We start from the raw sequence: 46,754 nt of genomic DNA on the forward strand, positions 1-46,754 counted from the left end.
CTCGACGCCCTCGCCGCCGCACGCCGCGTCGGCGAACCCAACACCGAGGAGGTGATCGAACCCGACCTCCGGGCCCTCACAGCCTGACCACGACACGAAGGATCACACGATCACCGATACACCACGTCCCAGGACTTGACCCGCGGGAGCCCTTGCGGTCTGGTGGGCGGGGTGTTCGCGGGAGCCCTTGCGGTCTGGTGGGCGGGGTGTTCGCGGGAGCTCCTGCGGTCTGGTGGGCGGGGTGTTCGCGGGAGCCCCTGCGGTCTGGCAGAATAGAGGGCTGGACGCGACGCTCGACCCTCTATCCAGTGTCCGTCTCCCTCTGAGCTTCCGCCGGGTGTGCACCCCACGCTCCAGGCGACCGGTTCGCTTCGCTTCCGTTATCTTTCAGGAGAATCGTGGCTGTCAAGATTCGTCTCAAGCGCCTGGGCAAGATCCGCGCGCCCTACTACCGCATCGTCGTCGCCGACTCGCGCACCAAGCGCGATGGTCGTGTGATCGAGGAGATCGGCAAGTACCACCCCACCGAGGAGCCCTCGCTCATCGAGGTCGACTCCGACCGCGCCCAGTACTGGCTGTCCGTCGGCGCGCAGCCGACCGACCAGGTGCGCGCGCTCCTCAAGCTCACGGGCGACTGGGGCAAGTTCAAGGGCGACAAGGACGCCGTCTCGACGGTGAAGACCGCCGAGCCCAAGGCCGAGTACCAGCCCGACGCGTCGAAGAAGTCGGTCATCAAGCCCAAGGCCGAGAAGAAGGCCGAGGCGCCCGCCGCCGACGCGGCCGAGGCCGAGGCGCCTGCCGCCGACGCGACCGACGCCGAGTAATCCGTTGCTCGCCGCCGCGCTCGAACACGTCGTCAAGGGGATCGTCGATCACCCGGACGACGTGCGCATCACCTCGTCGACGTCGCCCCGTGGCGACGTGCTCGAGGTGCACGTGCACCCCGACGATCGTGGACGCGTGATCGGGCGCGGCGGCCGCACAGCCAAGGCCCTGCGCACCCTCATCTCGGCTCTCGCCGACGGCCGCCGGGTGCGCGTCGACGTTGCTGACGACTGACGTGGCCGGCGCAGACGCCAAAGGCTCGAAGGGCTCGCGCCCGCCCCGGGCCGGCAAGAAGAAGGGCCGCACGCAACTGCGCGTGGGGCGCCTCGTGAAGGCGCACGGTCTCAAGGGCGCGCTCAAGCTCGAGCTCTACACCGACGACCCCGAGGGTCGCTTCGTCCCGGGCGCGACGTTCACGCTGCAGGTTCCCGAGTCGTCGCCGTGGCACGGAAAGACGCTCACAGTGCGCGAGTTCCGGTGGATGAACAACCACCCCGTCGCGTTCTTCGAGGGCATCGACGACCGCACCGCGGCCGAGAGCGTCGTGCGAGCGATCCTGTGGATCGACCAGGACGAGAGCGCCGCGCCCGCGGAAGACGACGCGTGGTACGACCACCAGCTCGTCGGTCTCGATGTCGTGCGCGACGGTGAGACGGTCGGACGCGTCATCCGCGTCGACCATCTGCCCGCGCAGGACCTGCTGATCGTCAAACCCGCCTCGGGTGGCTCCGAGGTGCTCGTGCCGTTCGTGAAGGCGATCGTGCCCGAGGTCGACATCGCGGGTGGTCGTGTCGTCGTGACGCCGCCTGCGGGCCTCTTCGAGGATCTGCCCGCCGAGCAGGGCGAGACCAACGATGGCGTGGCGGGTGCCGCATCCGACGCCGCGCCCGAGGGCGACGCCGCCGACGACTGAGCGCGCCTCACAACCCGCGTGTCCGCATGATGCGCGAGATGTGATCCCCGCGAAACACGCCGGGAAACGCCGCGGAACGTCGGCATCGGATCATCGATCCGTATGACCACGCCCGCCGACACCATCGCTCGCGAGCACGACGGCGCCACGGGGACGACGACCCGCACCGTCTGCTCGTACTGCGGCGTGGGCTGCGGCATCGTCGTGACGACCGAGACGGGCGGGGCCGGGCATCCGACGATCTCCCGCGTCGCGGGCGACCGTGAGCACCCCGCCAACCACGGCCGTCTGTGCACGAAGGGCGCCACGCACGCCGAGCTCATGCGCGCGCCCGGGCGAATGACGACGGCATACGTGCGGCCCGAACGCGGTACACCGGCGGTTCCGGTCTCGATCGACGAGGCCGTTCGCGAGGCGGCGCGGCGTCTGCGCGCGATCATCGACGAGCACGGGCCGGATGCCGTCGCGGTGTACGTCTCGGGTCAGATGTCGACCGAGGCGCAGTACCTCTCGAACAAGCTCGTGAAAGGGTTCCTGCGGGGGATCCACCTCGAGTCGAATTCGCGCTTGTGCATGGCGTCGGCGGGGACGGGTTACAAGCAGTCTCTCGGCGCCGACGGGCCCCCGGGCTCGTACGAGGACATCGATCGCGCCGACCTCTTCTTCGTGATCGGATCGAACACGGCCGACTGCCACCCGGTCCTGTTCCTGCGGATGGCCGATCGCCTGCGCGAAGGTGCGCGGCTCATCGTGGTCGACCCGCGTCGCACGGCGACCGCCGACCGCGCCGACCTCTTCCTGCAGATCCGGCCTGGAACCGATCTCGCGCTTCTCAACGGCCTGCTGCACCTGCTCGTCGCCGACGGCGGCATCGACGAGGAGTTCATCCGCGAGCACACCGATGGCTGGCAGGCGATGCCCGCCTTCCTCCAGGACTACGACCCCACGACGGTCTCGCGCATCACGGGGCTGCGCGAGGACGACATCCGCACCGCTGCGCGCTGGATCGGCGAAGCCGGCGAGTGGATGACGCTGTGGACGATGGGCCTCAATCAGTCCACGCACGGCACGTGGAACACGAACGCCATCTGCAACCTGCACCTCGCCACGGGTGCGATCGGCCGCCCCGGAAGCGGGCCGCTGTCGCTCACGGGGCAGCCCAACGCGATGGGCGGTCGCGAGATGGGCTATATGGGTCCGGGCCTTCCGGGTCAGCGGTCGGTGTTCGACGCGGACGACCGCGCGTTCGCCGAGCGTGTATGGGGACTCGCGCCGGGCACGATCCGGGCCGAGGCGGGCACCGGCACGATCGACATGTACCGTGCGATGGCCGACGGCGAGATCAAGGCCGCGTGGATCATCTGCACGAACCCCGTCGCCTCGGTCGCGAACCGTCGCACCGTGATCGAGGGTCTCGAGGCGGCCGAGCTCGTCATCGCCCAGGACGTGTTCACCGAGACGGCGACGACGGCGTACGCCGACATCCTGCTGCCGGCGGCGCTGTGGGTGGAGTCTGACGGCGTGACCGTGAACTCCGATCGCACGCTCACGCTCGTGCCGCGCACGGTCGAGGCTCCGGGCGAGGCGCTGCCGGACTGGCGCCTCATCTGCCTCATGGCCGAGGCGCTCGGGTTCGGCGAGGCCTTCGCGTACGAATCGTCCGAGGAGGTGTTCGACGAGCTCCGCCGCTTCTGGAACCCGGCGACCGGGTGGGATCTGCGCGGTGTCACGTACGAGCGGCTCCGCGAGGGGCCGGTGCAGTGGCCCGCGCCGCCGGGCGACGCGGAGGCGCGGCATCCGATTCGGTACGTCAACGACGGTGTGAGCCAGACCCTGCATACGGACGAGACGGGCCGGATGCCGCGCCTCGCGTTCCCCACGCCGTCGCGGCGCGCCCGATTCCTGGCACGACCGCACCTCGATCCTGCCGAGCTGCCGGACGACGACTATCCGTTCGTGCTCAACACCGGCCGGCTCCAGCACCAATGGCACACGATGACCAAGACGGGGCGCGTGCCGGCGCTCGTGCGACTCGATCCGGGTCCGTTCGTCGAGGTGAACCCGCGCGACGCGAACGCGCTGGGCCTCGAGGACGGCGACCAGGTAGAGGTCGCCTCGCGCCGCGGGCGCGTCGTGCTGCCCGCCGTCGTGACGGATCGGGTTCAGCCCGGTTCGTGCTTCGCACCGTTCCACTGGAACGACGAGCACGGCGAGTACCTCACGGTCAACGCGCTCACGAACGACGCCGTCGACGAGGCGTCGCGGCAGCCCGAGTTCAAGTACGCGGCTGTCACGATGCGACGGGTGGCAGGGCCGGCGACGACCGAGGACCCGGATGCCGCGACCCTCGCGGGCGGCGACGAGCAGCACCCCGCACTGGCTCCCCACGAGGAGGCCTACCTCGCCGGGTTCCTCGCGGGCGTCGCCGATTCGGGCGCGCGAAGCGGGGTCGCGCCGACTCTGCCCGCGACGGCACCGGTGTCGGCGGCCGTGCGATCGTGGTTCGACGGGCTCCTCGCGCGAGCGGTCGCCGGCGGGCTGGAGCCTGCGGAGCTGACCACCACTTTCGGCGATGTACCGCACCGCGACGCCGTGCTGCTCGTGTGGGGCTCGCAGACCGGCACGACCGAGGAGTTCGCACGGCGGACCGCGACCGCCCTCGCCGAGCGGGGCGTGCCCGTGCGGCCCGTGGGCATGGATGCGATCGGCGTGCGCGAGCTCACGCGCGTCGACAGGCTCCTCGTCGTCACCTCCACATTCGGCGACGGCGGGCCGCCCGACAACGCCTCGGGCTTGTGGGACGAACTCCGCGCCGAGGGTGCCCCGTCGCTCGACGGCCTCCGGTACTCCGTGCTCGCGTTCGGCGACACCGGATACGCCGACTTCTGCGGCCACGGGCGCAGCGTCGACGCGCGCCTCGGAGAGCTGGGGGCGACGCCGATCGTGCCCCGTGTGGACTGCGAGGCGCATGATCCGGCCCCGGCGAAGCGGTGGCTCGACGCCGTGATCGCGGCCCTCTCGGGCGAGGAGCGACAACAGCCGGCTTCGGCGACACCCGCAGCGACGACGCCTGCGGTGGTCTCGGCATCCGACCCGCCCGCGTCGACCAGCCCGTCGACACGCGAGCCGTTCACGCGAGCCCGTCCGCTCGTGGCACCCGTCATCCACAACGAGCTGCTGAGCGGCGCGGGGTCGGCGAAGGAGGTGCGGCGCATCGCGTTCGACCTCTCCGCGGCGGACGTCGCGTACTCGGCGGGCGACTCGATCGGGGTGGTGTGCGACAACGACCCGCGCACGGTGGACGCGTGGCTCGCGACGACGGGGCTCGGCGCGGCGACGACCGTGTCGGTCGACGGCGAGCGGCGGCGGTTCGGCGATGTGCTGCGCACGCGCCTCGACATCACGCGCATCACGCCCGCACTGCTGCGGTTCGTCGTCGAGCGCAACGGGGATGCGACACTCGCGCGGCTCGTGCGGAACAGCAGCGCCGACCTCGAGCGGTTCCTGTGGTCGAAGCAGGCAGTCGACCTGCTGCGCGAGTTCCCGGTACGCGCCGAGCCGGAGGAATGGATCGACGTGCTGTCGCGCTTGCAGCCGCGGCAGTACTCGATCTCGTCGAGCCCGCTCGTCTCACCCGACCGCGTCGAGCTCACGGTCTCGGTCGTGCGCTTCCGCACCGAGGCGGGCGAACCGCGCGGGGGAGTGTGCTCGACGCTGCTCGCGGATCGTGCGGCACATGCGCCCGTGCCGGTCTACCTGCAGCGGTCACCTCACTTCAGGCCGCCCTCCGACCCGACGGCGCGCGTGATCATGGTCGGGCCGGGCACGGGCATCGCACCGTTCCGCGCGTTCCTGCACGACCGTCGCGCGAGCGGGCACACGGGCCCGAACTGGCTCTTCTTCGGCGATCAGCACGCCGCGACCGACTACCTCTACCGCGACGAGCTCGAGGCGATGCACGCCGACGGCTTCCTCACGCGCCTCGACCTCGCGTTCTCGCGCGACCAGCGACAGAAGATCTATGTGCAGGACCGGATGCTGGAGCACGGCGCCCGCCTATGGCACTGGCTGCAGGAAGGCGCGTTCCTCTACGTGTGCGGCGATGCCTCCCGCATGGCGCGCGACGTCGATGCGACCCTCGTCCGTCTCGCTCGCGTGCACGGTGGGTTGAGCGAGGACGACGCCGAGGAGTTCAAGAAGCGTCTCGTCGTGGAGAAACGCTACCTGCGGGACGTGTACTGAGCTGGTCGGCCGCCTGAACGGGACGGCCGCGCACACGAGAAGGGCGGGACCGGCGCACCGACCCCGCCCCTCCATGTGCGCTCAGATCCGCTCGCGCGCGAGCGCCTTCCGCGGGATCGCGTACACGAAGAGCGTGATGGCGAGCAGCACCGCGTACGCGGCCGCGAACGCCCAGAACGCCGCGGTGTATCCGCCGGTCGCGGACTGCGACGCGTTGAGCAGCTGAGGCACGAGGAATCCGCCGTAGGCGCCGATCGCCGAGATGAGGCCGAGCGCCGCCGCGGCCTGCCGCTGCGAGGCGACGGCGGGCGCCGCATCCGCCTTAACTCTGCCGCGCGCCGCGAAGACCATCGGGATCATGCGGTACGTCGACCCGTTTCCGATGCCCGTCGCCGCGAAGATCACGACGAAGCACGCGAGGAACAGCCAGAAGCTCCCCAGCGGAAGCAGTCCGATGAGCGCGAGCGCGCCGAGTGCCATGACCGCGAACGCGGCGACGGTCACGCGGGCGCCGCCGAAGCGGTCGGAGAGCCGGCCGCCGTAGGGGCGCGCGAGCGATCCGACGAGGGCGCCGATGAACGCGAGCGACAGCGACGCCTGACCCACCTGGAACGTCGAGAACTCGGGGAACTGGTCGGCGATGAGCTTCGGGAACACGCTCGCGAATCCGATGAACGAGCCGAACGTGCCGATGTAGAGCACAGAGAGCAGCCACAGGTGCGGTTCGCGAAGCGCTGCCGCGGATGCCGCGAAGTCCGCCTTCGCCGACGAGAGGTTGTCCATGTAGCGCCACGCGCCCCATGCGGCGAGGAGGATGAGCGGGATCCACATCCAGCCGGCGAGGGCGAGGTTCAGCGTCGCCGCGGCGCCGAAGGTCACGGCGATCGGCACGAGGAGCTGAGCGATCGAGGTCCCGATGTTGCCGCCGGCGGCGTTGAGCCCGAGGGCCCAGCCCTTCTCGCGCTGCGGGAAGAAGTACGTGATGTTCGCCATCGAGCTCGCGAAGTTGCCGCCGCCGACACCCGCGAGCGCCGCGACGAGGAGCATCACGCCGAAGGGCGTCGAGGGGTTCGTCACGACGATGCCGAGGAGCGTCGTCGGCACGAGCAGGAGGGCGGCCGAGATGATCGTCCAGTTTCGGCCGCCGAACTTCGCGACCATGAACGTGTACGGGAACCGCAGCGTCGCACCGACGAGGCTCGGCAGCGAGATCAGCCAGAAGGCCTCGGAGCTCGAGAACGAGAAGCCGGCCGCGGGCAGCATCACGACGACGATGCTCCACAGCTGCCACACGATGAAGCCGAGGAACTCGGCGAAGATCGACCACCCGAGGTTGCGCCGCGCGATCGAGCGTCCCTCGGCGGCCCAGAAGGTCGGGTTCTCGGCGTCCCAGCCGTCGATCCAGCGGCCGGGGCGCCGTGTGAGATGTACGGCGGATGCCGTGCGGGCGGGCGCGCCGGAATCGGCGAGCTCGAGGTCGGGCTGCGGGGGCGAGGACGTTGCGGGGGTGATGGTCATGGGGCCTCCTCCGGTCGTGTGCTCCGACGTTAGGGATCGGGTGTTTCATCGCCCCGCGCGGGGCGTTTCCTCCGGGTCACTTCTCCGTCACGGTCGCGTGAGCGCCGTCGTGAGAGGCGCGTGATCTGCGCGTTACACGAGCACGGACGCACGGATGCCGCGCCGGGCGTCGGCCCGCAGGTGTCAGGCCGCGCCGGCCAGGGTGGCGGCGGCCGCGCGATACCGTTCGGCGACGATCGCCGCGATGCGCGGATCCGGACCGAGGGGGCTGGTCGCCGCATCCGCCCCCGATCTGCGGATGACGTCGGCGAAGTACCCCGGCGCGAGGACGTAGCTCGCTGCCACGACCCGAGTCGCGCCCGCCGAGCGGGCGGCGCCGACGGCGGCGTCGATGCGCGGCTCGCACCCTGCCGCGAAGCCCACGGTCACGAGACGCGAGAGGCAGCGGGAGAGCCGCTCCGCGACCGCGCTCACGTCGTCGGCGGCGCGCGGGTCGCTCGAGCCGGCCGCGGCGAGCACGATCGCGTCATCGTCGCGGAGGCCGAGTTCGCCCAGCCGGGATTCGAGCACGAGCGCGAGCAGGTCGTGCGGTCCCAACGGCGGAGCCGCCACGACTCCGTCGCGCCGGCGTGCCGCGCGGGCGATGTCGACGCCCGTGTGGAACCCGGTCGAGAGCAGGAGCGGCACGATGACCGCCGGACGTCGTGGCGGAAGGGCCGCCACGACGTCGTCCACCGAGGGCTCCTGCACGTCGACGAACGCCTCGCGCACGTCGACGCTCGGGAGCAGCACGCGCACCTCGTCGACGAGCGAACGGATCGCGTCCCTGCCGTCGAGTGAGCTCGTTCCGTGGGAGCACGCGATGAGGACGGGGCGGATCATTCGTCCTCCTGGACGTCGAGGCGGTAGCCGCGTTTGACCACCGTGCGGATGAGCTCCGGTGCGCAGATCGCTTCACGCAGCCGTGCGATCGCCATCTCGACGGCGTGTGCGCTGTCTGCGGAACGTGGCAGGACGTTGAGCAGCGCCCCCTGGGAGACGACCCCGCCGCGGGCGTCGAAGAGGGCGCCCAGCACCTCGACGCTCGTGCGCGACAGTGGCCGGAACCGGCCGTCGAGCACGGCGCCGCTGCTGCGCAGCTCCAGGCGCCCGGCAGCGGTGTCGAGCGCTGCGGCCCGACCGGACGCGTAGTACGTCACCACGCCGCGCACGAGCGCGCCGAGTCGTCCGCGGTCGGCCACGAGCACGTCGATGCCGGCAGCGCGCAGCGGCCCCGCGGTGACGGGGCCCACCGCGGCCACGAGCAGGCGGCCGGCGCGCGCTCGACGAGCGATGTCCGAGACGACGCCCTCGCGCTCCGCCGCCGCCAGCCATTCCGCCGCGCCCGGCGCGGAGGTGAACAGCACCGCGTCGACCTCGCCGGACGCGGCGGCGAGCACCGACCGGGTGACGGCCGCGGCATCCGGCGGTGCGCCCCACCGGTACACCGTGAGGCTCACGACGTCCGCGCCGTGGTCGGCGAAGAGCGCGTCGAGTCCGTCGGCGCCCGATCCGTGGTGCTGCACCGCGATGCGCTGCCCCGACACTCCCTCGGCGACGAGGAACTCGCCCAGCTCGGCGGCCGTCTCGGTCTCGGCGACCCAGTCGGCGATGAAGCCGGCCTGCTGGATCGCGCCGCGGGCCTTGGGGCCGCGCGCGACGAACCGCGCGTCGGCGAGGGCTTCGTGCAGCGGGTCGCTCAGCCCCGCCTCGTCGGCGGCCTCCATCCATCCGCGGAAGCCGACCCCCGTGGTCGCGACGACGATGTCGGGCGGGCTCTCGATGAGCTCGCGCGTCCGTGCGACGAGCGCCTCGTCGTCGATGTGCGGGACGATCGTGAGGGCCGGCGCGTGCTGCACCTGTGCGCCGTGGCGCTCGAGCGCCGCCGCGAGCTCGCTCGACCGGCGATCGACGGCGATCACGATGACGCACCCGGCGAGCGCCGCCGACAGCAGGGGACGCGCGGGTTCGCTCACGGGCCCGCGCTTCCACGGGTCGCGGCCGGTGTTCGCAGCAGCAGGTCGGGGCGTGCGACGTCGCCCACGACGATCACCGCGGGGTTGGAGACGCCGACCGCACGCGCGTCGTCCACCGCGTGTCCGAGGGTCGTGCGAGTCGTCCGCTGCCGAGGAGTGTGGCCGCTCTCGACGATCGCGACGGGTCGATTCTCCGGCACACCCGCGTCGAGGGCGGCGTGTATGAGACGGGGAAGCGCGGCGACGCCCATGAGCACGACGGTCGTGGCATCCGGGTCGGCGAGCGCCGCGAGCGTCGCGGGCGAGACGGCGGCCTGCCCGTTCACGACGTGCACGGAGCCCGCCGTTCCTCGGTGCGTCACGGGGATGCCCGCCGCTTGCGGCACCGCGAGGGCGCTCGAGATGCCCGGTACGACCTCGACGGCGACCCCTGCCGCAAGGCACGCCGCAACCTCCTCGCCGCCGCGCCCGAGCACGAACGGGTCGCCGCCCTTGAGGCGCACGACGCGGCGCCCCGCGCGCGCGTGCTCGACGAGCAGCTCATTGATGCGGTCCTGCGGCACAGGGTGGTGTCCGGGCCGCTTCCCGACGTCGATCACCTCGACGTCGGGATCGAGGTCGGAGAGGACGGATGCCGGCCCGAGCCGGTCCGCCACGACGACGTCCGCCTCGGCGAGCAGTCGTCGACCCCGCACGGTCATGAGGTCCTCGGGGCCGGGCCCCCCACCCACGAGCGCGACGTGCCCGGACGCCGTCGCGCGGCGACGCCGCACGGGCAGGCGCCCCTCGCGCAGCAGCTCCGCGACAGCATCGCGCAGGCGGGCGGCGCGCGACGGGTCGACGCCGGAGTCCGACACGACGCCGACGAGCACATCGCCCGAGCGCGCCTCCGCCGCGAGCCGCGCGGTGCCGTGCGCGCCGTCCGACGCGTTGACGCACAGTGTGCGGCGCTCCTCGCACGCGCGGGCGACCCACTCGTCCGTGCGCGCGTCGCCCGTGGCGGTGTGCACGAACCACACGTCGTCGAGATCGGATGCCTCGACCGCCCGAGCGATCCACTCCACGTCGCGCTCCCGCACCAAGGTCTCGACGGCGGGGTCTAGCTCGGGGGCGACGATGCGCACGCGCGCACCCTCGTCGAGGAACCGCGGCAGGCGGCGCGCGGTCACGGAGCCGCCGCCCACCATGAGCATCTCGCGTCCGGCCAGTGAGATCCCGATGAGCGTCGTCATGAGCGCGCCGCCCATCGCACGAACACGTCGCCGTCGCGCACGGCGACCGGCCACGTCGTGAGCGAGCGCTCGTCCTTCCCCTGCGTGTCGAGGCACGCGCCTGTGCGCAGGTCGAACACCTGCTTGTACATGGGGGAGGCGACGGTGGGGGCATCCGCCTTCGTCCCGACGATGCCGCGCGAGATCACGTGCGCTCCGCTGTACGGGTCGAGGTTCGAGACGGCGTGGATCGGGCCGCGTCCGTCTGGACCGTGCAGGAGGAAGAGCGCGAGCTGAACGCCGTCGATGAGCGCCGCGCGTCCGCGCTCGGGCTCGAGGTCGGCGACGGCGCACACGCGCACCCACTCCCACGTGCGCGGGGGACGCTTCTGCGCGGTCTCGAGGATCGTCATGCCCGCACCTCCAGGGTCGTTCCGGCGATGAGCACGCGGCCGTCCGCGCGCTCATCGGGGGTGGCCGGGCGCGGCTGGCCGCGCTCGAGGGTGTAGGCGAGCGACGGGTCGGGAGTGCGCGGAGCGTTGACGAACGACGCGAAGCGCCGAAGCTTCTCGGGATCCTCGAGCGTCGCCCTCCACTCGTCCTCGTACGACTCGATGTGGGCGGCCATCGCGGCGTCGAGGTCGGCGCAGATGCCGAGGCTGTCGTCGAAGATGACAGCGCGCAGCGCGTCGAGACCGCCCTCCAGCTCCTCGAGCCACGGTGCGGTGCGCTGCAGACGGTCGGCGGTGCGGATGTAGTACATGAGGAACCGGTCGATCGCCGTGAGCAGCGCGTCGTCATCGAGACCCTCGGCGAGGAGCGCGGCGTGGCGCGGCGTGAAGCCTCCGTTGCCGCCGACGTAGAGGTTCCAGCCGGCCTCCGTCGCGATGACGCCGACGTCCTTTCCGCGGGCCTCGGCGCACTCACGTGCGCACCCCGACACCCCGAGCTTGAGCTTGTGGGGTGCGCGCAGACCGCGATACCGCAGCTCGAGGGTGACCGCCATGCCGACCGAGTCCTGCACGCCGTAGCGGCACCACGTCGAGCCGACGCACGACTTCACGGTGCGCAGCGCCTTGCCGTACGCATGCCCTGACTCGAAGCCCGCGTCGACGAGGCGGCGCCAGATGTCGGGCAGCTGCTCGAGGCGCGCGCCGAACAGGTCGATGCGCTGCCCGCCGGTGATCTTCGTGTACAGGCCGAAGTCCCGTGCGACCTCGCCGATCGCGACGAGCCCCTCGGGGGTGATCTCTCCACCGGGGATGCGCGGAACCACCGAGTACGAGCCGTCCTTCTGCAGGTTGGCCATGACGTGGTCGTTGGTGTCCTGCAGGGTCGCGTTCTCTCCGTCGAGCACATGCTCGTGCACGAGGGTGGAGAGGATGCTCGCGATCGCGGGCTTGCAGATGTCGCATCCTCGTCCCGTGCCGAACCGCTCGACGATCGCGCTGAACGTCGAGAGACCCGCCACGCGGACGGCGTCGAACAACTGGGCGCGCGAGAGCGCGAAGTGCTCGCACATCGCGTTGCTGACCGTGGCGCCGCTCTTCTCGAGCTCGCCGACGACGATGCGCTTGACGAGCGGGACGCACGATCCGCAGGCGGCGCCGGCGCGCGTGCACGCTTTGACGCCCGCGACGTCGGTGCAGCCCTCCTCGTGCACGGCGTGACGGATCGTTCCCGCCGACACGCTGTTGCAGGAGCACACCGTCGCGTCGTCGGGCAGCTCGCCCGCCGGAGCGGGCGCGCCGCCCTCTGGCAGCAGGTACGCGGCCGGGTCTGTGCCGAGCGCTCCGCCCACGAGCGGCCGCAGCGCCGCGTACGCCGACGCGTCGCCGACGAGCACGCCGCCCAGGAGCGTCTTGGCATCGTCCGACAGCACGAGCTTCTTGTAGACGCCCGCCACGGGGTCGGCGTAGACCACGTCGAGCGCCCCCGGCGTCGTCGCGAACGCGTCGCCGAAGCTCGCGACGTCCACGCCGGAGAGCTTGAGCTTCGTCGACAGGTCGTACCCCGGGAACGTCGCATCGCCGCCGAGCAGTCGCGTCGCGACGACCTCGGCCATCGCATAGCCGGGTGCGACGAGGCCGACGCACCGTCCCTCGAACGAAGCGACCTCGCCGATCGCGAAGATCGCCGGGTCGGATGTGCGGCAGCCCGCGTCGATCACGACGCCGCCGCGCGGGTCGACATCGAGGCCCGCCTCGCGTGCGAGCTCGTCACGCGGCCGCACGCCGACCGTGAAGACCACGACGTCGGCGTGCTCGTAGCCGCCGTCGCTGAACTCCAGCCCCGCGACGTCGCCGGAGGGACCGGGGTCGAGTCGCGTCGTGATCGACGAGGTGAGCACACGGATGCCGCGTGACTCGATCAGTCGTCGCAACGCGTCGCCCGCGGGGAGGTCGAGCTGCGCCGACATGAGCCGATCGGCCGCCTGGACCACGGTCGGGGTCACGTCGAGCCCCTGCAGGGCGCCGGCCGCCTCGAGGCCGAGCAGCCCGCCGCCGATGACCATCCCCTTCGGCGGACGCCCGAGCCGCCGCGCGCGGTCCTCGACGAACGCGCGGAGCGCGGCGACGTCGTCGAGCGTTCGATAGACGAAGCACCCGGGCAGCTCGAAACCGTCGACCGCGAGCCGCGCCGCGTACGAGCCGGTCGCCAGCACGAGGGCGTCGTACGGGTGCCGCGCCCCGTCATCGGTCGCGACCACGCGCTCGCGGCGATGGATCCGCGTGGCGCGCACCCCCGTGTGGAGGCGTACACCCTCGTGCTCGAAGACGCGCTGCTCGAGCGTCAGCTCTTCGGCCGTCGCGCCGTCGAAGAACGACGTGAGAGCGACGCGGTCGTACGGCGCGCGCGGCTCCTCGCCGAGGACGGTGATGACCGTGTCGCCCTCGACGCGCGATGTGAGGCTCTCGACGAAGCGGTGCGCGACCATGCCGCCGCCTACGACCACGACGCGTCGCGGCTCTCCCGTCCGGTGCATGGCCTCACGATAGGCGCGCCCGTTTTCGGCGCCGTGTGTCCCATGTTTCGAGTTCGTGACGTCGTAAGAGCCGGACATCGTGCCTCCTCCCGCGGCCGGTCGGACCGTGCGATCCGCTGTCTGCCGTGGCCACGACGTTAGGACGAGCGCGTTTCGCGACGGGTGCCGGGGCCGTTACCCCGAGGCAACGTTTCGCTCACGCCCGCGCCTCCGCGGTTGTGAGATCGGACGCCCGCCGCACGCTGACTAGGCTCGATCCGTGCGTATAGACGTCGTAACGATCTTCCCGTCGTTCTTCGACGTGCTGGAGGTCTCGCTGCTGGGCAAGGCTCGCGACCGCGGGCTCCTCGACGTGTGTGTGCACGACCTGCGCGAGTGGACGCACGACCGCCACCGGACGGTCGATGACACCCCCTACGGCGGTGGCGCCGGCATGGTCATGAAGCCGGAGCCGTGGGGCGAGGCGCTCGACGCGATCGTCGCGGACTCCGAGGCACCGCCGGTGTTCGTGTTCCCGTCTCCCGCGGGCGAGGTCTTCACGCAGGCCACGGCGCGTGAGTTCGCACACGAGCCGCACCTCGTGATCGGATGCGGACGGTATGAGGGCATCGACGAGCGCGTGTTCGAGTATGCCGCGACGCTCGGGCGCGTGCGACTCGTGAGCCTCGGCGATTACGTTCTCAACGGCGGCGAGGTCGCGGCGATGGCGATGATCGAAGCGGTGGGGCGGCTCATCCCCGGGGTCGTGGGCAACCCCGAGAGCCTCCTCGAGGAGTCGCACGAGGAGGGCCTCCTCGAGTACCCGTCGTACACGAAGCCCGCATCGTGGCGAGGCTACGAGGTTCCCGAGATCCTCCTCAGCGGCAACCACGGCGCGATCGCCGCGTGGCGGCGCGAACAGCAGGTCGCACGCACGCGCGAGCGCCGGCCCGACCTCCTCGACGAGTGATCCCCGGGCGCGGCATCCGCCCCCTTGTCGCGCAGGAGGTGCCTTGTCAACGGCTCTCGGCAGGCGGAATGCGCTCGACTAGGGTGTGAGCGACCGCCAGGGGAGGAGTCGTATGGAGACCTGGCCCGGATCGGCCTACCCGCTCGGGGCGACCTTCGACGGGAGCGGAACGAACTTCGCGCTGTTCAGCGAGGCCGCCGAGAAGGTCGAGCTCTGCCTGTTCGACGAGACGGGGGCCGAGACCCGCGTGCCGCTCGTCGACGTCGACGCGTTCGTGTGGCACGCGTACCTGCCGAACGTGCGACCCGGGCAGCGGTACGGGTACCGCGTGCACGGCGAGTACAACCCGGCCGAGGGCAAGCGGTTCAACCCGAACAAGCTGCTCCTCGACCCGTACGCGAAGGCGGTCGAGGGTCAGGTGCGGTGGAACCAGTCCGTGTTCGGCTACGACTTCGGCGACCCCGATTCCCGCAACGACGAGGACTCCGCGGCGAGCATGATGAAGGCCGTCGTCGTGAACCCGTTCTTCGACTGGGCGGGCGACCGCCAGCCGAAGACCCCCTATGCCGAGTCGCTCATCTACGAGGCGCACGTGAAGGGACTCACGATGCTGCATCCGGCGGTTCCCGAAGAGCTGCGCGGCACGTACAGCGGCCTCGCGCACCCTGCCGTGATCGAGCACCTGCGCAAGCTCGGGGTGACCGCGGTCGAGCTCATGCCCGTGCACCAGTTCGTCAACGACGACACGCTCGAGCAGAAGGGCCTCTCGAACTACTGGGGCTACAACACGATCTCGTTCTTCGCGCCGCAGAACACGTACGCGTCGCCCGGTGAACCCGGCCGGCAGGTGCAGGAGTTCAAGGCGATGGTGCGGGCGCTGCACGCGGCCGGAATCGAAGTGATCCTCGACGTCGTCTACAACCACACCGCCGAGGGCAACCATCTGGGTCCGACCCTCAGCATGCGCGGCATCGACAATGCCGCGTACTACCGACTCGAAGAGGACGACAAGCGGTACTACACCGACTACACGGGCACGGGGAACAGCCTCAACGTCTCGAGTCCGCACTCGCTGCAGCTCATCATGGACTCGCTGCGGTACTGGGTGCTCGAGATGCACGTCGACGGCTTCCGCTTCGACCTCGCCGCGACGCTCGCGCGCGAGTTCTACGACGTCGACAAGCTCGCGACGTTCTTCGAGCTCGTGCAGCAGGACCCCGTGGTGTCTCAGGTGAAGCTCATCGCCGAACCGTGGGACGTGGGCCCGGGTGGGTACCAGGTGGGGAACTTCCCTCCGCAGTGGACGGAATGGAACGGCAAGTACCGCGACACCGTGCGCGACTTCTGGCGCGGCGAGCCCGCGACCCTCGGCGAGTTCGCGTCACGGCTCACGGGGTCCGCTGACCTCTACGAGCACTCGGGGCGGCGGCCCGTGGCATCCGTCAACTTCGTCACCGCCCACGACGGGTTCACGCTGCGCGACCTCGTGTCGTACAACGAGAAGCACAACCAGGCCAACGGCGAAGACAACAAGGACGGCGCGGACGACAACCGCTCGTGGAACTGCGGTGTGGAAGGACCCACCGACGACCCCGCCGTGCTCGAACTGCGGGCGCGGCAGCAGCGCAACTTCCTCGCGACGCTGCTGCTCAGCCAGGGGGTGCCGATGCTGCTGCACGGCGACGAGCTCGGCCGCACGCAGCAGGGCAACAACAACGGCTACGCCCAGGACAACGAGCTGACGTGGGTGCACTGGGACGCCGTCGACCAGCCGCTCGTCGAGTTCGTGTCGGCGGTGTCGAAGCTGCGGCGGGAGCATCCGACGTTCCGGCGCAGCCGGTTCTTCGACGGCCGCCCCGTCAAGCGCGAGGAGGGCGCACCGATGCCCGACATCGCGTGGCTGCGACCCGACGGCACGCAGATGCAGCCGGAGGACTGGGACTCCGGGTTCGGCCGTGCGGTGGGCGTCTTCCTCAACGGGGGCGGCATCCGCGAGCGGGATCGGCGCGGACAGCCCATCGAGGACGTGCACTTCATGGTGCTCTTCAACGCGGGCGACGAGCCGGTCGACTTCCGCATCCCGGCCGCCGAGGCGAGTCCGCAGTGGGACGTCATCGTCGACACCGCCGGTCGCCAGGCGGGCGTCACGACACTCGACCCCGGCGAGGTCGTGCCACTCGAGTCGCGGTCGATGCTCGTGCTGCAGGAGCACACCGAGGAGGAAGTCGAACCCGACCACTCGGTCGCGGCGTCGCTCGCGGCGCTCGGCGAGAGCCGGGCCGAGGACATGCCGGCGAAGGCGCCGCGCATCGAGGCGCAGCGCGACACGCGCTGACCCGGCACGCTGCCCGGTCGAGGGCGAACGGCGCGGAAGGAGAGCGGATGCGCATCCCACCGGCTTCGACGTACCGGATGCAGGTGCGCGCGTCGTTCGACCTCGACGCCGCGGCCGACGTGACCGACTACCTGCGCGACCTCGGCGTCGACTGGGCATACGTGTCGCCGCTGCTTCGCGCGACGTCGGGCTCGGACCACGGCTACGACGTCGTCGACCCGACCGAAGTCGATCCCGAGCGCGGAGGAGCGGCGGCGCTCGAGCGGTTCGCGATCGCCGCGCGGCACGCGGGTATCGGGATCCTCGTCGACATCGTGCCGAACCACATGGGCATCTCGCGCCCGGAGCAGAACGCGTGGTGGTGGGACGTGCTCGAGCACGGCCGCGCATCCCGCTGGGCCGAGGCGTTCGACATCGATTGGGACGAGGGCGGCGGAAGAGTGCGCGTGCCGATCCTGGGTGCGGAGCTCGAGGAGGCGATCGCCGACATCGTCGTCGACGCGGATGCCGGCGTCGTGCGCTACTTCGACCACGCGCTGCCTCTCGCGCCCGGCTCCGCCGATGACGGGGCGGATGCCGCGACGGTCCTCGACCGGCAGCACTGGCAGCTCATGGACTGGCGGCGCGAGGCGACCGACCTCAACTATCGGCGCTTCTTCGCGGTGTCGACGCTCGCCGGGCTCCGCGTCGAGCTGCCGTGGGTGTTCGACGCCGCGCATGTCGAGGTTCTGCGATGGGTGCGCGACGGGCTCGTCGACGGGCTGCGCATCGACCATCCGGATGGCCTCGTCGACCCGGGCGCGTACCTCGAGCGCCTCGCCGCCGAGACGGACGGCGCGTACGTGCTCGTCGAGAAGATCCTCGAGCACGCGGCGACCGAGCACCCCGAAACCCTCCCCGCGTGGTGGCATGCCGACGGCACGACCGGGTACGACGCGATGGCCGAGATCGACCGCGTGCTCATCGACCCGGCCGGCGAAGACGCGCTCGACGCGCTCGACGCACGACTGCGCGCCGAGACGGGGCTCGCGCCCGCGCAGGAGTGGCCCGACCTGATCCACGACACGAAGCGCATGATCGCCGACACGATCCAGGTCGCCGAGATCCGTCGGCTCGTGCGGTGCCTGCCGACCGAGCTCGCGAGGAACCGGGAGGCAGCGGATGCGCTCGCCGAGCTGCTCGCGTGCTTCCCGACGTATCGCTCGTACCTCCCTGCGGGGAAGGAATGGCTCGAGCAGGCGGCGGCCGACGCATCCGCCCGTCGCCCCGACCTCGCCGCGACCATCGCGTCCCTCGTTCCCGTCCTGTCCGACCCGTCGCACGAGGTGGCGCGACGCTTCCAGCAGACCACCGGGCCCGTCATGGCGAAGGGCGTGGAAGACACGGCGTTCTATCGCGCGACGCGCCTCGGCACGCTCACGGAGGTGGGCGGTGACCCGAGCGTCTTCTCGCTGTCGGCGGACGGGTTCCACCGCGCGTTCGCGCGGCGCCAAGCGGCGTGGCCGGGCTCGATGACGGCGCTGTCGACGCACGACACGAAGCGGGGAGAGGATGTGCGCGCGCGGCTGTCGGTGCTCGCCGAGATTCCGGAGCACTGGGCCGACGTGCTGGGGCGCCTGCGCGACGTCGCCACGACGGGCCACGGCCCGTTCGACAGCCTGCTGTGGCAGGCGATCATCGGGACGTGGCCGGCCTCGCCCGAGCGGCTGCACGCATATGCGGAGAAGGCCGCGCGCGAAGCCGCGGAAGCGACCGGGTGGCTCGATCCGGAGCCCGAGTTCGAGAGGCGGATGCACCGGCTCGTCGATGCCGCCTTCGGAGACGCTCGTCCGATCGTGGACGACTTCGTCGGCGAGATCGCGCCCTTCGGATGGTCGAACTCGCTTTCCGCGAAGACGCTGCAGATCGCGGGGCCCGGAGTGCCCGACGTGTATCAGGGATCGGAGCTGTGGGAGACGAGCCTCGTCGACCCCGACAACCGTCGTCCTGTGGACTTCGCCGTGCGGCGCGAGCTGCTCGCGCGCATCGATGCGGGTTGGCGGCCTCCGATCGACGAGACGGGGGCCGCGAAGCTGCTCGTGACCTCGCGCGCGCTGCGGCTGCGGCGGGAGCGCCGCGAGCTGTTCACCCGCTACACGCCCATGACCGTCGTGGGGGATGCCGCCGGCCATGCGGTGGCGTTCGATCGGGGCGGTGCCCTCTCCGTCGCGACGCGTCTGCCCGTCGGCCTCGACCGGCGCGGCGGTTGGGGTGACGCTGTGCTCCTGCGGCACGCCGGCCCGACGGTCGACGCGTTCACGGGTCGTCGGTTCGAGGGAGCCGAGGTCGAACTGCGCCACCTGCTCGCGACGTATCCCGTGGCACTGCTCGTGTTGGAGGACGACGCATGATCGGGGTGTGGGCTCCGCGCGCCGAGCGCGTCCGGCTGCGGCGACCCGGCCAGGACGATGTCGAGCTCGAGAAGGCGGATGCCGGATGGTGGGCCGCTGACGTCGAGCTCGCTCCGGGCGATGAGTACGGATTCGTGCTCGACGACGCGGATGCCCTGCGACCCGACCCGCGGTCGCGCCGCCAACCGCGGGGCGTGCACGAGGCATCCGCCCATTTCGATCCCTCTGTGTTCTCGTGGACCGACGGCAGCTGGACGGGGCGCCAGCTCGCGGGGGGCATCGTGTACGAGCTCCACATCGGCACGTTCACACCCGAGGGGACGCTCGACGCCGCGATCGGCCGGCTCGACCATCTCGTGGAGCTCGGGGTGACGCACGTCGAGCTGCTGCCTGTCAACGCGTTCAACGGCGAATGGAACTGGGGCTACGACGGCGTGCTGTGGTACGCCGTGCACGAGGCGTACGGGGGCCCTGAGGCGTATCAGCGCTTCGTCGACGCGGCGCATGCGGCGGGGCTCGCCGTTGTCCAGGACGTCGTCTACAACCACCTCGGCCCGAGCGGCAACTACCTTCCGGAGTTCGGCCCCTACGTGCGGGACGCCGAGCGCAACACCTGGGGCGCGTCGATCGACCTCGACCAGCCGGCGGTGCGCGCGCACATCATCGAGAACGCGCTCATGTGGCTCGACGATTACCACGTCGATGCGCTGCGCCTGGACGCCGTGCACGCGCTGAAGGACGGGTCGGAGAAGCACCTGCTGCGCGAGCTCGCCGAGCGGGTCGACGCACTGTCGGCGCGCCTGGGTCGCCCGCTCACGCTCATCGCCGAATCCGACCTGAACGACCCGACGCTCATCCTCCCGCGCGAGGCGGGTGGCTACGGACTGACCGCACAGTGGAGCGACGACTGGCACCACGCGGTGCACGTCGCGCTCACCGGCGAGACAGCCGGATACTACGCCGACTTCGCCGCCCCCGATGCTCTCGCGAAGGTGTGGACGCGGGGGTTCTTCCACGACGGCACGCACTCGTCGTTCCGCGGACGCGAGCACGGCAGCCCGATCCCCCAGGACGTGCCCGCGTGGCGACTCGTGACATTCGCGCAGGATCACGATCAGATCGGCAACCGGGCGACGGGAGACCGTCTGTCGCAGACCCTCTCGACCGATCGGCTCGCGGTGGCGGCCGTGCTCACGATGACGGCGCCAGGCACTCCGATGCTCTTCCAGGGCGAGGAGTGGGGAGCGTCGACCCCGTGGCAGTTCTTCACGTCGCACCCCGAGCCCGAGCTCGGCGAGGCCACCGCGAAGGGTCGTATCGGGGAGTTCGCGCGCATGGGGTGGGATGAATCCGTCGTGCCCGACCCGCAGGATCCCGAGACCTTCCGGCGGTCGAAGCTCGACTGGTCCGAGGCATCCGCCGGCGATCATGCCCGCCTGCTCGAGCTGTACCGTGCGCTCGCGCGGCTGCGCCGCGAACGCCCCGAGCTCACCGACCCGTCCTTCGCATCGCTCGGTGCCGAACTCGTCGGGGGAGAGGGGACGGATGCGGCGCACCGCGCCTTCCGGCTCGGGCGAGGCGCCGTCGAGATCCTCGTGAACCTCACCGGAGGGGAGATGCTCTTCGCCGTGCCGAAGCTGTCGCGCGTGCTGCTCACGACGTCGGCGCGCGTCCACGTCGCGGAGGGGATGCTCGCGGTGCCGCCCGATGCCGCGGTCGTCGTGGGGCCCGAGCTCCGTCGGTGACGGGAGGGGTCAGCGCACCCCGAGGAACGAGCGGTCGGTGAGCACGATCGGTCCGTCGTCGGTGATCGCGATCGTGTGCTCGGAGTGGGCGCCGCGCGAGCCGTCGGCGCTGCGGAGGGTCCATCCGTCGGGGTCGGTGATGAGCTTGTCGGTCGTCTGGAGGAACCACGGCTCGAGTGCGAGGACGAGCCCTGCGCGCAGCGGGAAGCCGCGGCCCGGCTTCCCGTCGTTCGGCACGTGCGGGTCGCCGTGCATGACGCGTCCGACGCCGTGACCGCCGAAGTCGGTGTTGATCGAGTAGCCGTTGCCGTGCGCGATCTCGGCGATCGCGAAGGAGATGTCGCCGATGCGGTTGCCGACGGTCGCCGCCGCGATCGCCGCGTCGAGCGCTCGCTCCGTCGTCTCGATGAGGGCGAGGTCCTCGTCGCGCGGCGTGCCCACGATGAACGAGACGGCCGAGTCGGCCACCCAGCCGTCGATCGACGCGGCGAAGTCGAGCGAGACGAGGTCGCCGTCGCGCAGGACGTAGTCGTGGGGGAGCCCGTGCAGCACCGCGTCGTTGACCGATGTGCAGATGACCTTGCCGAACGGGCGTGCGCCGAACGAGGGGTGGTAGTCGATGTAGCAGGACTCCGCGCCCGCGCGACGGATCATGTCGTGCGCGCGGCGGTCGATCGCGAGGAGGTTCGTGCCGACCTTCGTCTCATCGCGGAGTGTGGCGAGCACCTCCGCCACGAAGCGCCCCGCGGGTCGCATCGCCTCGATCTCGGCCGGGGTGCGCAGCTCGATCATGCTCGTCCTCTCGTCCCTTCCATTCTCGCCGATGAATGCGGTCCGTCCGCCCGGGGCGCACCGCGGCGCCTGGGAGGATGCCGCGCAGAGACACCCGGCGCTCCCGCGAGCCCGCGCGTCGGCGTAGCATCGGTGCTATGTGGCTGCGGCGCGCGTTCTATGGCTGGCTGATCCCCGCCGCCTTCCTCCTGCCGCTGTGGCTGCTCGTGGGCTGGGCCGTGTTCGACGCGGGCGGGTGGGGCTTCCTGTGGGTGCTCTTCATCGCGATTCCGTCCGTCTTCCTCGGCCAGCTCATCCTCACGCTCCTCGTGCGCGCCCGCGGCACGGTCCGCGCGCAGCGCGCGGTCTCATGGTGGGACGTCGGCGGATTCACGCTGTGGCATGCGCTCACGATCGCGCTCGGATTCTTCAACCCGGCGTGGTGGGCACCCGTGTTCGTCGTCACGATCGTCGTGGGGATCGCGATGTTCTGGCTCGAGCTGTGGCAGCTGTGGCGCGAAGCGCGCCCGTCGGGCCTGGTGCTGCATGCGACCGGCGGCATGGCATACATTCCGCCGCCTGCTCCACGCGTGACGACCGAGTCGGCCGACGAGGTCATCATCATCGCCGAGAACCGCTCCGAGCGCTGACGCGGAGCCTCCCGGCCGCGGTTTTGGCGGGGTGTGGCATCCATGGCAGAATGGTTGTTTGTGCCCCGCCCAGGCTCTGCCTCAGGGGAGCCCGTCGTCGAAGCCTCACGGCCGGCGGCTCCGGGCGCACACCGAATCCTCACATCCATTCATCCCGCGGTCGACCTGTGGCGGCCGCAGAGAGAGCACGATCATGCAGATCCTCGACACCGTCGATGCGGCCTCGCTCCGCAACGACATCCCCGACTTCGGCCCCGGTGACACCGTCAAGGTGCACGTCAACATCACCGAGGGCAACCGCTCCCGCATCCAGGTCTTCCAGGGCGTCGTTCTGGGCCGCTCCGGCGACGGCGTGCGCGAGACGTTCACGGTCCGCAAGATCAGCTTCCAGGTCGGCGTGGAGCGCACCTTCCCGGTGCACTCGCCGGTGATCGACCGCATCGAGGTCGTCACGCGCGGCGACGTCCGTCGCGCCAAGCTCTACTACCTGCGCAACCTGCGCGGCAAGAAGGCCAAGATCAAGGAGAAGCGCGAGAACTGAGTCGCTTCGCCTCGAACGCCCCGGATCCTCGGATCCGGGGCGTTCTGCGTTTCGCGTTGTGGAGTTCGGCAAGGAGGATTCCGCGCGAATATGGGAACCTTGTTCCAGCGGTTCTCCGAGGTTCGGCGAGCCGGCGAAGGGCTTCATGACGACCGAGAAGACGGCACCGGCCGAACCGATCGAGACGACGCACAGCACGCGCGGCTCAGCCCAGCGCGCGCGTCGTCGCAGCTGGCTCGTCTTCGCCCGCGACGTGATCATCATCGTGATCGTCGCGGTGCTCGTGTCGTTCCTCGTCAAGACGTTCCTCGTGCGATCGTTCTACATACCGTCGGGCTCGATGGAAGAGACGCTTCACGTGAACGACCGCATCCTCGTCGATGAGATCACGCCGCGCTTCGGCGGCTACTCGCGCGGCGACATCGTCGTGTTCCGCGATCCGGGCGGATGGCTCGTGCCCGACACGTCGCCGCAGCGGCCACCGGTCGTCGAGGCGATCGAGTGGGTGCTGTCGCTCGTCGGCCTCGCCGCACCCGACAGCGACGATCACCTCGTCAAGCGGATCATCGGACTGCCGGGCGACCACGTCGTGTGCTGCAACGCGATCGGCCAGATCACCGTCAACGGCGTTCCCGTCGACGAGTCCGACTATCTCGATCTCCCGTCGGCCGACTCGCCGGCGTCGGCCGACTCGTTCGACGTGGTCGTGCCGGACGACAGCCTGTGGGTGCTCGGCGACAACCGCAACCGCTCGCGGGACTCGCGCTACAACACGGATCAGCCCGGCAAGGGCTTCGTGCCGCTTGAGAACGTCGTCGGTCGCGCGTTCCTCATCACGTGGCCGTTCGATCGGTTCGGCACCCTCGACTTCCATCACGACGTGTTCGCGGGAGTGCCCGAGCCGCAGCCTGTCGAGGAAGGCGGCGCATCGCCGTGATGGCCGTCGCCGAGCCCCGTCTGACGCTCGAGCGGCGCCTGCTCCGCGAGCGTCCATTCGTCATCGCGTGCGACGAGGTCGGCCGAGGCGCCCTGGCCGGCCCCGTCGCGGTCGGCGTCGCCGTCGTCGATGCGGCCCGCGCGCGCAAGCGCGTTCCGACCGGGCTGCGCGACTCCAAGCTCGTCCCCGAGCCGCGACGCGCCGAGGTCGCCGGCCGCGCAGCCGAGTGGGTGCTGCACAGCGCCGTCGGCTGGGCCAGCTCGGCCGAGATCGACGACATCGGGATCATGCGGGCGCTCGGCCTCGCGACGGCGCGGGCACTCGCCGACCTGCGCGCGCACGGCGTCGTCCCGGAAGAGGCGATCGTCATCCTCGACGGCAACTACGACTACATCACGCCCGCGGGCGAGCGCGGGCTCACGGTGCGACCCGTGATCAAGGCCGACCGCGACTGTGCGAGTGCGGCCGCCGCATCCGTCATCGCCAAAGTGGCCCGCGACACGCTCATGGTCGGCCTGCACGACGAGCTGCCCCAGTACAACTGGGCGAGCAACAAGGGCTACGCGAGCCCCGATCACCGGGAGGCGATCCGCGAGCACGGCCTGAGCCCCCACCACCGCGCGTCCTGGTCGATCGGCGACGCTCCGACACTCTTCTGATCGCGGTCGAGCCACCGGATGCCCCGGCGCACGCGGCCGGGACGCGGCAGGGTCCGGCGACTCTAGGATGGACTCATCATGGATGACGAAGTCTTCGAGGACTACGACCGCGAGCTCGAGCTTGCTCTGTACCGGGAGTACCGCGACGTCGTCTCGCAGTTCCAGTACGTGATCGAGACCGAGCGCCGGTTCTACCTCGCGAACGAGGTGAATGTCGTGCGTCGTGACACCGAGCACGACTTCTACTTCGAGATCTCGATGAACGACGTCTGGGTGTGGGACATCTACCGCGCCGATCGCTTCGTCAAATCCGTGCGAGTCCTGACCTTCAAGGACGTCAACGTCGAAGAGCTGTCGCGTCGCGACTTCCATCTTCCCGAGGAGCTGTCACTCGACACGTGACATCTGTTCCTCCCCGGGAGGCCGTGCACGGAGGCTTTCCACCGCCGCGCCTTCGTGAGCCGCCCGGTGAGCGCCCGCCCGCGAAGCTGGGGGCATGGCAGACAAGGACGTGCTCGGGCGGGCGGGTGAACAGCGCGCTGCGCGCTACCTCGAGTCCCGCGGATACGCGGTGCTCGACCGCAATTGGCGTTGCAAGGAGGGCGAACTCGACCTCGTCGTGGCCGACGACAGCACGCTCGTCGTGGTCGAGGTCAAGACTCGCCGTTCCGATGGATTCGGTGATCCGCTCGAAGCGGTCGACGCGCGCAAGCGGCGACGCCTGTGGCGCCTTGCCACCGCATGGATCGCGGCGCATCCCGATGACGTCCAACGTCGCCGGCTGAGGCTCGACGCGATCGGGTTGACGGGGCCGGATGCGGCGACCGCCCGCCTCGACCACCTCGAGGACATCTGGTGACCGTCGCGCGCACGATGGCGGTCGCCCTCGTGGGCGCCGACGGCGCGGTGGTCGAGGTCGAGGCGGATCTGTCGCGGCAGACGCCGGAGTTCCGGATCATCGGCCTTCCCGACAAGGCGCTCGGAGAGGCGGTGCAGCGCGTGCACAACGCGTGCGAGAACAGCGGCCTCCCGTTGCCGCGACGGCGCCTCACCGTGAACCTGTCACCGGCGTCACTGCCCAAGCAGGGTTCTGGTTTCGACGTCGCGATCGCGATCGCGTCGCTGGCGACCGAGGTGCCGATGGATGCGGCATCCGTCGCGGCGACCGCGCACGTGGGGGAGTTGGGACTCGACGGGCGGCTGCGCCCCGTGCCCGGCGTATTGCCGGCCGTGCTCGCGGTGGCGCGCGCCGGCATCACGCGGGTGGTCGTCCCGCATGCGAACGCCGACGAAGCGCGACTCGTCGAGGGGATCGATGTGCTCGGCGCGGTGAACCTCGCCCAGGTCGCGCGATGGCACGGCGCGGATGCCGAGGTGCCCGACCAGGAGCCTGTCCCCGGGCGTGCGGAGCACGCGCCCGACGACGAGCCGCTCGACCTGCGGGACGTCGTCGGCCAGCGCGAGGCGGTGGAGGCGCTCGTCGTCGCGGCGGCGGGCGGGCACCACGTGCTCATGAGCGGCCCGCCGGGGGCGGGCAAGACGATGCTCGCGCGACGGCTGCCCGGAATCCTTCCCCCGCTCGACGATCGAGCCGCACTGACGGTCGCGTCGATGCGTTCGCTCTCCGGCGAGCCCGTCGCCCACCTGTCGCGCGTCGCGCCGCTGGAGGCTCCGCACCACAGTGCGAGCGTCGCTTCGCTCGTCGGCGGCGGGTCGCGCGGCGTCCGGCCGGGTGCGATCGCCCGCGCGAGCGAGGGGGTGCTGTTCCTCGACGAGGCGGGGGAGTTCCCCGCGACGGTGCTCGATGCGCTGCGCCAGCCGCTCGAGAGCGGGTCGATCGTGATCCATCGGACCGGCATGACGGCCACGTTCCCCGCGCGGTTCCAGCTCGTCGTCCTTTGTGTGCGACTGGATACTGTCCATGGTGACTGAGCAGCCAAGTGCTGCCCGCGGTCAGCAAGCGCACGTCTATCGAAAATAGGCGTCAACGGGCGAGACGCGATCATCGTCGAAGCGCACCGCCGGGGGCCTTCTCTGACCCGGCGACCCTCGAGAGTGCCCGTCAGCTCGCAGGACACGATCACGACACGATGTCGATCCCGGGCGAACACGACGATTCTGTGCAGAATCAACCTGGAATACGCGACAACGAGCAGGAGATGGAAATGGTCAATCACGACGACTTCTGGTCGCGTAAGCAATCGGCAGCGGTCCTGAAACACGCGGTGCTGGGCAATTACCTGACACCTTTCGTGGCGATGACGGCCGGCGAACGTTCCGACTACCGCGCCTGGTACGTGGATGCCTACGCGGGCCCCGGCGAATACGCCGCCGAAGACGGCGAAAAGGAGGGGCAGCCGGGCTCGCCGATCGTCGCACTGGGCACCGCCCGCAGCCTCGCCGAGAAGACCCCGCCGAGGGATCTGCAGTGCGTCTTCATCGAACAAGACCCCGCCCACGCACAGACCCTCTCCGCCGTCGTGCAGCGCAGCGCCGCACGACGGAAGGCGCGGGTCATCCAGGGAGCCGCCCAAAGCGAGCTGACCGGAGTGATAGCCGCGATGGGCAAAGATCCGGCGCTGACGTTCCTCGACCCCTACGGCACCGCACTGCCGTACTCACTGATGCGGGATGTGATCCTCGGCCGCGACGCGAAAGCAAACGAGGTCCTGCTGAACCTCAACATCACCACCTTGTGGCGGATCGGCGGGATCCTCGGCAGTGGCAGGAAGCTCACCGCCGCCGACCAGAAGACCGTCGACCTCCTTGATGTGTTCCTCGGCGAGTCGTCCTGGCGAGACGTTTTCCTCAGCACGTTCCGGCGCGGCGTCCCCGGCTCCGCGGCGACGGCGGCGCTGGCGGTCGCCGAGCACTTCCGAGACTGCGTCAAACGCGACACGGGGTACGAGTCATTCGCGATCGACGTACGCAAGGCACCTGGGCATGCGCCGATCTTCCAGCTCACGTTGTTCTACCGAAGCGGCTACGCCGCCTACAAGTTCGCCGACGCCGCCAGTCACGGACACGAGCAGTGGCGCGAATTCAACATGCGCACCGAAGCGCGTAAGAACGGCGTGCTGTTCGCCGACGCGCTCCTGGCGGAGGATTTCAGTGAGGAGTCTTTCGCGGCCGAGTTCAAGACCACCGAAGACAAACTCCATCTCGATCTGGTCCGCACCATCGAAGCGAACATCCGCGACCTGATGCTCACGCGAACCCGGGTAGCGCTGAACAGTGACGCCGACATCAAAGCCGTATACGGCGAGGCTCTGGGCATCGGGCGGGAGAAGCACCTGCGCGCGGCCTGGGACAGCCTCGCCAAACAGGGCGTGGTCCAGCCGCGGGTGAAGTCCGCGAAAATGCACCACGCACGCATCGAGCGTTTCGGAACCGCGCCCGCGCTGCGCTAGTTCTCCCGCCGTCGAACCGCCTGTCAGGCGATGGCGCGGCGCGGGTGCGCGGGCATCTGGTTCCACACCAGCCCGTCCAGCTCGCGGCCTCCGGCTTTCGGCGTGCGCCCTCCCCACTGCTTGTGGAAGAACGGCACATCCTCGGCCACGCACTGGTCGCGAATCTGCCGCACCCACTCCGCTTCGAGAGGCCGGGCGCCGGGCCCAGACTCACCACCGGTGATGACCCAGTCGATGCCGTCCAGGTTCAGACCGTCCAGCGGCCCCAGCAGTGGCTCGCACGATAGGAACCGCACCGCCGCCGGCACCTGACGCAGATGGTCGACCCGGTTCAAATGCGCAGCGTCTTCAACGCTGACACCGAGCCACAGGTTGCTCGGCCAGTCCAGCTTGTCCGCGATCCGCGGCAGCCGTGAGGACCGCTTCGTGAGCACCTGATAGGTGTGCTGCGGAGTGTCGGCGATCACCTGGAACACGCGCCGCACGAATTCCAGCGGCACCTTCGCGTGGAACAGATCGCTCATCGAGTTCACGAACACCACCCTGCGCCCGCCCCACCGATACGGCTGCTGCAGGGCACTTTCATGAAGAGTCAGCGCGAACCCTGGCCCGGACGTGCGCGGATCGCCGTCGGCCTGGTACTTCTCCGCCCCCATCGCCTTGAGTCGCTTCGCGAGCGTCAGCGCGTAGCAGTTGTCGCACCCAGGGGAGACCTTGTCGCACCCCGTCGTGGGGTTCCAGGTCACCTCGGTCCACTCGATGCCGGTCTTCTTCACCACGCCGCACCCTCGATTCACGTTACGTAGTTGACGTTACGAATTATCTGTATATTATCAGCGTGAGCGCCATCCAGCCAGAGCCTCTGCGGCAGCTTTCACGTGTCGTGTTCGGTCAGGAGCATCGGCTCGAGTTGATGCTTGCCATCGCCGATAACGGTGACGGCGTGGTCACACTCGGCCAGATGGCCGCGGTGCTCGGTGTGTCTCCGAGCAGCATCCAGAAGCCGTTCCATGCGCTGGTTGAAGCCGGCATGCTGACGTCCGTACGGACCGAGGATCCGCGGCGGAAGTTCTATCTCGCCAACAACAGCTCCGGATGGGCGTGGGCGCGTGAGCTCGCCGCGCACGCGGAGGTGAGCACCGTGAAGGGTGCGCCCGGAACCTCGAAGGCGTAACTGTTCCCGGAGCGCTGGCCCGGGCTTGTCCGAGCCGGGACATCCGAGCGTGACCGCGAGGTATCGTGCCCACATGGATTGGCTCGACGCTTCCGCTCAGCCGCGGTGCCCGGACGATGGCACCGTGCTGCGAGTCAGGGACGGTCAGTATCGCTGCGCCTGCGGACACGTAGAGCCGCTGACAGACGTCGAACGGCCACCGGACGACGCCGGCATCATCGAGTTCCCGAGTGAACGCCGTGGGTGAGAATCTTCCGCATCCGTTCGTCGCTGACGGTCGTTCACGACGGATCAACGTGAAGACGCAAGCTCACCACGGCGCGACCGCTCCCGAGCTGCGAAGACGACAGCATTTCGGGTGGACGATACGGCTGGGCAAGTACGCGCTCCGTCTTACCGGCGAGCAGTGCGCGCTGCCTGGAAGCAGCTGACCAATGTTCTACCTACGCCGCGAAGACCTCGGTGAAACGGATTTGGGAAGCATGCGCCTGGCGGTTCGTCGACGACGACTACCGCATCTATTCCGACGCCTACGTTGAGCAGCAACGCGACTCGGCACTGCAGAACGTCGATCTGAACACGGCGTCCTTCGCCCACCTCGACCCGGCAGAGTTCGAAACGCGCTCACGTCCGCTCGGGCAGTCGCCCCTTCGTTCGAGCCCGTGAGCGACCTCGATCAATGGGAGGCCGTCAGCGGCGTCTCCATCAAGGTGCTCGACGATTGCAGGCAGGACTACGTCGGCCAGGCGCTGGACTGCCGTGTAGGTCCCGCCTGGTGTTGGGCATTTTCGCGGCCAATGGCATGGATCTGGCGCGTATACCATCTCGGACTCGCGCCGGAAGAACTGTCCAGCGCGGGGCTAGACGCGTGACGCGGGGTTCGCTCGTACGACGATTCGGCTCAGTTCGTTGGGCTGGGTCGTCGTCTCTCGCCGGGAGCTCGAGTGGCTGCGCGCGGCGCGGCTGGACAATCAGCGGGGATCGATGCGGAGCGTGGTCTGCTTCGCGATCTCGCTGGTGATGCGCCGCGTGGCTTCACCGTTGCCGTACTTGGCGGCGTAGGCGGCGTCGATCTGCGCGTCGTGGTCGGCATCGCGTGTGAAGCGAACGTCGCGGGTCTCGTCGGCCCAGGCGATCACGCCCTCGTGGTGATGAGAGACTCCGCGGTACCACTGTCCCTCAGGGCCACGCACCGAACGGGCGTACAGGACGCCGTCCACGACGACGTGCCAGATGATCGTGAGGGTCCGTGTCGTGCCGTCTTTGCGGCGTCCCGCGACCCGGACCTCGTTCGCGTGGTCCAGTGCGTCCAGTTCGTCCGTGGTCCAGGCGGCCATGTCGGGTCCTCTCGTCGTCTCCTCCCTGATCCAAGATCACCGGTCCGCATCGCGCAAGCGGGAAGAGGTGTGCCGTCAGCCCCTCCCTCGATCCCCCTCGACGCGCCTAGCGTGGTGGCACTCACCAGGAGGAGGAACCGCGTGGATCGTCGGACCCTGCTACGCGCCATGGGCGCGCTCGGCGTGGCCACCGCGACTGGGGCGTTCACGGCGTGCGCCCCCTCGCGTCGAGAGGAAGAGGACATGACACAGGATTCGCCGCGCGACTCCGCCTCGCCGACGACGCCGGCCGGGACTCCGACCGGACCCGAGCGCGTGCTTGTGGCGTATTTCTCGAGGCCGGGCGAGAACTACTACTACGGCGGGCGCATCGATCTCGAGATCGGGAATACCCAGGTGGTTGCGGAGATGATTGCGGCTGCTGCGACGGTGGGCGTGTACCGGATCGAGGCCGCGGACCCGTACCCGGAGGACTACGAGGAGACCGTCGCCCGGAACGTCCGCGAGCAGGATGCCGACGCCCGCCCCGAGATCGCCGGGGACCTGCCGGATCTGTCCGGCTACAGCACGGTGCTGCTGGGAAGTCCGATCTGGAACGTGCGGGAGCCGATGATCATGCGCACGTTCATCGAGAGCGTGGACCTCGCTGGCAGAACGATTCATCCGTTCCTCACGTTCGCCGTCAGCGGCATGGGTCAGGTCGAGCGGAACTACACGGAGTTGCTGCCAGAGGCGTCGATCGGCGAGGGCCTCGCGGTGCAGGGTGAAGAGGCCGCCGAGGCACGCCCTGATGTGGAGGCCTGGCTGGGGCGTATCGGACTGCTCGCCTGACGGTGTGCTCGCGATCGGGAGCGAGGTTCAGTTCTCGGCCGGGAAGTCGGTGCTGCGGCTGAGGTGCTCCCACGCGTCGATCTCGGCGCGCTGCCGGTCCAGTTCCGCGCGGATGACCTCGACGGCATCGCTGCCGAGGAGCAGCCGCAGGGGTGGATCGGCCGACTCGGCGATCGTGATCAGCGCCTGGGCTGCGCGCGCCGGGTCGCCGGGCTGGGTGCCATGGGTGCGGTCGTTCTCCTTGCGGCGCAGACCCGCGGTGCCGGCGTAGTCATCGATCGGCGTCGCGGACTGCTGTAGGGAACGCCCGGAGAAGTCGGTGCGGAACGCGCCCGGCTCGACGACGACGACCCGCACGCCCAGCGGCGCGACCTCCATGCGCAGGCCGTAGGACATGCCCTCGAGCGCGGCCTTCGTCGCCGAGTAGTAGCCGGAGCCGGGGTTGGACATCCGGCCGGCGATCGAAGAGATGTTGATGATCGTGCCCGAGCGGCGCCGCCTCATGCCCGGCAGCACCTGCTTGATCAGGTCGACGGGGCCCGCGAAGTTCGTCTCGAACAGCTCCTGCACCTCGTCCGGCTCGCCCTCCTCGACCGCAGCGCGATAGCCGTGGCCGGCGTTGTTGACGAGCACGTCGACGTCGCCGAAGTGCTCATGCGCCTGCTGGGCGACCGCGAGGACCTGCTTGTGGTCGCGCACGTCCAGCGGGAGCGCGAGGGCGGTGTCGGGGTGCGCGGAGACGATCTCGGACAGCGTCTCGGGGGTGCGGGCGGTGATGACGGCGTTGTGGCCGGCGTCGAGGACTGCCTCGGCCAGCGCGCGGCCGAGACCGGACGAGCAGCCGGTGATGAGCCAGGTGGACATGATTTTCCTTCGTGATGTCGTGCGCGGACGGGGTCAGTCGGTTGCGTCGGTGCTGCGGCTCAGCGCCTCAAAGCGGGCGACGTCATGCTGCTCGGCCCGAGCGAACGCGCTGTAGCCCTCGAAGGCGTCGCTGCCGAGCAGAAGCAGGGCGGGAGGCTCCGCTGCCGCGGCGGCCTTGAGGATGGCGTGCGCGGCCTTCTTCGGGTCGCCCCGTTGAGGGCCGAGGGCCGTGTCCCCGTTTCGGCCGAGCGCTTCGTCGTAGTCTGCGATGTGCACTTCGGACTTCCGTGCGGAGCCGCCGCGGAAGTCGGTGCGCAGGGACCCGGGCTCGACGACCATGACGCGGATCCCGAGCGAGGCGACCTCCTTGCGCAACGATCCCGATACAGCTTCCAGCGCGGCCTTCGCTGCGGAGTAGTAGCCGCCGCCGGGGAGGGTGATCTTCGCGCCGATCGACGAGATGTTGACGATTAGCCCGGAGCGGCGGGCACGCATGCCGGGCAGCACCGCTTTGATGAGCGTGACGGGGCCGGTGAAGTTGGTGGCGAACTGCTCAGCGACGGCGTCGTTCTCGCCTTCCTCGACGGCGGCCGTGTACCCGTAGCCGGCGTTGTTGACCAGCACGTCCACTCCGCCGAAGCGTGCCTCTGCCGCGGCCACGGCGTCAACGATCGAGGCCGGGTCGGTGACGTCCACCCGCACGGTGAGCACGCGATCCGGGTGCTTGCCCTCCAGATCGCGGATCGACTTCGGGTCCCGGGCCGTGGCGACGACACGGTGCCCCCTGGCGAGTGCCTCCTCGGCGATGTCGCGGCCGAGGCCTTTCGAGGTGCCGGTGATCATCCAGGTGGCCATGCTGGTCGCCCCTCAGGAGTTGTCGACGGCGAACGGGAAGGTGCGCGTGTTGAGCTGCTCGGGGTCGGGGCCGCCGCGCAGTCCGGTGTCGAGTGCGTCGATCGCGGCGAGCTCTGCGGGTTCGAGGGCGAAGTCGAACACGTCGATGTTCTCGGCGATGCGGGACGGGTTGACCGACTTCGGGAGGGCGCTGCGACCCTGGTCCAGATGCCAGCGCAGCACGACCTGGGCGGGGGACTTGCCGTACTTGTCGGCCAGGTCGGTGATCGTGGGGTTCTCGAGCACGTTGCCGCTGCCGGGGGCGTCGGCGGGCCGGTAGCGGTGGATGCCGCCGATCGGCGACCACGCCTGCGTGACGATGCCGAGCGTCGCATGAGCGTGCTGGACGGTCGCGTTCGTGAAGTAGGGGTGCAGCTCGACCTGGTTGATCGCGGGCACGACGTCGACCTTCTCGAGCAGGCGGGTGAGGTGGTCGGGGCTGAAGTTCGAGACGCCGATGGCGCGGGCCTTGCCGGCCTCTACCATCTTCTCCGCGACCTGGTAGGCGGCGATGGTGTCGTCGAAGTCGGCCGGGGTGGGCTGGTGCAGGAGGTACACGTCGACGTAGTCCACGCCGAGGCGCCGCAGGCTCGCGTCGAAGCCGACCTGGGCCTTGTCGGCGCCGTAGTCGCTGATCCACAGCTTGGTCTCGACGAACAGCTCGGCTCGGTCGACGCCGGACCGGCGGATCGCCTCGCCCACCTCGCGCTCGTTGCCGTACGAGGCGGCGGTGTCGATGAGGCGGTATCCGTCGGCGATGGCCGTGGTCACGGCCGCGATGGTGTCGTCGGGCGGGGTCTGGAAGACGCCGAACCCGAGGGCGGGGATCTCCAGTCCGTTGTTCAGCGTGAGGCGGGTCTGTTCGGTGGTCATCTGATGCTGCCTTTCGTGGAAAGCGGGGTGATGTGCGAGGTCAGGGGCGGACGAGCACCTTGAGGGCGGTGCGGTCGTCCATCGCCTTGTAGCCGTCGGGCACCTCGGCGAGGGAGATGGTGCGGTCGAACACGCGGCCCGGATGGATGGTGCCGTCGAGGATCTTCGGCATGAGCCGCTCGATGTAGGCGCGGGCCGGGGCGACGCCGCCGGTGAGGGTGATGTTAGGGAAGAACATCGACGCCATCCCGACGTTCGCGTCCTGATACTGAGGCACGCCCACTCGGGAGACGGTGCCGCCGGGCCGGACCACGCCGAAGGCCTGATCGAACGCCTCCGGGAAGCCGACGGCCTCGATGACGACGTGCGTGCCGTCGCCGCCGGTGAGGTCCTTGACGCGGGCGATGCCCTCCTCGCCGCGCTCGGGCACGACATCGGTGGCTCCGAACTCGAGGCCCAGATCGGTGCGCGCCTCGTGCCGCCCCATGAGGATGATCCGCGATGCACCCAACAGCTTCGCGGAGAGCACGGCGGAGAGCCCGACGGCGCCGTCGCCGATCACGGTGACCGTGGTGTCCTCGCCGACCCGGCCCTTGAATGCGGCGTGGTATCCGGTGCAGAACACGTCCGACAGGGTCAGCAGATCGGGTAGCAGCTCCGAATCCACGCCGACCGGAAGTTTGACGAGAGTGCCGTCGGCCAGCGGAACTCGCACGGCCTCCGCCTGGGCTCCGCCGACGTCACCGGCACCCCACACGCCGCCGTGCCGGCAGGAGGTGTGCAGCCCCTCCCGGCAGAAGTCGCAAGTGTTGTCGGCCCACACGAATGGAGCCACGACGAGGTCGCCCTTCTTCAGCGTCTGGACGTTGGCGCCCGTCTCCTCGACGAGCCCGAGGAACTCGTGACCCATGGCGGACACGCCGGAGCGGATGCCACCGCCGTGGTAAGCGTGGAGATCGGATCCGCAGATGCACGAGAGCACGATTTTCACGATCGCGTCGGTGGGCTGCAGGATCTTGGGGTCCGCGGTCTCCTCGACGCGGACATCCCCGGGGCCGTACATGAACGTCGCAAGCATCGGATGGGTCCTCTCTGTCCGGACGCGATGGAGCGTCCTCGTCCACTGTGCGCGCTCGGCGACCGGCGAGGGAGTTGCCCGTGACCCGCGTACTGCCAGTCCCTCCCACCGCCCGGCCCCTACGCCTAGCGTGGACCCATGGACTACAGAGGTGAAGTGCGCGACTTTCTGCGCACCCGCCGCGCGCGCGTCACGCCGGACCAGGTCAACCTGATCACCGGCGGCAACCGCCGGGTGCCGGGCCTGCGTCGCGAGGAGGTCGCGCTCCTCGCCGGCGTCAGCGTCGACTACTACGCGCAGCTCGAGCGCGGCAATCTCGCCGGGGTCTCCGACGAGGTGCTCGAGGCGATCGCGCGGGCACTTCGGCTTGACGAGGCGGAGACCGCGCACCTGTTCGACCTCGCGCGCGCCGTCCAGCCCAAGCCGGTCCGCCGGGCACGCAAGGCGAGCACCGGACAGGTGCGACCCAGCCTGCAGCGACTGCTGGACGCGATCACGGACGCGCCCGCATGGGTACGGGACGAGCGCATGGATATCGTCGCCACCAACTCTCTCGGCCGCGCGCTCAACGCCCCTCTCTTCGACGACCCCCGACGCCCGGTGAACAACGCCCGATTCGTCTTCCTGAACGAGGATGCATCCCGCCGCTACTACACAGACTGGGAGAAGGGCGCCGACGACATCGTCGCCGCGATGCGCGGTTACGCCGCCCAGCGGCCGCACGACAAACAGCTGACCGACCTGATCGGCGAGCTCGTGACCCGCTCCGACGCGTTCCGTACGCGTTGGGCCGCGCACAACGTGCGCTATCACCGCACCGGGATCAAGCGCCTCCACCATCCCGTCGTCGGCGACCTCGAGCTCACCTACGAGGCACTCGACCTGCCCGCTGACCCCGGCTGGCACCTGTTCGCGTTCACTGCCGAGCCTGGCAGCCCCTCCGACGAGCGGCTCCGCGTGCTCGCGAGCTGGGCCGCCACTGGGGAAGGCGGCGCGGGTGCGGACGCGGCCGATGATGTCGAGCCGTCACCGATGCGCGACCTCGACCGCGGCTGAGCGGCCCACGACGAAGGTTCCAGGGACGTACTAGCAGTCCGTGGGTCCACAGCGACTCCCGCAGGTGCCGGACACGAGCGACGCTTGGAAAGCGGATCGCCCAGGGCGGTCTCGCGTCATTTCGTCCAGACCTGAACAGAGATTCCATGACTTCGTCCCTGATTCCGCTTGCGATGATGACCGGCTGGTCGACCCGCATCGCCTCTCGTGCGTCAGATGAGTAGGCCGACGTCGCCCCGAGCCGGGTGGCGTCTGCCGAGCACGCCGGCGTTCGTCGTCATCTCCGGCGCGCTCGTGATGGTGTTCCTCGCCTCGGGAACGCCCGTGCCGCTCTACAACACCTTCCGCGTCGAGGACGGCATCACAAACTCCGGCCTCGCCATCACGACGGTGATCTACCTGGCCACGACGGCACTCGCGCTGCTGACGACCGGGCGCCTGTCGAACCACCTCGGCCGCAGGCCTGTCGCATTCGGAGCCATCCTGTTCGCTATCGCGGGGTGCCTCCTGATGATGAATGTGCACGGACTCGGCGTTCTCATCACCGGACGCGCTTTGCAGGGGATCGCCTGCGGCGTCGCATCCAGCGCGCTCGGTTCGTATGTCATCGACACGGCGCCGCCGCGTCCACGCTGGCTGCCGGCAGTGATCACGAGCAACGCCCCGCCTTTCGCCATCCCGGTCGGCGCGCTGATCTCCGGTGAGCTGGTCGAGGTCGGTCCGGCGCCGCGGCTTCTCGTGTTCGCTGTCCTCGCCGTCGTCCTGGCCGTGTTCGGTCTGCTGCTGTGGGCATGTCCTGAGACCGTGAAGCCTCATCCCGGCGCGATGAGGTCTCTTCGCCCGCGGATACACGTGCCGCACGGTGAGGGGCGCCTCCTGTTCGCGGCAGGAGCAGCGTTCGTCGCCACCTGGTCGCTCAGCGGCTTCTATCAGGCCTTCTCGCCTGTACTGACGGTCGACTACCTCGGTACGTCCAGCGCGCTCGTCATCGCTGTGGTGTTCGCATCGATCGTGATCCTCAGCCCGATCGGCGGCGTGCTCACCGGGCGACTCCGAACCGCCCGCGCCGTACGGCTCGGCCTCGGCGCGTTCGTCGTCGCCACCGCGGCGATCCTGCTCTCCCTCCACGCCGGGGCGATCGTTCCGTTCCTCATTGCGAGTCTCGTCGCGAGCGTCGCTCAGGGGGCGGCGAACAGCGGTGGAATGCGGGCTGTTCTCGCCCACAGCCGGCCGCAGGACCGGTCTGGGCTCCTCGCAACGATTTACCTCATCTCGTACGCGGGAGCAGCGGCTCCCGGGTTGCTGGCCGGGCGACTCGCCAACTCGATGCCGGTGGACCAGATCGCGCTCGGATACGGCGCGCTCGTGCTCGTAGCTTCCGCCGCTGGGATCGTCGCCATTCGCTCTTCGAGTGCCGCGCCTCGTCGTTGAGCGGATCGCCACGGGAGCGGCTACAGGAACGAAACCTGGTGACCTACGTCCAGCGGTGTCGGCGTTCGACTGCCTGCCGGCCCTGGCAGACGAGCAGCGCACGGTCCCATCGTCGGCGGGCGCGCCGTGAACGAGGCCCGTGCACTGCAGCCGCGGCACGGGGAAATCCTTCCCGCGTCGACCTCACGGCACGCTAGCCCCGCGGCCATGGCCTGCTACTGTCTTCACCCCGTTCCTCACCACGCCCGAGCATGTGTCTTCTGCGGGGAGGTCGGCACCCGTCAACGCGGCTCCGGCCACGATGATCGACGCACAGCATCACGTCGACGCAGTGTGCTGCGCTGCGGGCGACTGGACGTCGGTTCGGTGTCGCCAGCCCCGCGGTCTCGGCCTCGATTCGCTCACCCTCCGTGGCTGGCCTCATCAGCGGGCCTCCTCGGCCATCTGCCGTGCATGATCTGTGCAGAGCGTCCAGGACCACAGCCGAATCGTGTACTGCTGCGCGGGGCCACCGCACAGCTCGCACAGTCGCGTGCTTTCCCACTCGGCCGCGCGGATGATCTCCGCGAAGGCGTCGTCATGCACCTCCGGGTCAGGTGATGGCTGAGCGTAGAAGCTGAGGGAGCCGAACTTGGATTTGCACTGGAGGACGATGTAGTCCGGAGCGATTGCCGAGAGCTGCTCGTCAAGGCGCCCCAGCAGTGGAATCCAGCCGATGTTCACCTCGAGCAGCTCTGGCCATCCCGGAGCGATCCGGGCGAGGATCCGCTGTGCCTCGGGTCGGTTCTCACCGATCATCTGTGCTCCGCTCGCTCGAATGTGTAGGTCGCGTCTGCTCATCGGTCACGTGTGCGATCAGTCGGTGGCGGGTCTCCATCTGGGCGTGCTGTCGGTCTCGGGATCGCGCCCGGAAGGCGCGCCCAACGCGCAGGCTGCGGGTCACGCCTGTCTCCCAGCTGATCATGCCGCGCCGGCGCCACTCGATTGTGACGTGTCCGCGAAACCCGGTCAGGGCGCGGCGTCGTTCGAAGTACGTAAGGCCCGGTGGAAAGGGAGCGGGCAGCCCGTCTATGTCGGGAAGTAGATGCGCGAACAACTCCGTATAGGTCGGGCCGCGGCCGGTTCGGCGCCGGACCTGGGCCACGAAAATGCCCGCAGCCAGCGCCCACTCCTCGGCGCTGTCTTCGCCTGTGAGCTCATCGAAGACGTACGCCCACTGCGCGGGCGGCGGGCTGGGGATCTCTCGCCACCAGATCGGGTACGAGTCGGGCGTCACTGCACCATCACAATCCTGGTCGCATGCGAGGGTCGACCCCGCGACGCGACCAGTGGCCGACGGGGCCGGCAGCACACGTGCAGAAGATGGCGGACGGATCCGACGAGTACCAAGATTGTTTCGTATGGCCTTCGGAATTATGCCATACGCATTAGGCCATACCCGGACTAGTCGATCGCGACGCTGGACGGATGGCTCGGCGTGACGACAGTATCAACGCGGAGTGGAGCGACTACGTAAAGCGCCTCGCAACTAATCTGCGCCGCACCCGGGACCGGGCGGGGCTGAGCCAGGAAGACGTCGCCTACCGGGCGGGGCTGACGCGTTACACGTATCAGAAGTACGAGAAGGGCGAGTCGCGCCCAGGGAGCGCCGCGAATCCGACGTTGCGGACCGTTCTCACGCTGTCGCAAGTGCTGGGCGTGCCGCTGTCCGAGCTGATTCCCGATGAGGTACCGGACCTGCGCAGCCGTTGAGAGGCGTTGGACGGTCTACTCGTCGCCGCGTGTGTGGAGCGGGATGACGCCCGATGATTGCTCGAGCTGTGTGCGAAGGGCCTGGTTCTCGAGCGTCAGCCGCTGCACTTCCGCGGCCGCCACCCGCACCTCGTTCACGAGACGGGCTTTGTCGTTGCGGAGCCGCGCGAGTTCAGCGACGGGCAGTTCATGCACCGGGCGTTCCGGAGTGCGGGCGCGATCGCGCAGCGCGACTCTGCGGGTGTCGGCGAGTGTCTGCGCCAGCTGAGGGAAGCGGCGCCAGAAGGTGGCGTTGCTGAGTCCGAGTCGCGCGGCGACGGCGAGGACGGCGGGAGGGCGAGACGGATCCTCCCGCGTGAGCGCCTCGACGACGGCGGTGATCTCGGTCTCGGTCGGCAGTGGTACAGCGCGAGTCATGGCTCGGTTCCGTTCCTCTCCAGCAGATGCATGATCTGCGCTCGGCGCTTGCGCAGGCGCTCTGCCAGGAGCGGCGGCAGTGCGGGGCGGGCCGCGGTGTCGGCGTCGATGGTCTCGAGCTCTGCCTGCCAGGCCCGGCGGTTGTCGGCATCCAGGGCGACGTTCCCGCAGGCGAGGGGCTTGCATGCGCGCAGGTCCGGGCCCTCATCCGGTGCGCCGGTGCGGTCGCGGCAGAGTGCCTTGCGGTGGTCGTAGACGCAGGTGACGTAGCGATCGGGATACACCGCGGGATCGTTGCGGGTGATGATCCGCAGCAGCCGGTGACGATCGGTGGCAACGACGCCTTGGAAGCGAGCCTTCTCGCCGAACTCGGCCAAGCGCTCCCGAGCGGCGTCTGCTGCGGGTCCAAGGAGCGCTGAATGGTCGTGCTGGTCGATCATGGCCAGCAGGTGCTCACCGCGGGCCAGCGCCTGTTCGGCTTCGACCTCGGCGCGGAACCCGGATTCGGATGTGCCGGCGTAGCCCTCGAACATGTGGATGCTGTGGTGTCGGTACGCGATCGCTCCCGCGATCGATCCGCCGGGGCGGCGCGCGATGTACCAGGCGAGGGTGCGCCGGAACTGCCTGCTGGACAGTCGCCAAGTACGTCCGTTGACGTCGGGGATCCCGTCGTCCCGGCCGTGTGCGGCGCAGTACTCGTTGACCCAGGTCGTGAAGCGTGCCAGCTGCCTGTTGGTCGCAGCGAGGGTGAGTGCGTGGTTGCCGCCGCGACCGGCCGATCCGGCACCAGGACCTACTTTCAGCGGCGCGAAAAGCCATCGAGCAGGTGTGGACGTGGCGGAATGCGCGTCCTCGAGTACACGGATGGCGCGCGCGGCGGCCTCGCCGATGACCCAGGTTGCAGTGGTGCCGCGGTCGTCGAGTTCGCCCTTGAACGCCGTGCTCGTCACGGTCCACCGGTAGGGACGCCCCGTCCCGTCCCGGGCAGACGTGCAGCAGCCGGGGCGGAGATGCTTGATCTCGTTGTCGCGCATTCCAGACAGGAAGGCGATCACGATGTAGCAGGCGATGTGGAGCACCTGCGTGAGTACGGTGAGGGACTGGTCCGTCCCGGGAGTCAGGCTGATGCCCTCGATCCACGGCGCGCCGTCGAGACGGCCCTGCACGTTGAGGCCGAGCTCGGCGTACTCCGACACGCCAACGATCGCGGCCGTGGCGAGGATCTCTTCGCGCTGTCTCTCGAGAGCAGTGCGGTCGCACCCGATCTGGTAGGCGATCGCGTTGAAGTGCGGGATGCCGCGCAGTCCGGGCAAGGGCGAGCCCGTGCGACGGGTCTCTGCGAGGTATGCGCGTATCCGGTCTTGCTGGAATCCGTACGGCTTGCCGGTGATTGGCCCGTTTTGCGCCGGGCGGCGCCGGACGCTCCAGGATCTGATCGCGGCGAGGATGTCGCCGCTGAAGTCATCCACGAATCGCATCGCCCACACCAGTACCCGGCTGTGCACGCCTTCGGGGATGCGTTCGGTCGTGTTCTCACGGTTGCGGCCCGGGTCTGGTTCGCTCCAGGAGGCCGCGCGTCGTGGATCGGTCTGCAGGCCCGCGTCGGCGACGGCGCCGCGATAGCGCCACAGCATGTTCACAGCCGAGCGCAGCGCGAACCGCCTCGACGCGGACGGGAAGGTGGTGAGTAGATGGCGCTGGAACTGCTCGTAGACCGTCGTTGTGACCTCCGGCAGGTGCATGTCGGGGTGCGTCGCCTCCAACCAGCGAAGGAAAACCCGCAGGTTATAGAAGGCGGTCGCGACACTCGAGATCCGCGGTCGCGGCGCCTCGTCCGGCAACGGCCCGGACAGCATCGCGTAACAGAGCCGTTTGAGCGCGGCCCGGTGCAGTGCCGGGACCGTGTCGAACCGGAGCGTGAGGCCGCGTTCCTGCTGCTGCACGGAGGCGGGCGCCAGCGCCCAGTCGTCGTCGTCGAATCGCGCCGTGTCCTCGAGCTGGTATCCGGGACGCAGCGCGCGCCGATGGAGGACGTATCGGAGGTCCGCGATTTCCGCGTCGGAGGCAGTGCGCAAGGTCATGTTCGTTCCCAGGGAGGTTCGACGAGATCCAGCAGGCTGTCGTTCGGGCGCGCGGCGTGTGCACGCGCGATCTCCGCCTCGGTGAATTTCGGCAGCACATCATGACGGATCGCCGCCCAGACCGGCCCGTAGCGGGCCCACCACTCCTGATCCGAGAGCGCAGACCGACGCGTCTCGAGTGAGTCCAGCAGGCTCAACAGCCGGGGTAGGTGATCTCCGGTGATGACGGAGTTGCCGCAGTGGAAGCAATCGAGGAAGGACGCCCCGCAACGACGCCCCGTGAGCGGATGGTGGGAATGGTCGCGACACGACGTCCACGCCGTCTCCGATTCACCCGCTTCGGCCTCCGGGGGCGCCGATCCGGCTGGCGGTGCGGTGATGCGGATGTTCAGCTGGCGGCGTCCGCCGGTGTCGCGCAGCGCGCGCAGATGCGCGTCGTAGGCAGCGCGCTCCACGTCAGTGAACGCCTCGGAGACCACTTCGCGTGCCCACTCGATCGTGGTCTGATCACCCGAGAGGTAGTTGCGGAACAGCACGGCGGTGGTGTTGCTGCGGGCTGCGGAAGGCAGATGTCCGCCGAGCTGACGGGTACGGCGGACATCGATACTCGTCTTCAGCCGGTTCGCGGTGAGCCGCAACGGGTCTCCAGTCGCGTCCGGGGCGGATTCCGCTCCCGACGGTGGGTCGGCGCGCAGACCGTGCGTTTCCACCCACGAGCCCCAGCGCAAGCTCGCATCCAATGAAGCGTCGAACGGATTACGGCACTCCGACGTGTGAGGTTGCCTGCCGGACTGGTGCCAGATGGCCCAAAAGGCGGGCGTCTGCAGGAACGCGCGAGCTGGGGCCATAAGCCGATGCAACAGCAGGTAGAGACCACCAGGCGTATGAAGCTCGCGACCTTGCGCACCGATCTCCCACGTGACGGTCTGGTGCCAGTGACCCGGGCCGCGGCGCCGTTTGACGAGATCGACTTCGACCGCGCGCCCCTCGATCACGCGATGCGCGACCGGGAGCTCCTTGATGACCTCCAGGTTCCATCCCGTGACCGCCATCAGCAGCACCAGCATCGGATAGAGGTCTCGGCGAGTCGCGAAGACCTTCGCAGCCACTGACCGCCTCTCCTCGGCGTGTGCCGGCCCAGACACTGCACCGAACCTCACGCGACCAGTCCGGCGTGCCGCGGATACTGCCGGATCCTCGCTTGTGGCGGCGTCGTGGAGTCGCTGCCGAAGCGCATTAATGTCTGCGCGTGCCGCGGCGACGATTCTCGCCAGCTCAGCATCCGAGTATCCGGAAACCGCGGCCCTATTTCGGCTGGCGAACACGCGAAGGCGGAGACGGTCTCTAACCTCCGAGGACACCAGCTGATTGAGCGGCGGCTGCTTGAAGAGAAGGCCGATCATACGCAATTCGATGCCGGCCTGGCCTCGACCAATGGTCTCGGAGCGCACCCGCCGGAAATCGTCCACGTGCATCGCGGTGAGTTCCGCTGGCACCGTGGGAGGCCAGCGCGTCCCGTCGAGGAACCGCAAGAATCGCCTCAGCGCACCCCAATCGCCTTGGCTGGACGAAAGGGTACGAAGGCCACCGGCCGGGCCGGTGCGCGCTGCCCACGCACTAGCAAGAGGCTCATGCCAACCAGGTAGCGGCAGCGAGCCGACCTCGAAGCGATGCTGTCGCCCATCCTCGCCTCTGAAGTGCACGGTCGTTCCCTCGACGCCCGACGTGTCGCCCGCGACCGGGACGTAGCGCCCGGCGGGAGACCGCGATGGTCGGCCGACGCCGGTGCTGCCTCGCCCTGCCATCACGCTCCGCCCCCTGATCGAGCGGCGCGCGGATCGTCCCATTCGTCCGGGATCAGAGTCAGCCGGGTCTCCAGCTCGAGCTCCTCCAGCGCATGCAAGTAGATCTGCGTCGTCGTGACGCTGCGATGCCCCAGAGCCCTGCGCACCCAGTCCAGGGGATCTCCGAACACGCGCACATAGTGCGTGCGCTGCTCGGGCTTAAGCCCGGCCAACGCAGCGATATGCCCGCGTTGCAGCTGCTCCAATGTCAGCACAGCGAATGTGTGGCGAAGCAGATGAGCGTGCGCGCGCAGTGCGAGCCCACGCGCTGTGCACCTCTCATTGGCCTGGCGGAACATGTCCTTCCAGGTCGACACCGACACCGAAGCACCGTCCTCGGTCAACCACAGCGCCGCCGGCTCGAGCCCGTCCTCTGCCTCGACCATGAGGCGCGCCCGCTCCGACGGCGGCAGGTTGGCGACCCTCGTGCGCGACAGCAGCCCACCGCCCGCCCGGGTGATGACAACTCCTGAGTCGGGGTCCAGAATCGGGCCGGCGGCATGCTCGTACCGTCCTCGAGCTCGCGCAGACTCGATCACGCCTCGTCGATCGACCCGCACATACTCGGCAATCTCGCGCAGGACGCTCGCCGGTGCGTAGATCCAGCGCTCGGAGCCCCATTTGGCCACCGCACTGCCCAGCCAGAACCTGCTATACCCGCCCGCGGGTTCCGAAGGGATCTCTGCCACCAGCAAGGAAGCCTGTTCCGTCAGACGTAGACCCGTTCGCACCATCAAGTCCGTGAATGCCGCGTTGCGCACAGCCCATCTTCCGCGGAACGACGGGTCCGGAAGGGCATCGGTCGTGTACCCGCGCACGCCCACATCGCGCCACGTCCGATAAGAAGCTGCGGGTAGCCAATGCACGTGCTCACGACGCGCGTCGTGCGAATATGTCGCCGCAGTCTGCTCCACAGAACGCGGCGCAGACCGTGGGCCAGGGCGGGAGTCGCGTTGCGGAATCGGGTTCTCAGTCACGCGGCCACGCGAAGTCTGCCAGCGAAAGAAGCGGTTCTGGGAGCTGACCTCCCGGTCCCACGTCCTCCCACTGACCAACGGGCCCTGCGGATCCTGCCGGCGCCACAGGAGATATGCGCGATGATCCGTCTCAGTCGCGTCCCGCCAATCGACGACTCCACGGCCGCGGTACAGGAAGTTGAAGAACATCACGAGGTCGCCTGCATACCCCACGCGCGTCGACAACCGCGTCGACAGCATGTCCGCCGAGTAAAAGAACTCGTTCAGCTCACGGTCGTACGCGAACGAAGGCGATAGGAGAAACGGCGTGCCTAACGGAATGCCGAACTGCTCCCACCACCTTGAGTGCGCAGGAGTCTTCGCCTCGAGCGGCCCGTCAGTCAGCCGGAAGAGACGCCAACGCGCGTCCTCGAGTGACCACTCGTCACCCGACCTCGTGCTCATGCCCGGACACTACGCTCACTCAGTCGGGAAGTGAACACTGATCAGCACGAAACCCCCGACACAAGCTCGCCACGAACCCGTGTCCATGCGGCAACTACGGCGTGCGTGGCGCGTCGTGCTCATGTCCGCCGATGGCCATCCGGCGGTACCTCGGTCGACTTTCGGGGCCTCTTCTCGATCGCATCGACATCGAGCTGTCGCTCACGCGCGTCTCGGTCGCGCCGACGGATGCCGCACAGACGGGTATGACGACGGATGCCGCGCGCGTTCGCGTGGCCGAGGCCCGCGAACGCGCGGCGCATCGACTGCGCGGCACGGGCTGGCGACTCAACTCGCACGTACCGGGAGCATGGCTGCGCCAAGGCTCGTTCGCGCCGACGCCCCAGGCGCGTCGCCCGCTCGATGCGGCCCTCCACCGCGGGTCTCTGACGCTGCGCGGCTATGACCGTGTGCTCCGAGTCGCGTCGACTCTGGCCGACCTGGACGGTGCCGCGCGAATCGAGCTCGACCACGTCGGCCGCGCGCTCTACCTCAAGAAGGGACTCACCGCATGAAGATCTCAGCGCTCGATCCGTCCGCCGCGCGCCGCGCGCTCGACGGCGTGACCACCGTGGCCGGGCTCGACGACGACGCGATCGTGGAGCGCTATGCGCGAGTCGTGTGGAACGTCGTGACGGAACCCGGCGACGGGGTCGCGGGCAGGCTCATCGCAGCGCTCGGGGCGGCGCCCGCCCTCGCCGTCGTTGAGGGAGGGAGCGTCATCGCGCCCGTCGAGGGGGTGAGCACGCGCGAGTTCGCGGAGGGACGCAGGCGTTGGTCGCCCCGCCTGCGATCGGTCGATGTCGACGACGCGCTCGCTCTCGCGCGCGCACGAGGAGTGGAACTGGTGTGTCCCGATGATCCCGCCTGGCCCCACCGGGTCGACGACCTCGGACCCCACGCACCCCTTGCGCTGTGGGTGAAGGGCGAGGCTGCGGCGCTCGCCTCACTCACGCCATCGGTGGCGATCGTCGGAGCCAGAGCAGCGACGTCCTATGGCGAGCACGTCGCGGGGGAACTCGCTGCGGAATCGGCCGGACGTGGGATCCCGGTCGTGTCGGGCGCGGCCTACGGCATCGACGCGGCCGCCCACAGAGCGGCGCTGGCGGTCGGCGGGACGACGGTGGCACTGCTCGCGGGCGGTGCGGACCGCCCCTATCCCGCGGGCAACGGACGCCTCATCGACCGCATCGCCGAGAGCGGTGCAATCGTGAGCGAAGTGCCGTGCGGCGGCGCGCCCACCAAGTGGCGCTTCCTGCAGCGGAATCGCATCATCGCTGCATCGGCCGATGCGACGGTCGTGGTCGAGGCGGGCTGGCGCAGCGGCTCGCTCAACACCGCCAGTCATGCGCGCGCACTCGGGCGACCGGTCGGCGCGGTGCCGGGACCGGTCACATCAGTTATCTGGGTGTTGTCAAGGGGGTGGGACTGCTGCACGGATAGGTGACAGGTTGTAGTCACGCCGCCAGTGCGACGGTCGTGTTCATGATGGTCTCGAACTCGATGGGCGTCAAACGGCCCAGGCGGGGTTGGCGCCTCCGGCGGTGGTAGGTCCTTTCGATCCA

The 46,754-nt window shown here is 69.6% G+C and carries 41 protein-coding genes and 1 pseudogene; 24 read left to right on the forward strand and 18 right to left on the reverse strand.

Annotation, left to right across the window (positions count from 1 at the left end):
• The first annotated feature begins 398 nt into the window (after positions 1-398).
• The 4 genes from rpsP to VNR19_RS02780 all read left to right on the forward strand — a co-directional run bounded on the left by rpsP (position 399) and on the right by VNR19_RS02780 (position 5,980).
• Positions 399-824, forward strand: a complete 426-nt coding sequence (gene rpsP, locus VNR19_RS02765) for a 30S ribosomal protein S16 (RefSeq protein ID WP_325723670.1) — start codon at positions 399-401, stop codon at positions 822-824.
• A gap of 4 nt (positions 825-828) precedes the next feature.
• Positions 829-1,059 (forward strand): RNA-binding protein, encoded by a 231-nt coding sequence (locus VNR19_RS02770; RefSeq protein ID WP_179489851.1) that lies wholly within the window; start codon positions 829-831, stop codon positions 1,057-1,059.
• A 76-nt stretch (positions 1,060-1,135) separates the two neighbouring features.
• Positions 1,136-1,738 carry a ribosome maturation factor RimM gene (gene rimM / locus VNR19_RS02775; protein WP_325723748.1) on the forward strand — a complete coding sequence of 201 codons (603 nt, stop codon included), beginning with the start codon at positions 1,136-1,138 and terminating at the stop codon, positions 1,736-1,738.
• A 102-nt stretch (positions 1,739-1,840) separates the two neighbouring features.
• On the forward strand, positions 1,841-5,980 hold the full coding sequence (locus VNR19_RS02780; protein WP_325723673.1) for a bifunctional nitrate reductase/sulfite reductase flavoprotein subunit alpha: 4,140 nt from the start codon (positions 1,841-1,843) through the stop codon (positions 5,978-5,980).
• 81 nt (positions 5,981-6,061) lie between these two features.
• Here VNR19_RS02780 and VNR19_RS02785 read toward each other — a convergent pair whose 3' ends face one another.
• The 6 genes from VNR19_RS02785 to nirB form a co-directional block, all read right to left on the reverse strand.
• A complete protein-coding gene (locus tag VNR19_RS02785; protein WP_325723675.1) occupies positions 6,062-7,498 on the reverse strand; it encodes an MFS transporter in 1,437 nt (478 codons plus the stop codon).
• Between the two features lie 183 nt (positions 7,499-7,681).
• A complete protein-coding gene (locus VNR19_RS02790) occupies positions 7,682-8,380 on the reverse strand; it encodes a sirohydrochlorin chelatase (protein WP_325723678.1) in 699 nt (232 codons plus the stop codon).
• A complete protein-coding gene (locus VNR19_RS02795; protein ID WP_325723680.1) occupies positions 8,377-9,513 on the reverse strand; it encodes a uroporphyrinogen-III synthase in 1,137 nt (378 codons plus the stop codon). The genes VNR19_RS02790 and VNR19_RS02795 overlap by 4 nt, the downstream gene beginning before the upstream one ends.
• Entirely contained in the window at positions 9,510-10,745 is a 1,236-nt protein-coding gene (gene cobA, locus VNR19_RS02800; protein ID WP_325723682.1) for a uroporphyrinogen-III C-methyltransferase, read from the reverse strand. Before cobA ends, VNR19_RS02795 begins: the two co-directional genes overlap by 4 nt.
• The gene (gene nirD, locus VNR19_RS02805) at positions 10,742-11,137 is read right to left on the reverse strand and encodes a nitrite reductase small subunit NirD (RefSeq protein ID WP_325723684.1); all 396 of its coding nucleotides are present in this window, start codon (positions 11,135-11,137) and stop codon (positions 10,742-10,744) included. The genes cobA and nirD overlap by 4 nt, the downstream gene beginning before the upstream one ends.
• The gene (nirB, locus tag VNR19_RS02810) at positions 11,134-13,710 is read right to left on the reverse strand and encodes a nitrite reductase large subunit NirB (RefSeq protein WP_325723686.1); all 2,577 of its coding nucleotides are present in this window, start codon (positions 13,708-13,710) and stop codon (positions 11,134-11,136) included. The genes nirD and nirB overlap by 4 nt, the downstream gene beginning before the upstream one ends.
• Before the next feature lie 259 nt (positions 13,711-13,969).
• On the opposite strand from nirB, the gene trmD reads away from it, so the two are divergent.
• From trmD to treZ, 4 genes are all read left to right on the forward strand, one after another.
• A complete protein-coding gene (gene trmD, locus VNR19_RS02815; RefSeq protein ID WP_325723688.1) occupies positions 13,970-14,659 on the forward strand; it encodes a tRNA (guanosine(37)-N1)-methyltransferase TrmD in 690 nt (229 codons plus the stop codon).
• A gap of 112 nt (positions 14,660-14,771) precedes the next feature.
• Positions 14,772-16,994: a glycogen debranching protein GlgX gene (glgX, locus tag VNR19_RS02820; RefSeq protein ID WP_325723690.1), complete on the forward strand. Its 2,223-nt coding sequence runs from the start codon at positions 14,772-14,774 to the stop codon at positions 16,992-16,994.
• Positions 16,995-17,041: 47 nt separating this feature from the next.
• Positions 17,042-19,384 carry a malto-oligosyltrehalose synthase gene (gene treY / locus VNR19_RS02825; RefSeq protein ID WP_325723692.1) on the forward strand — a complete coding sequence of 781 codons (2,343 nt, stop codon included), beginning with the start codon at positions 17,042-17,044 and terminating at the stop codon, positions 19,382-19,384.
• The gene (treZ, locus tag VNR19_RS02830; protein ID WP_325723694.1) at positions 19,381-21,129 is read left to right on the forward strand and encodes a malto-oligosyltrehalose trehalohydrolase; all 1,749 of its coding nucleotides are present in this window, start codon (positions 19,381-19,383) and stop codon (positions 21,127-21,129) included. Before treY ends, treZ begins: the two co-directional genes overlap by 4 nt.
• Positions 21,130-21,138: 9 nt before the next feature.
• Here the strand turns inward: treZ and map are convergent, their stop codons facing one another.
• Positions 21,139-21,921, reverse strand: a complete 783-nt coding sequence (gene map, locus VNR19_RS02835; protein WP_325723696.1) for a type I methionyl aminopeptidase — start codon at positions 21,919-21,921, stop codon at positions 21,139-21,141.
• Positions 21,922-22,058: 137 nt separating this feature from the next.
• Here map and VNR19_RS02840 point away from each other — a divergent pair, with 137 nt between their 5' ends.
• The 8 genes from VNR19_RS02840 to tcmP all read left to right on the forward strand — a co-directional run bounded on the left by VNR19_RS02840 (position 22,059) and on the right by tcmP (position 28,097).
• The gene (locus VNR19_RS02840; protein WP_325723698.1) at positions 22,059-22,550 is read left to right on the forward strand and encodes an MFS transporter permease; all 492 of its coding nucleotides are present in this window, start codon (positions 22,059-22,061) and stop codon (positions 22,548-22,550) included.
• Between the two features lie 193 nt (positions 22,551-22,743).
• Complete coding sequence (rplS, locus tag VNR19_RS02845) at positions 22,744-23,091, forward strand: 50S ribosomal protein L19 (RefSeq protein WP_325723700.1); 348 nt, start codon at positions 22,744-22,746, stop codon at positions 23,089-23,091.
• A 145-nt stretch (positions 23,092-23,236) separates the two neighbouring features.
• Positions 23,237-24,028 (forward strand): signal peptidase I, encoded by a 792-nt coding sequence (gene lepB / locus VNR19_RS02850; RefSeq protein ID WP_325723702.1) that lies wholly within the window; start codon positions 23,237-23,239, stop codon positions 24,026-24,028.
• Complete coding sequence (gene rnhB / locus VNR19_RS02855; protein WP_325723704.1) at positions 24,028-24,687, forward strand: ribonuclease HII; 660 nt, start codon at positions 24,028-24,030, stop codon at positions 24,685-24,687. Before lepB ends, rnhB begins: the two co-directional genes overlap by 1 nt.
• Before the next feature lie 78 nt (positions 24,688-24,765).
• On the forward strand, positions 24,766-25,089 hold the full coding sequence (locus VNR19_RS02860; protein ID WP_325723706.1) for a DUF2469 family protein: 324 nt from the start codon (positions 24,766-24,768) through the stop codon (positions 25,087-25,089).
• A 94-nt stretch (positions 25,090-25,183) separates the two neighbouring features.
• A complete protein-coding gene (locus tag VNR19_RS02865; RefSeq protein WP_325723708.1) occupies positions 25,184-25,546 on the forward strand; it encodes a YraN family protein in 363 nt (120 codons plus the stop codon).
• Positions 25,543-26,619, forward strand: coding sequence for a YifB family Mg chelatase-like AAA ATPase (locus tag VNR19_RS02870; RefSeq protein ID WP_325723710.1), 1,077 nt, complete (start codon positions 25,543-25,545; stop codon positions 26,617-26,619). The genes VNR19_RS02865 and VNR19_RS02870 overlap by 4 nt, the downstream gene beginning before the upstream one ends.
• Before the next feature lie 158 nt (positions 26,620-26,777).
• Positions 26,778-28,097, forward strand: coding sequence for a three-Cys-motif partner protein TcmP (tcmP, locus tag VNR19_RS02875; RefSeq protein WP_325723712.1), 1,320 nt, complete (start codon positions 26,778-26,780; stop codon positions 28,095-28,097).
• A gap of 23 nt (positions 28,098-28,120) precedes the next feature.
• Here tcmP and VNR19_RS02880 read toward each other — a convergent pair whose 3' ends face one another.
• Positions 28,121-28,876, reverse strand: a complete 756-nt coding sequence (locus tag VNR19_RS02880; RefSeq protein WP_325723714.1) for a DUF5131 family protein — start codon at positions 28,874-28,876, stop codon at positions 28,121-28,123.
• Positions 28,877-28,935: 59 nt separating this feature from the next.
• Between VNR19_RS02880 and VNR19_RS02885 the strand changes: the two genes are divergently transcribed.
• Positions 28,936-29,271 carry a winged helix-turn-helix domain-containing protein gene (locus tag VNR19_RS02885; RefSeq protein WP_325723716.1) on the forward strand — a complete coding sequence of 112 codons (336 nt, stop codon included), beginning with the start codon at positions 28,936-28,938 and terminating at the stop codon, positions 29,269-29,271.
• Positions 29,272-30,242: 971 nt separating this feature from the next.
• On the opposite strand, the gene VNR19_RS02890 is transcribed toward VNR19_RS02885, so the two are convergent.
• Positions 30,243-30,608, reverse strand: a complete 366-nt coding sequence (locus VNR19_RS02890; protein ID WP_325723718.1) for a DUF2255 family protein — start codon at positions 30,606-30,608, stop codon at positions 30,243-30,245.
• Positions 30,609-30,851: 243 nt separating this feature from the next.
• Between VNR19_RS02890 and VNR19_RS02895 the strand changes: the two genes are divergently transcribed.
• On the forward strand, positions 30,852-31,439 hold the full coding sequence (locus tag VNR19_RS02895) for a flavodoxin (RefSeq protein WP_325723720.1): 588 nt from the start codon (positions 30,852-30,854) through the stop codon (positions 31,437-31,439).
• 27 nt (positions 31,440-31,466) lie between these two features.
• Here VNR19_RS02895 and VNR19_RS02900 read toward each other — a convergent pair whose 3' ends face one another.
• Genes VNR19_RS02900 through VNR19_RS02915 form a run of 4 tightly spaced genes read right to left on the reverse strand, consistent with a single transcriptional unit; the run spans position 31,467 to position 35,148 of the window.
• Positions 31,467-32,303, reverse strand: coding sequence for an oxidoreductase (locus VNR19_RS02900; RefSeq protein WP_325723722.1), 837 nt, complete (start codon positions 32,301-32,303; stop codon positions 31,467-31,469).
• A 33-nt stretch (positions 32,304-32,336) separates the two neighbouring features.
• The gene (locus tag VNR19_RS02905; RefSeq protein WP_325723724.1) at positions 32,337-33,158 is read right to left on the reverse strand and encodes an oxidoreductase; all 822 of its coding nucleotides are present in this window, start codon (positions 33,156-33,158) and stop codon (positions 32,337-32,339) included.
• 12 nt (positions 33,159-33,170) lie between these two features.
• A complete protein-coding gene (locus VNR19_RS02910; RefSeq protein WP_325723726.1) occupies positions 33,171-34,070 on the reverse strand; it encodes an aldo/keto reductase in 900 nt (299 codons plus the stop codon).
• Positions 34,071-34,110: 40 nt separating this feature from the next.
• Positions 34,111-35,148, reverse strand: coding sequence for a zinc-binding dehydrogenase (locus VNR19_RS02915; protein ID WP_325723728.1), 1,038 nt, complete (start codon positions 35,146-35,148; stop codon positions 34,111-34,113).
• A gap of 138 nt (positions 35,149-35,286) precedes the next feature.
• On the opposite strand from VNR19_RS02915, the gene VNR19_RS02920 reads away from it, so the two are divergent.
• Both VNR19_RS02920 and VNR19_RS02925 read left to right on the forward strand, forming a co-directional pair.
• Positions 35,287-36,204, forward strand: a complete 918-nt coding sequence (locus tag VNR19_RS02920) for a helix-turn-helix domain-containing protein (protein ID WP_325723730.1) — start codon at positions 35,287-35,289, stop codon at positions 36,202-36,204.
• Positions 36,205-36,420: 216 nt separating this feature from the next.
• Positions 36,421-37,635, forward strand: a complete 1,215-nt coding sequence (locus tag VNR19_RS02925; protein WP_325723732.1) for an MFS transporter — start codon at positions 36,421-36,423, stop codon at positions 37,633-37,635.
• Between the two features lie 423 nt (positions 37,636-38,058).
• On the opposite strand, the gene VNR19_RS02930 is transcribed toward VNR19_RS02925, so the two are convergent.
• Complete coding sequence (locus VNR19_RS02930; RefSeq protein WP_325723734.1) at positions 38,059-38,433, reverse strand: hypothetical protein; 375 nt, start codon at positions 38,431-38,433, stop codon at positions 38,059-38,061.
• Positions 38,434-39,102: 669 nt separating this feature from the next.
• Here VNR19_RS02930 and VNR19_RS02935 point away from each other — a divergent pair.
• Positions 39,103-39,387 (forward strand): helix-turn-helix transcriptional regulator, encoded by a 285-nt coding sequence (locus VNR19_RS02935; protein WP_325723736.1) that lies wholly within the window; start codon positions 39,103-39,105, stop codon positions 39,385-39,387.
• Between the two features lie 15 nt (positions 39,388-39,402).
• Here the strand turns inward: VNR19_RS02935 and VNR19_RS02940 are convergent, their stop codons facing one another.
• The 4 genes from VNR19_RS02940 to VNR19_RS02955 form a co-directional block, all read right to left on the reverse strand.
• Positions 39,403-39,804, reverse strand: coding sequence for an MreC domain-containing protein (locus VNR19_RS02940; protein ID WP_325723738.1), 402 nt, complete (start codon positions 39,802-39,804; stop codon positions 39,403-39,405).
• Positions 39,801-41,885, reverse strand: a complete 2,085-nt coding sequence (locus VNR19_RS02945) for a hypothetical protein (protein WP_325723740.1) — start codon at positions 41,883-41,885, stop codon at positions 39,801-39,803. Before VNR19_RS02945 ends, VNR19_RS02940 begins: the two co-directional genes overlap by 4 nt.
• Complete coding sequence (locus VNR19_RS02950; RefSeq protein ID WP_325723742.1) at positions 41,882-42,994, reverse strand: hypothetical protein; 1,113 nt, start codon at positions 42,992-42,994, stop codon at positions 41,882-41,884. Before VNR19_RS02950 ends, VNR19_RS02945 begins: the two co-directional genes overlap by 4 nt.
• A 695-nt stretch (positions 42,995-43,689) precedes the next feature.
• On the reverse strand, positions 43,690-45,150 hold the full coding sequence (locus VNR19_RS02955; protein ID WP_325723744.1) for a tyrosine-type recombinase/integrase: 1,461 nt from the start codon (positions 45,148-45,150) through the stop codon (positions 43,690-43,692).
• Positions 45,151-45,227: 77 nt separating this feature from the next.
• Here VNR19_RS02955 and VNR19_RS02960 point away from each other — a divergent pair.
• From VNR19_RS02960 to dprA, 3 genes and pseudogenes are all read left to right on the forward strand, one after another.
• Positions 45,228-45,353: pseudogene (locus tag VNR19_RS02960) on the forward strand (ATP-binding protein); the annotation flags it as partial.
• Positions 45,345-45,704, forward strand: a complete 360-nt coding sequence (locus tag VNR19_RS02965; protein WP_349255612.1) for a magnesium chelatase subunit ChlI family protein — start codon at positions 45,345-45,347, stop codon at positions 45,702-45,704. The pseudogene VNR19_RS02960 and the gene VNR19_RS02965, both read left to right, overlap by 9 nt.
• Complete coding sequence (gene dprA / locus VNR19_RS02970; protein WP_325723746.1) at positions 45,701-46,636, forward strand: DNA-processing protein DprA; 936 nt, start codon at positions 45,701-45,703, stop codon at positions 46,634-46,636. The genes VNR19_RS02965 and dprA overlap by 4 nt, the downstream gene beginning before the upstream one ends.
• Positions 46,637-46,754: the final 118 nt, after the last annotated feature.

This window comes from Microbacterium sp., from assembly GCF_035556355.1.
Lineage (GTDB): Bacteria > Actinomycetota > Actinomycetes > Actinomycetales > Microbacteriaceae > Microbacterium.

Bases quoted from the DNA above. Each gene is read 5' to 3' on its own strand.
- glgX (WP_325723690.1), top strand. From the start codon at position 14,772: ATGGAGACCTGGCCCGGATCGGCCTACCCGCTCGGGGCGACCTTCGAC.
- VNR19_RS02890 (WP_325723718.1), bottom strand. From the start codon at position 30,608: ATGGCCGCCTGGACCACGGACGAACTGGACGCACTGGACCACGCGAAC.
- map (WP_325723696.1), bottom strand. From the start codon at position 21,921: ATGATCGAGCTGCGCACCCCGGCCGAGATCGAGGCGATGCGACCCGCG.
- rplS (WP_325723700.1), top strand. From the start codon at position 22,744: ATGCAGATCCTCGACACCGTCGATGCGGCCTCGCTCCGCAACGACATC.
- VNR19_RS02945 (WP_325723740.1), bottom strand. From the start codon at position 41,885: ATGACCTTGCGCACTGCCTCCGACGCGGAAATCGCGGACCTCCGATAC.
- VNR19_RS02940 (WP_325723738.1), bottom strand. From the start codon at position 39,804: ATGACTCGCGCTGTACCACTGCCGACCGAGACCGAGATCACCGCCGTC.
- VNR19_RS02920 (WP_325723730.1), top strand. From the start codon at position 35,287: ATGGACTACAGAGGTGAAGTGCGCGACTTTCTGCGCACCCGCCGCGCG.
- VNR19_RS02785 (WP_325723675.1), bottom strand. From the start codon at position 7,498: ATGACCATCACCCCCGCAACGTCCTCGCCCCCGCAGCCCGACCTCGAG.
- VNR19_RS02790 (WP_325723678.1), bottom strand. From the start codon at position 8,380: ATGATCCGCCCCGTCCTCATCGCGTGCTCCCACGGAACGAGCTCACTC.
- VNR19_RS02910 (WP_325723726.1), bottom strand. From the start codon at position 34,070: ATGACCACCGAACAGACCCGCCTCACGCTGAACAACGGACTGGAGATC.
- VNR19_RS02840 (WP_325723698.1), top strand. From the start codon at position 22,059: ATGTGGCTGCGGCGCGCGTTCTATGGCTGGCTGATCCCCGCCGCCTTC.
- VNR19_RS02900 (WP_325723722.1), bottom strand. From the start codon at position 32,303: ATGTCCACCTGGCTCATCACCGGCTGCTCGTCCGGTCTCGGCCGCGCG.
- VNR19_RS02905 (WP_325723724.1), bottom strand. From the start codon at position 33,158: ATGGCCACCTGGATGATCACCGGCACCTCGAAAGGCCTCGGCCGCGAC.
- rnhB (WP_325723704.1), top strand. From the start codon at position 24,028: ATGGCCGTCGCCGAGCCCCGTCTGACGCTCGAGCGGCGCCTGCTCCGC.
- dprA (WP_325723746.1), top strand. From the start codon at position 45,701: ATGAAGATCTCAGCGCTCGATCCGTCCGCCGCGCGCCGCGCGCTCGAC.
- VNR19_RS02860 (WP_325723706.1), top strand. From the start codon at position 24,766: ATGGATGACGAAGTCTTCGAGGACTACGACCGCGAGCTCGAGCTTGCT.
- treZ (WP_325723694.1), top strand. From the start codon at position 19,381: ATGATCGGGGTGTGGGCTCCGCGCGCCGAGCGCGTCCGGCTGCGGCGA.
- VNR19_RS02915 (WP_325723728.1), bottom strand. From the start codon at position 35,148: ATGCTTGCGACGTTCATGTACGGCCCCGGGGATGTCCGCGTCGAGGAG.
- tcmP (WP_325723712.1), top strand. From the start codon at position 26,778: ATGTCGATCCCGGGCGAACACGACGATTCTGTGCAGAATCAACCTGGA.
- nirD (WP_325723684.1), bottom strand. From the start codon at position 11,137: ATGACGATCCTCGAGACCGCGCAGAAGCGTCCCCCGCGCACGTGGGAG.
- VNR19_RS02895 (WP_325723720.1), top strand. From the start codon at position 30,852: ATGACACAGGATTCGCCGCGCGACTCCGCCTCGCCGACGACGCCGGCC.
- VNR19_RS02930 (WP_325723734.1), bottom strand. From the start codon at position 38,433: ATGATCGGTGAGAACCGACCCGAGGCACAGCGGATCCTCGCCCGGATC.
- nirB (WP_325723686.1), bottom strand. From the start codon at position 13,710: ATGCACCGGACGGGAGAGCCGCGACGCGTCGTGGTCGTAGGCGGCGGC.
- VNR19_RS02865 (WP_325723708.1), top strand. From the start codon at position 25,184: ATGGCAGACAAGGACGTGCTCGGGCGGGCGGGTGAACAGCGCGCTGCG.
- VNR19_RS02955 (WP_325723744.1), bottom strand. From the start codon at position 45,150: ATGAGCACGAGGTCGGGTGACGAGTGGTCACTCGAGGACGCGCGTTGG.
- VNR19_RS02935 (WP_325723736.1), top strand. From the start codon at position 39,103: ATGGCTCGGCGTGACGACAGTATCAACGCGGAGTGGAGCGACTACGTA.
- VNR19_RS02780 (WP_325723673.1), top strand. From the start codon at position 1,841: ATGACCACGCCCGCCGACACCATCGCTCGCGAGCACGACGGCGCCACG.
- cobA (WP_325723682.1), bottom strand. From the start codon at position 10,745: ATGACGACGCTCATCGGGATCTCACTGGCCGGACGCGAGATGCTCATG.
- VNR19_RS02925 (WP_325723732.1), top strand. From the start codon at position 36,421: ATGAGTAGGCCGACGTCGCCCCGAGCCGGGTGGCGTCTGCCGAGCACG.
- lepB (WP_325723702.1), top strand. From the start codon at position 23,237: ATGACGACCGAGAAGACGGCACCGGCCGAACCGATCGAGACGACGCAC.
- treY (WP_325723692.1), top strand. From the start codon at position 17,042: ATGCGCATCCCACCGGCTTCGACGTACCGGATGCAGGTGCGCGCGTCG.